Below are 56,534 nucleotides of genomic sequence, written 5' to 3'. Positions count from 1 at the left end.
GGATTTATAAGCACTAGAACCATAATCAGGGTTACTTTTTTCTCGCACAGCAATTAAAATAGATACACCTTGTTGAATATCAAAAACATTTTGATCAATATTACCATCTGGAGTAGTTTCTTTTAATAAAGAATTACCATGTAAATCCATAATATATAAAGTGTCAAAATACTTTAATAATTCTTCTCTCATTCCCCGATGAACTAACCCATTAAGATAGGAATGATTAGTAATAAAACCAATAATACCCGCATTGTGACTATTATTTTCTATTTGATATTGAGCAAATCTAATAAATTTAATATAATCATCATCCAAAGGTTGAATATTTTTCTCACATTCTAATCTTACCCTACCTTTATATAATTCTAAAAGTTCGCCAATGTGGGTTAATTCCGTAATAGTTTTACCTACTTTACCAGATTTATAAATTCTATTCCACACTGAACCAGTATATTCCACATCTGCTAAATATTTTTCATCTTGATTTAAGATTCTTTTCCGTTTACTAGCATTTTGAGAACTGACAGAATAGGGCGGATTTCCTAATACTACAGTAATGGGAATTTCTGTTTTTACCTTTGCTGCTTGACTTGATTCTTCCGCAATAATTTGGGTAATTCCTGGAAGTAAATCACCTTGTTTTATGCCTTCTTCCAACGCATTAGTTAAATATATTTTTAATCTTTCATTTGGTGCAAATTTATATTTTAAATATCCCAGTAATACACCTATTTTTAAATGTGCTATCGTATAAGGAGTCATTAATAACTCAAACCCAAAAAGACGATTTAAAAGTTCTGTATCTCTTAATAAATTATGCAAACCACGAACATCATATTTAGCAAAATTATGACAAATTTGTTGAATAACTGCATATAAAAATGTTCCTGTTCCTGTTGCGGGATCAAGAATTGTTACTCTTCTATTTCCTAAACCATATTCTAAATCAAAAATTGTTCTGTCTACTAAAATATCATTCACAGCACGCACGATAAATTTAACTACAGGTTCAGGAGTATAATAAACTCCGCGACTTTTTCTTAATGATGCTTGATAAGCAGCTAAAAATGTTTCATAAAAGTGAATTACTGGGTCTTCTGTGCGCGTTTCTCGACCAAAATTTTCTAAAATATTGGTCATATCTATTCTGTTAAATAATTCAATTAAATTTTCAATAGATTTATGAATTTTACTAACGCTACCAGTTCCTAAAACTAAATCAAATAAACCTTTTAAAAAAGGGATTCTATCACTAATATAAATACTTGCTGTAGTGCGATTAAATGCAAATTCTTCAGGATTTTCTGTATGACCAATTTTTGCAGTAAATAACCCATAAGCAATAGTTTGGGCGTACATATCGGCAAATTTATCATTATCTATATCTAACAATAGTAATTTTTTAAATGTTTCTTTTAGGCGATTTAATTCTTCGGTAGAATCTTCTATTACTAAAGATAATTCAATGGCATTTCTAATAGTTTTAGTATAAGCAGCCATTTCTCTAGCCAAATCATAATAATTATTAATATCTTTGGCTTTTTGGTTCAGAAATGATTGTAATAATTCTGTAATAGGTTTTAAATCATCAACTAGAGTAATTTCTCCTTGTTCTAAAGTAGCTAATTCAGCAGTTTTTTCACATTCCCCATCTACATACCAACGGAATTGTAAGTAATTAGTTAAGATGAAGTTATAACCTATATTTGATTCTAAATAACGTTTAATTTGCTGTTCATTTTGTTTGTCTAATTTAGTAATGTTGATATTAATATCTTTAGCTTCTATATATCCCACAACGCGCTCATTTTTTCTGATAGTTAAATCAGGTATTCCGGCTTGATTACCTTTTTCTTCTACTGTAGTATTAATGCCAATTTCTAAACCTTCTATTAAACTTTGTAAACTGGAGTAGTGACTGCGTTCTCCACCATGTTTAATATTTTTTTGTAGGTTTTGGATGTAGTTATTAAAGTTAAACATAGTTGTTATTTTTTAGATTATTGAGTGTTCAGAATAGCATATATTTGTTCATTTCGCATTGATAAAAATAAAATTTTATTAATCTTAGTAAAAAATTACAATTATAGATTTTAGGTAAGAATGTAGCCATAGCGATCATTCATGGACAGATCCCCGACTTCTTAAAGAAGTCGGGGATCTATAATTTGGGATTTACCACTTTTATATAAACCAGAACTTAGGGAACACCAAAAAATAAATTACCCAATTTTGTGGGATGGGCATCCTGCCTGTCCTTGATGATTAGCAGGCAAGATGCCTGCACCACAAGAAATTTTTGGGTATTTTTTTAATTGGAAGTCCCTTAGGCAAAATACCTCTAAAACTCTCTTTATCTTCGCGTCCTTCGTACCTATGCCTTCGGCACGCTTCGCGAACGTGGTTCATTCTTTCGTAACTTGTGGGTAAGTTCTATTGGTCAAACTTACCCAAAAATCCCTGTTAAATCTCCTTTCTCCGTGTTCTCTGTGTCCTCTGTAGTTCGTTTTTCCTTTCCTACTACGTAAGGAAAGACCTATTACCAACTAAAACACCTTCAAAATTACGGTTTACCAGATTCATCAGTTGCTAGACTCAGATAAGCTAGTAAAGAAGATCCTTAAAAACTGAGTAAATATTCCCAACAGACTAACTACGTTGTAACTGAATTATGTTTGATGCACTATCTGACCGTTTAGAATCCGCCTGGAAGAAACTGCGAGGACAGGATAAAATCTCCCAATCCAATATACAAGACGCTTTACGGGAAGTGCGTCGGGCTTTGTTGGAAGCAGATGTTAATCTCCAGGTAGTCAAAGATTTTATTAGCGAAGTTGAAACCAAGGCACAAGGGGCTGAAGTTATCGCTGGTGTACGTCCTGACCAACAATTCATCAAAATTGTTCATGATGAATTAGTGCAGGTGATGGGGGAAGAAAATGTTCCCCTCGCAGAAGTTCCAGGTAAGACCACCGTTGTTCTTATGGCTGGTTTACAAGGGACAGGGAAAACCACAGCTACCGCTAAATTAGCTTTGCATTTGCGCAAACAAGACCGTAGTTGTCTGCTAGTGGCTACAGATATATATCGTCCCGCAGCTATTGACCAGTTAATTACCCTGGGTAAGCAAATTGATGTCCCAGTATTTGAACTGGGAATTGAAGCAGACCCCGTAGAAATAGCCCGTCAAGGTGTGGAACGTGCCAGAGCCGAAGGCATAAATACAGTAATTATTGATACTGCCGGACGCTTACAAATTGACGAAGATATGATGGCGGAATTAGCCCGCATCAAAGAAATAGTCCAGCCCGATGAAACCCTATTAGTTGTGGATGCAATGACCGGGCAAGAGGCGGCAAATCTCACGCGCACCTTCCATGATCAAATTGGCATTACTGGGGCTATCTTGACTAAAATGGATGGGGATAGCCGAGGTGGTGCGGCGCTATCAGTGCGGCAAATTTCTGGTGCGCCAATTAAATTTGTGGGTGTGGGGGAAAAAGTCGAGGCGCTACAACCATTCTACCCAGAACGCATGGCTTCGCGGATTTTGGGCATGGGGGATGTTCTCACTTTAGTCGAAAAAGCCCAAGAAGAGATAGATTTGGCAGATGCGGAGCAAATGCAGGAGAAAATCCTGTCAGCGAAATTTGATTTTACTGACTTTCTCAAGCAAATGCGGTTGTTGAAAAACATGGGTTCTTTGGGCGGAATTATGAAGATGATTCCGGGCATGAACAAGCTTTCTGATGACCAGTTAAAGCATGGAGAAACCCAGCTAAAACGCTGTGAAGCTATGATTAATTCCATGACAGGGAAAGAACGCCGTGATCCAGATTTATTATCAAGTTCTCCCAGTCGCCGTCGCCGCATAGCTTCTGGTTCTGGTTACAGAGAAGCGGATGTAAGCAAACTGGTGGCAGACTTCCAAAAAATGCGATCGCTCATGCAGCAAATGGGACAGGGTGGTATACCAGGAATGCCAGGAATGTTTGGTGGTGGTAATCCCTTAGGAGCAGGTGGTAATCGCCCCTCAGCCGGCTGGCGTGGCTACCCCGGTGGCGCACCACCAGCGAAGAAAAAGAAGGAGAAAAAGAAAAAAGGTTTTGGCACTCTTTAGAATTTAAGCATAAAATCCCGGATTTCTTCAAGAAGTCTGGGGTCTGCCAAATGCGATAGCGAAGCGCGACCTAGTAATCACAAATCACTATAATTTATAATTACTAATATATTCATCGTAGAGATATTCATTGTAGAGACGTTCTATGGAACGTCTCTGCTTTCAAAACTTTATTTACCTTTAGTAAAATGGAGATTTAGATATGGTACAGCAACTTATACCACCAGAAATCAAACCAGAAATCATCTACCCTGATAGTGATGGCAACCCTATGTCCGATAATACTAAACAATATGAATGGATTGTTAAAATTAAGGAAAATTTAGAAATATTATTCGCCCCAAACAATGATGTATTTATAGCTGGTGATTTACTTTGGTATCCTGTAGAAGGAAGTGTAAAAACCCGACAAGCACCTGATGTCATGGTGGTGTTTGGAAGACCCAAAGGTGATAGAGGTTCTTATAAACAATGGCAAGAAAATAATATTCCTCCCCAAGTGGTATTTGAAATCCTATCTCCGGGAAATAGTACCAAAGAAATGGCCAAAAAAATCCTCTTTTATCAGCGTTATCGGGTAGAAGAGTATTATATAGATAATCCAGATACAATTGAATTAACAGGATTTCTTCTTGAAAAAGAATGTTTAGAGGCAATTGAGGATATTAATAATTGGGTCAGTCCGCGTTTAGACATACGTTTTAAACTCACAGCAGATAACTTAGAAATTTATTATCCTCATGGCACTAAGTTTCTCACATCTGTGGAATTAAATCAACGTGTCGAATAAGAAAAACAACGTGCCGACCAAGAACACAAAAATTATCAGGACCTATTAGCAAAATTAGCAGCTAAAGGTATTGATCTCAATAATCTCTAAAAATCAGATTAAATTATATCCCCAACTTCTTTGAGAAGTTGGGGATATGAAAAATGCACCAACTAACACCAAATCCGACCACGACGGAAAGGTTTATCAGGTTCAGTGTGTTGGGCTTTTTAGAATATATAATAGCAATTCCTCAAGGAGCAAGATATATGACTACAATTCAGGTTAAAAGCTTCACCCTAGAAGAATATCACGAACTCATTGAAATTGGCTTTTTAAAAGAAGATGATCACATTCAATTAATTAACGGAGAATTGGTAGAAATGGTATCAAAAGGTACGGCACATGAAACTTGTTTAAGAAAGCTATTAAAAGAACTTCCAAAACTTATAGAAGATAGAGCAATTCTGCAATCTCAAGCCCCTATTAGTATACCACCCAAAAGCGAACCAGAACCAGATTTTGCCATTGTCAAAAACCGTGATGATGATTATTTTTCATCTCACCCACAAGGGAGCGATATATTGTTAGTCATAGAAGTTGCAGATTCTTCCATAGACTATGACCAAAAGGTGAAAATACCTCTTTATGCGAAAGCGGGAATACCTGATTATTGGATATTTAATTTATTAGATAATTGCTTGGAATGTTACACTGAACCATATCAAAATAAACAGGGGATATTTGGGTATACAAATAAGCGAATTGTTTTACCTACTCAGGTTATATCTTTACCTTGGTTTACTGATTTACAGCTTGATTTAAGTAAAGTGTTTCCTGTGTATTAATTAATATCCTCGACTTCTCAAAGAAGTCGGGGATATGAAAACCGCACCAACTAACACCAAATACGTCCGCGACGGATATGACAACCATAGCTACAAGAAGATTTAATTTGCTGATAGCTACGATTTTGAAATGCAGCGGGATCATTATAATTAGCACCATGTAATAAATCCATGCGAATGCTAACTAAGTCTTCTATTCTACCATGAATGACATCTTCTCCCAAAAATGCCCCGTTATTCTTAACATTCGATTGAAACACATCGCTGTGTACCAATTCAGGAAGTGCATAATTTTAGGTAAATCTTCTGGTTGTTTAGGTGCAATCAAATAATGAACATGATTTGACATAATGCACAAAGCATAAAGCTGGAAATTGTATTTATCCAAAGCCTTTTTTATTGCATAAAGAAACACTTCCCGACATTCACGCCGTGATAGTTTAAATTCACGGTTATTGCAACGAGTTGTTATGTGATAAGAGTAGCCGGGTTTGATATTGCGAGGTTTTCTCGGCATAATTAAAGGAATAATAGACTAATTTATGGCTACTTGATAAATCCTAATGAGTTTATAGACAATTTGCATAATGATGTTGCTAATAGAGTTCATAGCTTTTATCGAGGTAAAAATGTGTTAAATACAATGATATGTTTCAAAGAAAAAGAATTAATTGCTGGTTCATTAGATAATTTTAATTTGTATTATCAAATGAGTTAACATAAAACCACTAGAATGTAGGTTGGATTAAGCGACAGCCCAACCCAACAAAATTAAATCACAAAATCACCAAAATGTTGGGTAACATCCGTCAAACTAACCTACAGGATTTAAATAACATCCTGTAAATCCTTAAATCCTGGATATCCTAATTGGTGACAATTTCATCATCTAAACTATAATTGTAATAAAGCATTTTATTTTCTATGACAATTCCCATAACTATTAACTTACCCGAAAGTTTAGCTGCTTCTGTCGAACGTCTTGGAGAAGCAACAGCGCGAGAGATATCAGACGTTTTGCTTGACACCCTAGAAATAGTATTACCTACCTTAGATAATCTCTCAGAAATGAGCATTAATTCAAACATTCCTGATATTTCCGATCAGGAAGTTCTAGAATTAGCTAATTTAAAAATGGATGTAGTCCAAAATCAACGCTTGGGAGAACTATATCTAAATGCAAAACACAACCATGCTGCCGTTTTCTATTTTTCCAACCCACATACATCAATTGATAATGATCACCAAAAGTATCAAAAATCAATTGTTGTTCAATTTCATCCTTAGCTGAACCTAATTGAGCATATTCTGTGATCACTTGTTTGACATAATTGCGATAGTCCATCACTATGACTCTGAAAAAATCAATCAAAGGATAAATTGGGATTTATTGGTTTATACATTAAATCGGTATTTTGTCAATAAAATTTAGATGCGTTTCCCCTGGCAACACGGCACACCTGCCCCTGGGATTGCTCTTTTATGTACACCATTAAATATTCCCATTTCCTTCGCTGGTGATGATTTTATTTCCCCCGTCAACCTTACCCAAGCTATTAACCTACCTTCCGCACCTTAAACTGTCACACAACGGAAATTGGTCGTTTGGAGATTTGGTTTTAGCGAACTGCTTGCAGCAGCGCTTCGCTATCGCCTACCAATATTTCTTGGTTTTGGTACAAAATACAACATTAAATGGGGATAAAAATCAGAAAAAACCGATTGTGACACCGGGGGGTGCGGAATGTGGGATTAATACCGCTTGGCAATGGGGGGCAAATCTCATCCATATCGCCGCTTGTCACCCCACCCAAACGGGAATAGCACCAGATTTGCCCGTGCAGTCAAACAATGCCAAGACAATAATATGTTATCCAAGCGGCTTCTAGTTTTTCTCAAGCTATTTCTACAGGGATGCAGCTTGATAGTATTGAAGTGGAAAAAAGTCCTTTTTGTCGTATTAATAGCGATTGTTGGGATGTGAAATTAAAGTTTTTTGACCCAGAAAATGGAAGCAGGGCTAAAAAGGTGTTTTTGTTTACCATTGATGTTAGTGACAGAATTCCTGTGACTTTGGGTCAAGTTCGCTCTTGGTCTGTGCGGAAATAAACACGTAGTCTATACTCTGGTCAATAATTTATCAAAATTGTTTATAATGAATTAGTGCAGCTAATGGAGGAAAGATTGAGGTACTACAACTGTTTTATCCCGAAACGACGGGAACAGGTAACAGGGAACGGAGAGAATATCTTTCCAACTGACAACTAAACTAATAGCCATTCAGGGCTAGAAAGTGCTAAAATTAGCATTTCAGTGTTGGAAGTTGTGAAGGCGGGTATAATATCCCCATCACTTCCCTATCAATCAGTTACAAACTCACTCACTAGGAACAGGAGAAACAGTTCTCAACATGATCAAATTGCGTTTAAAAAGATTTGGCAAAAAGCGCGAAGCAAGTTACCGGATTGTTGCTATTAACAATCTTGCCCGTCGTGACGGTCGCCCCCTAGAAGAACTAGGATTTTATAACCCCAGAACTGATGAAGTAAAATTAGATATTCCTGGTATTGTTAAGCGACTGCAACAAGGCGCTCAACCTACCGATACAGTTCGTCGTATCCTCGTAAAAGCTAACGTTTTTGAACAGGTCAGTGCAACAGCCGCATCATAGTCTTGAGATTAAATCCCTAACAACCAATCCCAATTATGTGGGGCTGGTGAAGTTTCTTGTGCAACCGTTTTTAGAATCTCCAGAATCTTTAAGCGTTGATTGTGAAATGTCTCAAACCCTCAAGCGAGCTTGGGTTCGCATTGCTTTTAATAGCATAGATAAAGAAAAAGTGTTTGGTCGGGGGGGACGAAATATCCAGGCAATTCGCACTGTAATTTCCGCAGCAGCAGAACTGGCTGGGCAATCAGTATACCTGGATATTTACGGCGGCAGTTCCCACAGTCGAGATAGTATGTCTTTTGATCAAGACCAGGAAGAGCGGATACTACCACCCAAATCGAAAGAAAGAGAGAGCAATATTCCCAAACCTGTTGTTAAACCACGTTTACGCTAGATCATAATTGATCAGTTTAAATGGTTGATTACAGATTATTTTCTGGGAAAGATGGAGAAAGGGGACAACAGCATTGTCAAGTCTTGGCGAATATTTCCGTGTTTATTGCGGATTTACCAGCCAAGAATTAACAAATGTTGTCAGCCTATTTTCCAATATTGGGAAAAGTCAGGAGAAAGAAAGGAAGAATAGTATAAAACCTGATAAAGTGTTTTAGTTTTATTTGATAAGCCTTAGAGGATGTTTGAAAAGTTTTTAATGTATAAACAAACCCATCTCTAAACCTCTCCCCGAAGCGGGGAGAGGCTTTGAAACCCCCATCCCCTGGTAGGGAAGCTACAGTGTACACACAAGTCCTAAAATTCCCCCTATGACTTGGTTTCGTTATCTAATTTTAGGCTGTGCGATGGCGTTCGCGGTAGCGTCTCGAAGAGATAGCGCGACCTAGGAATAGCTCTGGAAGTCTTTCATTGCCTTCCCGTAGCGTCTCCCATAGAGGAGGAATAACGAAGTGATCGCAAAAACTACGGGATTATGTAATTACTTGCGCTCGTAATGACAATTTCAGAGGTCTATAACGCCTGAAACCCTTGTAGATACCACTTGTGTGTACACCGTAGGGTAGGGAAGGGGGGCTGGCTCACAAGGGTAGGTTTTTAATATTGTCTGTGAAGGCAAGACTGGGAAGACTTGGAGGGAACGTAGACAAAGAAGATTTTATACGCACAATAGTCTTTTAACGGTGTGTTATTGTTGCCAAAAAACATAATCCTGTAGGGTTTTCCTCCCTTGTCACCTTGTCGCCCAAGTCTTGCCCTCACCAGAATGTAAACAACCTACACCTGTCAGAGGGGGCATGGGGGTTAGGTTTCTGGAGATTATCGGTTTCATCTAATACTTTTCAAACAACCTCTTAATTAACAGAAAATTACAGAATTTTCAATTTACATTGAATATGAAAATATTAATTTTGTTAAACATCACCTTTCACCCAATTCAGCAATAATATGGCAGATGATTCCATCATTCAACTGCCTAGTATGTCCAGTGCGATCGCTCTAGCTGGTTATGGTGAGGCAAATATCAAGTTTTTATCACAACAAACAGGAGCTAACTTAGTTCTCCGGGGACAAGAATTATTAATTTCGGGAACACCTAAACAGGTAGAATTAGCTAAGAAATTAGTGCGATCGCTCGAAAATTTGTGGAGTAAAGGTAATAATATCTCCAGCGCCGATATTCTCACAGCCCGTCAAGCCCTCGATACAAACACAGAAGACCAACTCCAAGACCTACAACGGGATATCCTCGCCAAAACTCGCCGGGGATTTGAAATTCGCGCCAAAACCTTTCACCAACGCCAATATATAGACGCACTTCGCAGACGTGATTTAACCTTTTGTATTGGTCCTGCGGGAACAGGGAAAACCTATCTCGCTGTAGTTATGGCCGTCCAAGCCCTACTCAGCAATCAATTTGAACGGCTAATTTTAACCCGTCCCGCAGTCGAAGCAGGGGAAAAACTCGGCTTTTTACCAGGAGACCTACAGCAAAAAGTCAACCCCTATCTGCGTCCCCTTTATGATGCCATTAATGAATTCATAGATCCCGAAAAAGTCCCCAACCTAATCGAACGAGAAATCATCGAAGTCGCACCACTAGCTTATATGCGGGGACGGACATTAAATAACGCCTTTATCATTGTTGATGAAGCCCAGAATACCACACCAGCGCAAATGAAAATGGTTTTAACCCGATTGGGTTTTAACTCCCGCATGGTAATCACAGGTGACATCACCCAAACCGATTTACCACTCCATCAAAAATCAGGTTTAGACGTAGCTTTACAGATTCTCAGAAACGTGGAAGGAATTGCAATTTGCGAATTTTCTCAAAAAGACGTTGTTCGTCATCCCTTAGTACAACGCATTGTTGCTGCCTATGAAAAATACGAAACGTAGAAACGTAGTAAATTAGTTAATGACTTCCAAATAATAAAATATTCAATTAATTCTTGTGTGGTAGGCATCTTGCCTGCCCTTGAATGGACGGGCTAGAAGCCCATCCCACAATATGGGATAATTTATATTTTGGTATTCCCTGATTAGTCATAAATCTGAAATTGAACACTCACTACTAAAAAATCAACAGCTATGAGTACAACATTGAAAGAATTTTTAGAAGCTTGTGAAACATTGGGAACTTTACGCTTAATTGTCACTAGCAGTGCTGCCGTTTTAGAAGCTAGAGGAAAAATAGAAAAACTATACTACGCCGAATTACCAAAAGGTAAATATGCAAATATGCACACCGAAGGCTTTGAATTTCATTTGAATATGGACATGATTCAAAAAGTGAAATTTGAAACAGGTGAAGCCAAAAGAGGAAATTTTACAACCTATGCAATTCGGTTTTTAGATCCAGAAGAAAAACCCGCATTAAGCCTCTTTTTACAATGGGGTAAACCCGGAGAATATGAACCAGGACAAGTAGAAGCTTGGCAACTTTTAAAAGAAAAATATGGCGAAGTTTGGCAACCTTTAGCCCTAGAAACCTTATAATTTTGACAAATATAGATCCCCGACTTCTCGAAGAAGTCGGGGATCTGAGTGAATAAATATTATTAATTGTTGAATATGTTAAATAAAATAATTGTTAGTTTTTGCTTAATACTGATAATCTTACTAGGAAATAACGAAGCCCAAGCCGGAGAATTAGCAGAACATTTAGCCAAATTCCCCCAATGGGAAAGATTAACATCAGTTAAACCAGCCAAAGGAGATTTAGTTTACCCTGACTGGATAGCTGGGACTTGGAAAGTTACCAGCACATTAGTAGATTTAGCCGCACCTTTAGGACCGGATATAGTGACACCAGGCTTTGAAGGTAATCGTAGTCAATTAAATCAACCAATTAGTTTTTTAGTTAAATTCATCAAAGTTAAACCAATTAATTCGGGTTTAAAATTTCTTACTAATTTCCAGAATCAAGCATCAATATTAGTAGCAGATAGAGAATTTAATAGTTTAAATTTATCTAGAGCGTATTTAGGCGATGAGGCTGTCTTATCATCCAGAGTAGATCCTCAATCTCCCAATCGGCAAATTACCTTTTTGCGCGGTGAACGGCAATTAATTTCCATTATCAGCGATCGCGCCACCGAAACAACAGCAGATAATCAATTCATCACCACAGAAGTTTTCCAACAATTATTTAAAGGCAGTTCTCGTCCATATTTGAATACTGTAGAGTCAACCACAGCCTATCAAAAACTCTCCACACCATCTCCAGCCATTACCGCAGATCAAGTAACCGCCGTCTACCTTTCACCCCAAGATCCCGATTATTTTACCGCAGGTTCTCGACCAGTGGCATTATATCGGTATCGCCTAGAATTTGTCCCCGCAAGCTGAACCTGGTAAATGGTACGAACTAATGGTGTAAATCTCGGAAACTAGCTGGGAGTAAAGGATTTAGACGTTATCAAAAAATATTTTCTCTAACCCCTTGCTAAATCCAGAGAGTGCTGCTATTATAGGTAAGCAGTGGGAAACAAACGGGTCGATGTCCGAGTGGTTAATGGAGACGGACTGTAAATCCGTTGGTTTACGCCTACGCTGGTTCAAATCCAGCTCGGCCCATATCCTACAAAGATTAAGATTTATAGTGCTGTACACTTACTAATTGTACAGCAATGTAAATCTTAATAATGTCTTAGTTTTTGCCCGTGTGGCTCAGTGGTAGAGCACACCCTTGGTAAGGGTGAGGTCACGAGTTCAATCCTCGTCACGGGCTTTTTGAAATGACGAAAATTCTCAATTTTGTTTGATGAACCAACTCCTTAAGCAACACGAAAACATGGAGTATGTTGGGTTTAATTTTTTTCTATCCAGCCTACGATTCTATGGCATTATGTCATCTAATTTAAGTTTCAAATCTGGAAATAGAGGAGAAACTATACTATCTCCTAAACGATATTTTTCTTGTTGATAGACACCATTAATTAATTGACAAATTGTTAATGTAGGTTGTTTAGGATTACCAATAAATTGGATTCCACCTAATGCCCGAAAGTCTACAATCCAATATTCCGGTATTTCGAGAAAAGCATATTCTTCTATTTTTCTGGCATAATCATCTTGCCAATTTGTACTCACAACTTCAGCAACTAATTTAATAGTATTTCCATGACAAATTATTGGTTCTTTTTGCCAAAGTGGTTCTTGATTAAGTTTTGCTTTATCTAAAACAATTACATTTGGACGGAGTGCTGTAGCTGACCCAGCGAAGGGTTTAATTAAGCAATTTTTAGGAATCAACCAGTTTAAATTATTATGAATAATCTCTGTATAAATTCTCCCGGCAATATTTCCAGCAACTTCTTCGTGGGGTCCTGTTGGTTCCATATCTCTTAGTTCTCCGTCAATTAGTTCATAGCGAGTATTGTCCGCATATTCAATTAAAAATTGCTCAAAGGTGAGTGGTTTTACTGGGGTATAGGTCATAATTTTAGATTGTTTCTCATGTTAGGTTTATTTTAACTAACTTTTGACTCATCTGCCTGTGATTCATCTCTAATATTAAAGTAGTGAAAAAGATCGTTCTTCGGTTAAATCTGATGCTTGTTGTAAATTAGATGTAACTAAGGTTCTATATCCAGAATTTGCGGCTTGTTGACTGACATAGTTTTCATATTCCCGGCGTAATTCTGGCGCAAACATAAATAATAGTTGGTCACGTAAAGAATAAAAATGAGATTTTTCGGCTATATTTTCATAGCTGATTTGTTCTGGTGGAATTTCTGAATTAGTGATAGTTTGGGTAGTTTCCGAATTATTAAAATCAGCACTATTTAAAAGTTTTAATTCTGCTGGAGGTAGAGATTTTACCCAATCTACATGATTTTGCCATGATTCGATGATCACTAAATCATGATTATGAATGCGGGTAAGTTCAGGAAAGAGAAAATCAAGTTCGTCGTGTGATTCACATTGATTAATCTCAAATGTGCCAGCAATTTTACTCAAATGCTATGTTACACTGTATAAATTCCCTTAAAGCGGGTAGGCTACAAAAAAGCATCTAACTGAAAAATTACTACAGTGAGGCAAACTAATGAGCAAGAGAAAGTTGAAAAGATTATTAGCTTGGCGAGCATAGGAAAGGAAGCGAAAGTTGCTATTCCTAGCTTGATAGAAGCTTTAAAGGACAACGATGCCTCGGTTCGCTACTCTGCTGCGGCTGCGTTAGGGAATATGGGAGAGGAAACTAAAGCAGGACTTACGCAACTGGCACATTGGTAGGGTGCGTCAAATATCAACAATCTGTTTATTTGCAGGATTTATGCAGTCTGACGCACCCTACAACAGATTTTTGGTGTGACACTTGCGTAAGTCCTATAAAGGTATGATTTCTCTATTGATAGAACCATTAAAGGATGATGGTAATTATATTAGATCCCTTAGTGTAAAAGCTGCGGATGCTCTCAAGGTAATAGGTGAAAACTATGAAAAAAAAGCTAATACGATGCCTCTTGCAGATTTAGATCAAGCTATATCAGATTTAGAAAAAGCACTTCCGGCATTAAAAGGTACTCAGGATAAAACATTAAAATTAGATTCTCAAATAGTCTCTGTAAATCGCTCTTTTGATAATCTGAAAAAAATCAGAGAATCACGCTTAATAGATAGAAAAGAAGCATGGCTGGCAAAATACCCCTTCGCAATAGGGGGATTAATTTGCATTATCTGCTTTCCATTTATCTGGTTTAAATTATCGCAAGTTCGGCGAAGACCAACTGCTTAATTATCAATTATTAGCTCAATCAATGGATAAATTATGATAAGAGAAGTAAAAATCCTACCAATTAGCATTTACCATGATTATCCCACCGCAAAACCTGTAAATTGCCGTTTATAAGGATCATGAAATCCTAAAACAATATCTTCTTTAGATACATCAGCAGCCATTAATTCATTCGCAATACCAATTTCTGTACCATCTCTTTGTATCCAGATCATTGGATTAGCGACTATAATGATGAGGAGTATAATAGCAGAAATGTTGAATAGCGTAATAAAACTTTACATATTGAAATAAACTTAGCCTATAAGTGCTATTTTTCATCTTATCCAAATAAGTTTTCTAAACCAATGAACATAACTTATTTCCTGACACATATAGGACTGAAGATAACGGAGTTTATCTAATAAAGTTTTGCCAAATTCTTGCGGTATTTCTATTAGTTGCAATATCAAATAAGCGATTAAACAGCACATTATCTGAATTCTAATTCCATTCTCATTCTTTGTCATAAGTCTGTCTAACTTGAGGTGCATTTTTAAGAATTTCCATAACAATTCAATTTGCCATCTTTGTATGTAAATTTCCATAATCTCTTGATTACTAACTTGCTCTTCTCCTTCATTTAATAAGTTTGTTGCTAAACGAAATTCACTCTTAGTTTCTATATCACAAAATGCTACTACTCTAATTTCCACTTCTCTTTCATCTTTGCCAACTTTACAATTACCATTTTCTAGCATTTCTAAAGTGACATTATTTTTAATTCTTAAGACAAAAGCTTTATTTTTTTGTTGTTTTAATTCAGATATTCTTTCGGAGGATGCAAATCCTCTATCCATTATCCCTACTCCTTTTGACGGAATTGCTTCTACTGTTTCTTGTCCATATTTATGGTCATGTCCTTGCCCAAAATGAATCACCATTCCACCAACTTCTGATGTCAAACTATCTAACCCACAAAATAGTTTTACTTGATGATATCCTTGACTCCATAATAATTTACTTGTTAATGTAATAATTGTTGAATCTATAGGAAATAATGCTTGGGTTTCTTCCTTTCCTTTTTTCTTTCTCAGTTGATTGTTTAATTCAGTTATTATCTCCAAAAATACTTGAGTATCTCTCTTTTTACTTGCCTTGGAAAAATTTGATATTTTTAAATCTATCCCTTGATTATTTAGTCTTTGAAATAAATCTCTCATACTCACTATACTTTTATCCATGACATACTGTAACCACACTGATACAAATGAAAATGTGTCCAGAACTGGATAATCTTTTTTGGGCAATGGTTTCAATATTGTTTTGACCACTTCTGGGAAATTCTTTAAGCGCATAATTTGATAATTCTTTATCTATATTTTTTTAGATTGTATCAAATTATGGTACTTTTTTTTAATCTTTTCCTAACATTCAACACTTCTGGTATAATAGAAATTATGAAAGATGATAAAATCCATAACATAAATTTCATATATCATGAAAACAAGGCGTTATACTGTACTAAATAGAGGTAAAAATGGAAACAATGAAATTGCTGGCACATATCGGTACAGATGGTATATTGCAAATCCAAACCCATACAGAATTTAAAGATAAATCTGTAGAAGTATTGGTAGTTGTCCAACCATTAGATAATACAGAAACTACCACAATTAAACATAATGCTTGGGGAAAAATTACTACTAAACAATCAATTCAAGACGCAATTAATAGAATGAAACAACTAAGAAAAGAAGTAAGTTTAGATAAAAACCTAATCCGTGAAATGATTGAAGAAGGACGAAGATTTTAATGCAGTTTGTTTTAGATTGTTCGGTAGCAATTAGCTGGTGTTTGGTAGACGAAAATAATGATTATGCTAATTCCATACTAGCAATGATGGTAGATTCTGAAGCATTTGTACCAGCAATTTGGTCGCTGGAGATTGCTAATACTCTTGTTGTAGCAGAACGACGTAACCGTATGACAAAAGAACAATCTCAGGAAGCTATTAATTTATTACAGTCCCTATTAATTAAAGTTGATATAGCTACAGATACAAATGCTTTAGATTCAACCTTGAAATTAGCAAGACGAGAAGGTTTAGCTGCTTATGATGCAGCTTATTTAGAATTAGCATTGCGCTTACAATTGCCATTAGCAACACTTGATAATCGGTTAGCAGAAGCAGCGGTTCGCCGTGGTGTTAGTCTGATTCTTGATAAAGAATAAACCTGTTATAAAGAATTACAAAAATATCTGCATTTAATTATTACTTCTTGTACCTCATCTATTTTAAGTTAAAAATTTACTTCTTTAACCAACATGAAAACATCTACCGACAGACAACGCACCCTAGAAATGGCTTGTATTTCTCAACTCGCTTACATCGCCTATAAAGAAGGAAATGATATAGCTAGAGATATCCTAAAAACAGGTACTCCATCATTTTTACAACCATATCAAACCATATAATTTATCTCAGCACCACGTCCTTTAAGTGATACCGATGAATTAGTTTGTTGTGGTTTACTCCTATCCACAGAAAATGATATTGTCATTGCTATTAGAGGTACAGAAAGATTAGATGATTACTTCTTTAACTTACTAGCATTCCCCAATTCAGAAGCAATTCACTCCGGTTTTAATCTTTATGTTGAAAGTTTCTGGCAACAATTACAAGACTTTATCCAAAGAGAAGAAAACGCCAACAAAAATATTTTCGTAACTGGACATAGTTTAGGCGGTGCTGCGGCTACATTAATTACTAAACGAATTAGTGAAAGCGAATTAAAACCTATTGCACCTTATACATTAGAAACTTATACATTTGGCGCACCACCAGTTAGCACAATAGAATTAATTATTGATACTCCTATCTATAGATTTAGAAATATCGGTGATTTGATTCCTAACTTACCAAAAATCATTGCTGTTTTATTAAATAGAATCCCAGGAATTAAACAAGTAATTATTAATTAGAAACCAGAACTATTAAAAACACTCGCTGATTATTCTCATATAGGTAATGAATATTGTCTTAATAAAAAGTATGAAATCATTGAACAAACGGAAGTTAACCTACCTAATATTAAATTAATACTGCAAATTTCCAGTTTATTAGCTTCACAATTAAAATCACCATCTCAAGCAGATGTTAATAAATTTCGGTTGTTAATCAATACCTTAGTTCAAACCTCATTAGAAGAACATCGTGCTATTAAATATGTAGAAAGAATTAATTTTGGGAAACTTCCACCTTATATTTCTAATTTGCATGATGATGAGGATTAAAATAGAGATTATGAAAAATATAGAATTATCTCAAAGGTAACTTATAAAATTGATGATACAATAAATTAAGTTATAGTACATACTGTTGCTTATCATTCCTATGAATAAACTCTCATCTATAAAATGGTGGTAAAAAATAGAAACAATGAAATTGATGGCACATATCGGCACAGATGGTATATTACAAATCCAAACCCATACAGAATTTAAAGATAAATCTGTAGAAGTATTGGTAGTTGTCCAACCATTAGATATTGTAGCTGAACGACTTAACCGGATGACAAAAGAACAATCTGAAGAAGCTATTAATTTATTACAGTCCCTATTAATTCAAGTTGATATGACTACAGATGCAAATGCTTTATATTCAACCTTAAAATTAGCAAGAAGAGAAGGTTTAGCCGCTTATGATGCAGCTTATTTAGAATTAGTATTGCGGTTAAAATTACCATTGGCAACACTTGATAATCGGTTAGCAGAAGCGGCGATTCGCTGTGGTGTTAGTCTGATTATTGATAAGGAAATATCAGAATGAATAATTTAGAATCCAAAGAGGTTATGAAATATGATTGCTTCTCCCGATTTTTACATCACACCAGAAGAATATTTAGCAATGGAAGAAAACAGCACAGTTAAACATGAATATATTGATGGATATATTTATGCAATGGCTGGCGCACTTGATGCTCATGTTACTATAGCTTTAAATATGGCTTCTTTACTCCGTAATCACGTTCGGGGTTCTGGTTGTCGGGTGTACATTGCTGATATGAAAGCGAGAATAGAATCTTTAAATAGATTTTACTATCCTGATGTAATGGTAACTTGTGATGCACGAGATCAAGAAACTCCAGGTTATAAAAGATTTCCCTGTTTAATAATCGAAGTTTTATCTAATTCTACCGAAGGATTTGATAGAGGGGATAAATTTGCTGATTATCAACTGTTGGAAACTTTGCAAGAATACGTTTTAATTAATCCGAAAAAACCAAGAGTTGAATGTTTTAGACGTAATGATGATGGGCTTTGGACTTTACAATCTTATGTAGGTGAACAAGCATCATTTCAATTAAAAAGCATCAATTTTGCAGGAACAATGACAGAACTTTATGAAGATGTGAATTTTCATCCTCTAGAATCAGAAAAACCTGAGAACAACATGAAATAAATAACAATCTAGCCAAAAAATGTGACAAGATTTAAAAAAAAGTCGGGAATCTTCAGATAGAATATTTCTCTGTCCTCTTGGTGCATAAATTCCATGACCACATTTGGTGAAAATCCCTTTTCTCCCCAAGAAATAGCCTCAGAAGGCATAAAACCAGAAGAATATACCGAAATCGTCCGCCGCTTAGGCCGTCATCCCAACAAAGCCGAATTAGGTATGTTTGGGGTGATGTGGTCAGAACATTGCTGTTATAAAAATTCCCGCCCTTTACTCAAACAGTTTCCCACCACAGGCCCCCGCATTCTTGTCGGACCCGGTGAAAATGCCGGAGTTGTGGATATCGGGGACGGACTACAATTAGCGTTTAAAATAGAATCTCATAACCACCCTTCCGCGGTTGAACCCTTCCAAGGTGCAGCCACCGGAGTTGGTGGGATATTAAGAGATATCTTTACAATGGGGGCGCGTCCCATAGCCTTATTAAACTCTTTGCGGTTTGGAGATTTGAATGATCCGAAAACCCAAAGATTGTTTACAGGTGTAGTGTCTGGTATTTCACATTATGGTAATTGCGTTGGGGTCCCCACAGTTGGTGGTGAAGTGTATTTTGACCCCGCCTACTCTGGAAATCCCCTTGTCAACGTCATGGCACTGGGATTGATGGAAACGTCGGAAATTGTCAAATCAGGGGCTTCAGGCTTAGGAAATCCCGTGCTGTATGTGGGTTCAACCACCGGACGGGATGGCATGGGAGGCGCAAGTTTTGCCAGTGCCGAATTAACAGATGAATCAATGGATAACCGTCCCGCTGTGCAAGTAGGAGATCCATTTGTCGAAAAGTCCTTAATTGAAGCTTGTTTAGAGGCATTTAAAACCGGGGCTGTAGTTGCGGCACAGGATATGGGGGCTGCGGGTATTACCTGTTCAACTTCCGAAATGGCTGCTAAAGGTGGTGTCGGTATTGATTTCGATTTAGATAAAATTCCGGTGCGGGAATCGGGAATGATTCCTTATGAATACCTGCTTTCGGAATCTCAAGAACGAATGTTGTTTGTTGCCGAAAAGGGACGAGAACAGGAATTAATTGATATTTTCCACCGTTGGGGACTGCAAGCGGTAGTTGCGGGGACTGTGATTGAAGAACCCATTGTCAGGATTTGGTTTGAGGGAAAAATTGCTGCCGAAATTCCGGCTGATGCTTTGGCGGAAAATACGCCTTTGTATGAAAGAGAATTATTAACAGAAGCCCCCGAATATGCCCAAAAAGCTTGGCAATGGACAAGTGATAGTTTACCTGTTTGCAATGTTGCGGGAATTGAAATTGCGGGAAGTCTGCAAAGCTGGAATGATATTTTATTGACTTTGCTAGATACTCCTAGCATTGCTTCTAAAAGCTGGGTTTATCGCCAATATGACCATCAAGTGCAGAATAACACGGTATTGTTACCCGGTGGTGCTGATGCTGCTGTCATTCGTATCCGTCCCTTAGAAGCACCCCAAAATCTAAAATCCAAAATCCAAAATCTAAAATCGGGCGTTGCGGCTACGGTAGATTGTAATTCTCGCTATGTTTATCTTGATCCTTATGAAGGGGCTAAGGCAGTAGTGGCGGAAGCTGCCCGGAATCTTAGCTGTGTGGGTGCTGAACCCATCGCTGTGACAGATAACCTCAATTTTGGTAGCCCAGAAAAACCCATTGGTTATTGGCAATTAGCGTCCGCTTGTCGGGGTTTGAGTGAAGGTTGTAAAGAGTTGGGAACGCCGGTAACTGGGGGGAATGTCTCTCTCTACAATGAAACTTTTGATGCGGAAGGTAATCCCCAACCCATTTATCCGACTCCGGTTGTGGGTATGGTGGGGTTGATTCCTGATTTAACGAAAATTTGTGGACAAGGTTGGCAAAATGCAGATGATATAATTTATCTTCTAGGTTTACCAATTCAATCCAAAATCCAAAATCCAAAATCTAAAATAGAACTGGGTGCTTCTGAATATTTGGCGACGATTCATAATACGATCGCAGGTAAACCCCCTAGAGTTGATTTTGATTTAGAACGGCTGGTACAAAAAGCTTGTCGTGATGGTATTCGTGCTGGTTGGGTAAATTCTGCCCATGATTCGGCTGAGGGTGGTGTGGTTGTAGCTATAGCGGAATCTTGTCTTTCGGGAAATTTGGGGGCTGTGATTAATTTCCCAATTAGTGCAAATCATGATTCACGATTTGATGAAGTTCTATTTGGTGAAGGTGGGGCGAGGATTTTAGTTTCTGTGAGTCAAGAAAACCAAGAAGTATGGGAATCTTATTTACAGGAAAATCTAAGAGATAATTGGCAAAAGCTAGGAACTGTGGCTAATTCCGGCAATTTAGAGATTTTAACCGCAGATAACTATAAGTTACTCCAGGTTAGTCTCGAAGATATGAGCGATCGCTATTCTTTGTCAATTTCCAAACGTCTCGCCATCTACACCAATACCTAAGCAACAGCAAAAATCAAGGTTTAAACATGAAAATTTACAATTCATCCTCTATCCTTGACCAATTTACGGTACTGTTTTAATGGATGGTTAAAGATTTGTTAAGAAGTTTTCAACTATCCCTAAAGCAAGGTGACAGGTAGGATTTCTTTGCTTTTGACTTTTGACTTTTGACTTTTGAACAACATCCCCACCAGGAGCAATACCAGCATGATTCCCACAAATTCCCTTACTTCGGATGAATACCCAGATAGCTCAATCAACAGTCATGACAACCGCCCTGACAAGCCAGAAGAAGCTTGTGGTGTGTTTGGCATTTACGCCCCAGAACAAGATGTGGCAAAATTGACCTATTTTGGATTGTATGCTCTCCAACATCGGGGTCAAGAATCTGCTGGGATTGCTACCTTTGAGGGTCCGCACGTCCACCAGCACAAAGATATGGGCTTGGTGTCTCAAGTTTTCAATGAAGCCATTTTAGATGAGTTACCCGGAAATCTAGCAGTTGGTCATACTCGCTATTCCACTACCGGTTCTAGTCGCAAAGTTAACGCCCAACCCGCTGTGGTAGAAACTCGGTTGGGTTTATTAGCTCTAGCACATAATGGTAATTTAGTCAATACTGTAAAACTGCGAGAAGAGTTACTCAAAGATAAGTTTAACTTAATCACAACAACCGACTCAGAAATGATTGCTTATGCGATCGCTCAGGAAGTCAACGCTGGTGCAGATTGGGTAACAGGGGCTATCAGTGCCTTTCACCGTTGCGAAGGCGCATTTAGCCTGACTATTGGCACACCAGAAGGCGTAATGGGAGTCCGTGATCCTCACGGCATTCGTCCCTTAGTCATTGGCACATTAGATAGTCAACCTCTACGGTACGTTCTCGCTTCCGAAACCTGCGGTTTAGATATCATTGGTGCAGAATATCTGCGTGATGTTGCCCCAGGGGAATTAGTTTGGATCACCGAAACCGGCTTAGAATCATTTCAATGGCATCAAAAATCAGAACGCAAACTTTGTATCTTTGAAATGATCTACTTTGCCCGTCCTGATAGTCTTATGCACGACGAAACCTTATACAGTTATCGAATGCGGTTAGGACGGAAAATGGCAGCGGAATCCCCCGTAGAAGCCGATTTAGTCTTCGGTGTCCCTGATTCTGGTATCCCTGCCGCCATAGGCTTTTCCCAAGCCTCTGGTATAGCTTACGGTGAGGGATTGATTAAAAATCGCTACGTCGGCCGCACCTTTATTCAGCCTACCCAAGCCATGCGCGAGTCAGGGATTAAAATGAAACTTAACCCCCTCAAAGATGTCTTATTCAGTAAGCGAGTTGTAATTATTGATGATTCCATTGTCCGGGGAACTACTAGCCGCAAACTCGTACAAGCCTTGCGTGATGCCGGTGTAGCCGAAGTCCACATGAGAATTTCTTCTCCCCCAGTCACCCATCCTTGCTTCTATGGTATTGATACCGATACCCAAGACCAATTAATTGCTGCTACAAAGTCAGTCGAAGAAATAGCCAAACAATTACAAGTTGATAGTCTCGCTTATTTAAGTTGGGAAGGAATGCTAGAAACAACCAGAGAAGATACTAATAGTTTTTGTTCAGCTTGTTTTACTGGTGATTATCCTGTGGCTATTCCTGAAAAAATGAAGCGTTCTAAATTGATTTTGGAGAAAGCTGTAGTTTAGATAATTCTATCATCTTGTGGGGTGGGCATCTTGCCTGCCTCAATATTTAACTGTCACAAATCAGGTGGTTATCGAGCGAAGTCGATTTAGAAGTCGTTTCTAAAACCTATAGTGGTGAATATGAGAAAAAGAAAATAAAAAGTTTCATATTTTTTCTGTTGATCACAAAGATCCCCGATTTTTTAGTAAAGTCTGGGATCTAATTATTTTTGGTTATTTTGCCTAATCTAAGTTTTCTTTGTCTGAATGATCATCTTTATCAGATTTTTTCATCCCTTCCTGGAAATTTCTCAGACTTTTTCCTAAGACTCCTCCCAATTCAGGAATTTTCTTCGGTCCAAAAATCAAAATTGCAACTATGGTAATTATCACTATTTCCGGCCATCCTAATCCAAACATGATGATTTTCCTTTTTGACTCAATCTAATTAACTAGAGAATTTATTCCGTCCTAATTGGCATATCTAACCACTGACTCAATTCTCTAGCTAACCATTCTAATTCTGCTTCGGATTTAATAGTAAATTTATTAACACCAAACTCAAATTTTTCTACCCCTGCCCAAATTACCAATTTTGCAGGTACTTGAGTTTTATCTCCGTCGGAGTCTTTAGTAAAATATTGGGGTGTATAAACAAGTTTATTAATACTTTCCCTAGAAGCTGAACGACGACGAGGAATTTTCCATTTCCCTAACTGGTGATTAAAAGAAATTTGTTGCTGATCTATATGGATGCTGACACCGCCAAATAAGCCGTATACTATACCGTAAATCATCGAAAAACCTACGCCCCAAAAAGGTAGAGAGAACAAAGCAAAGGGTATATTAGCGGGAAAAGGTGCAGAAAGAACGCCAATAGTCCAAACTAAGATAAATGAATTCCAAAATGTAGCAAAAAACCCTATAAACACTGTTGAGGATTGAAAGCCCACAGGAGGAATAATAATCTCTAAAGCATCTCCATTTTTTGTAAGCTTAACTTTACTACCCGCTGGTTTATCTTGCTGCTGTTGTTGGGAAATCCAATTATTTTGATCCCAATGCCAATCACCTCGTTTAGATTCTGATGGCATAATTACTTCTGAAAAATTATTTTGCAACCTAGATAAGGCTTCACTTGCAGAACTAAATCTTTTTTCTAAAATAGGTTCTGTCATCAACTCTAACCAGTTAGCAAAACTAGGACTAAGATTAGCAACTTGCTGAAAGTGAATGCGAAAATCCTTTTGGGGTAAATCTGCCGGGTGAGTTCCTGTCACTAAATATACTAAAGTCGCACCCAAACTATAAAGGTCAGAAGCGGGAACGGTACGCCCTCCAAACTGTTCCTGTGGCATATAACCATAAGTTCCGACAATAGTTTTTGTCCCTCCTTCTGCTGCTAGGACGGTCTGGACTGAACCAAAATCTACTAAATAAACTGGACCGACACTATTGCCCGATCGCTCTCCTAATAAAATATTGCTAGGCTTAAGATCACGATGGATAACTGGTGGATTTAAATCATGTAAATATATAAGAATCTCTAAAACGGATGAAGCAATTTCTTTAACTTCAATTTCTGTAAATTTTCTCCCAGTTTGTAAATATTGTTCTAAGGTTTGGGCTGGGATATAAGTCTGAACCAGGGCAAATCCTTTATATGTATGGGAATTAACCTCAAAATAGTCTAAGTAAAGAGGAATACGGGGATGTGATAAAGATTTTAATGTTTGGGCTTCTCTCTCAAATAATTTGAGATCATCCCATTCAAAATCACTACTAAAAGCAAGTAACTTGACAATTACCGATTTTCCAGTTACTAAGTCAGTAGCTAAGAAAGTTCTTCTGCCGGCTTTTTTGCCTAGCTGTTGTTGAACTTCGTAGCGATTAGCTAATATTTCCCTGTTCATCATTGCAGTTTCCTGATGTCACTTGTCAGTATCAATACCAAAATTATCGTCCTTATTTCCAGTTGTTAAATTTTAATTGTTAATTTTTAATTGCTTATGCCTTCCCCACTTTGGCCTTATATTACCCCAGGTATTCCCGACGAATTATTTGAGAATTTACCAGGTATTCCTCTGAGTCAGCGAGAATTAAGATTGTTGTTGATTTCCCAATTACGACTACAAGCTGATTCGGTATTGTGGGATATTGGTGCAGGAACAGGTACAATTCCTATAGAGGTGGGTTTATTGTGTCCCCAAGGACGAGTAATTGCTATCGAAAGAGATGAGGATGTTGCAAACCTAATTAGACGCAACTGCGATCGATTTGAAGTCAAAAACGTCGAAGTCATTGAAGGTAGTGCCCCAGAATGCTTAAACCAAATCAAGTTAGCACCTGATCGCATCTGCATTGAGGGAGGAAAAGCCATACAGGAAATTGTCCAAGCTGCATGGCAATATTTACCAACATCTGGCCGAGTGGTCGCCACTGCTGGTAATCTAGAAAATCTGTATACCATTTCTCAAAGCTTTTCTCAGTTAAGAGTTAGGAATATTGAAGTTGTCCAGTCAGCAGTTAATCGCTTAGAAACACGAGGCTATTCTCAAACCTTTGTAGCAGCCGATCCTATTTTCATTCTCAGTGGTGAAAAACTAGATTAAATTCCTTCGGTTTTCGGTTTTGGGTTGCATCCAAAATCCAAAATCTAAAATCCCAAATATTATCCTATGCCCTGGTCTCGAATTATTAGTGGAATTGTTGCGATTATCATGGCGCTATCTGCAACCCTATTGGGGGGTTGGTATTTTACGATAGCGATCGCTATTGTCGTATTTTTAGGTCAACAAGAATATTTTAATTTGGTTCGCTCTAGAGGCATAACACCCTCAGTAAAAACTACTATGATTGTGAGTCAAGTTCTACTGGCAATTTGTACCCTTGATGGTAGTTTAGCTGATGCAATTATGCCCATAGCAGGAACACTTATTTGTTTTTATCTACTTTTTCAACCCAAATTAGCCACCATTGCGGATATTTCCGCGTCTATTATGGGGTTGTTTTATGTAGGTTACTTACCAAGTTACTGGGTCAGGTTACGGGGAATTGATCATGCTATTAGCAGTAATTTACCTTTAGGTGGTTATTGGCCATCTAATTGGCAAGATATCGGACAAGGCAATTTGACCTCTTTCCCAACAGGTCTAACTGCTACTATCCTCACGTTCTTATGTATTTGGGCTGCGGATATTGGTGCTTATACTTTTGGTAAATTCTTCGGGAAAACTCGGTTATCAGATATTAGTCCCAAAAAAACCGTAGAAGGTGCAGTTTTTGGTATTAGTGCTAGTGTAGCTGTTGCGATCACAGGAGCTTACTTTCTCAATTTTCCCGACTGGTTAATCACTGGTTTCACATTGGGTCTAATTATTGGTATTGCTAGTTTGTTAGGTGACTTAACAGAATCTTTGCTGAAGCGTGATGCTGGTGTCAAGGATTCAGGACAATTGATCCCTGGTCATGGAGGGATTTTAGATCGCACTGATAGCTATATTTTTACTGCTCCTCTAGTGTATTATTTCATAACCTTACTTTTACCTTTACTAGAAAAAACGCTGTAATAGTAACCAAGAGAAGATATAGTCTCCAGTTGCCCGTGTCACCCACAACAGTCAGATAATTTAAACTAAATTTAGGGAATATTGAATTTTGATTTTTTAATGATTATGGGTTAATATTAATACGTCCATAACAACTAAGTTGTTCCGGTATCAGAGAAACTTTGGCGATATCAACATCTGTTCCCAGATTTATAATATAAGGAGCATTCCTTTTCCAAAGCACCTCCCGATCGGTCTTGATCTGAACTTGTGTTAATTGTAGTTCTTGACCATTGAGCAGTTCTAAGCCTAAATAAATATTGAAAAATTCCTCTTCTATCTCAGAGACTGGGATGCCATTCAGGATCAATACCTGGTTGTCAAGGGTGATTTTTCGCCAAGTAATGTCCTTGGAATTTAGGCTATATTCTGCTAGTAGTGGAACCAGTACATCATTTATAGCTGTTAATAATAATGGAGATGACAGAGAATTATTAAGATCCTGTTCAGCGATTATCAGCTTACCAACTACAGGTACTATTGCTGATAATTGTAAAGGTTGTCCTTTCAAAATTGAAGCCACATTCAGTTGGATCTTTTCTGCCTGAAGTTCAATTTGTGTAGCATGAAGACCTTGATACACGGCATTACTAGCAGAAATTGATACTCCAGGAATGCAACCAGACAGCAATTGGCGATCGCTTGCTGTGATCTGTACCTCTAAATGAGATACTTGATTCAATTGGCTTCTTAACCACAGCTTAATCGCTGATGTTAAAACTTTTGTAATAATCCTGACTTTACTGTTATTTGTATTTGGGGAACTTGGTTCTGTCATTTTTCGACGGTTAGATCAATGTAAATATGCTCAAAACTTGAGTATCTTAAACAAACCTTAAATTTAACATGGAAGTTTGTTAACAACAAAATGCAAGCATTAGCAGTATAAAAATATTCAGCGAAAAAATCACAATTTAAACATGGAGGCACGGCTACAAAAAATTCTCGCTCAATGGGGTATCGCCTCACGACGTGAAGCTGAAGAAATGATTAGGCAATCACGAGTATGTGTGAATGGGGTATTAGCACATTTAGGACAAAAAGTCGATCCTCACCAAGATAAGATCTCTATAGATGGTCAACCTGTACTGGGAGAACAGCGTCCATCCAAAATGTATTTATTACTGCATAAACCAGCAGGAATTGTCTCCACTTGCCATGATCCCCAAGGAAGACCGACGGTTTTGGATCTCCTCCCGTCAGCATTAAGAACCGGATGGGGTATTCACCCGGTTGGTCGTTTGGATGTAGACTCGACAGGAGCATTGATTTTAACCAATGATGGAGAATTGACCTATGGACTTACCCATCCTAGTCATAGTATTTCCAAGACCTACCGCGTTGTAGTGCAAGGACACCCTCCAGCAAAAGTTCTCGACAAGTGGAGTCAGGGTATAGTTCTGGAAGGAAGAATCACAAGACCTGCTCAGGTGCGTTTGATTGAAAATTATATTGATCAAAGCTGTTTAGAGATAGTTTTACAGGAAGGAAGAAACCGTCAAATTCGTCGTATAGCCGAACAGTTGGGATATCCAGTCATTAAGCTACATCGCACGGCTATTGGTTCAATTCAATTAAAAACATCAACAACAGCATCCTTGCCATCTGGTAAATATCGTCATCTTACTCAGGATGAAATTAGTTTTTTAAATAAGCAGATAATTCGCACACCTATTAAGACAAAGCCGAGTTAAGGAGTAAAAGAAAAACATGAAATGGTTCAGAAAGAAGGGTAAACAGTCAATCAAACCTTCTATCAAGGAACATCAAGCCGAAAAGTTAGGGCAACTTGGCTCTCAACTAGCTTCGCTACGGCAGGAACAGGGTTTAACTCTAGATGAGTTAGTCGTATTCACCAGAATTCCTCGAAGACTTTTACAAGCCATTGAAGAAGGTAATTTAAGCGACTTACCAGAACCCATCTATGTTCAAGGCTTAATTAGACAGTTTGCAGACGCTTTAGGAATTCGGGGTGGGGAATTTGCTAGTCATTTCCCCATTGGTTCTCAATCAGTAAGTTTTCAATCCAATTGGAAACTACAAGCTGTTCCTCAATTACGTCCTATTCATCTTTACCTGCTTTATATTGGGCTGGTTGTCTGCTCTGTTAACGGTTTATCCCAGTTGTTGAATAATTCCACTTTGCAAGCAAACAATCGCCAAATTCAACCAAAAACTGTAACCCAATTGGCAGGGGAAGAAGCTGCTAATAATACATTTATCAACAAGCAAGGGGATCAATCCGTACAAATTGGTGTCACCTTAAAAGCTTCATCTTGGATTAGCGTGGTTACAGATGGTAAAACAGCCTTTGAGGGAGTTTTACCACAAGGTTCTAGCCGCACTTGGAAGGCCACCGAGCAACTGACAGTAAAAACTGATAATGCTGGTGGTGTGTTAATGAGTGTGAATCAGCAAGAAGCAAAAGAAATGGGAGAACTTGGCAAAGCTCAAGAAATCAACATCGCTGCTAAACCGAACTTATAGAAAGAGTTAGGAGTTAGGAGTATTTTTCTCTTCTGTTACCTATTACCTATTTTTCTCTATGAGCGCGTCCGCAACGAAGAGTGAGAGTTTTTAAGCGATCGCTTAAATCTGGCGTTAATACCCCCGATTGGTAACGCCACTCCCAATTTCCCTCCGCTGTACTGGGAAAATTCATCCGAGCTTGAGTCCCCAAACCTAATACATCCTGCAAAGGTATAATCGTTTGATTGGCAATAGAACTCAAAGCTAACCTAATTAAATCCCAGTTTATACCATCTGGACTGATACAACCCAAATACAACAATAGATTTTGCTTTTCGTAATCATTCGCAGCATTAAACCAGCCTACAGTCGTATCATTGTCGTGAGTACCTGTATAAACTACAGCATTGCGAGTGTAGTTAAACGGTAAAAAAGGATTACCGGGATCAGAACCAAAAGCAAACTGTAATACCTTCATACCCGGAAACTCAAACTGATCTCGCAGCGCCTCCACTTCTGGCGTAATAATCCCCAAATCCTCCGCCAAAACAGGTAACTTACCCAAACGCTTTCTAATTGCCTCAAATAAAGCCACTCCAGGTGCTTCAATCCATTTGCCATTCATGGCAGTCGTTTCTCCCTGGGGAACAGCCCAATAAGCCTCAAAACCCCGGAAATGATCAATGCGAATTATATCCACATAATCCAGCATCGCCTCAAAGCGTAACATCCACCAATTAAAATCTTGTTTTTGCAATTCTTCCCAGTTATAAACCGGATTTCCCCATAATTGACCAGTGACACTAAAGTAATCAGGTGGAACTCCCGCCATTAAAGCCACTTCTCCCGTTTCTTCATCTAAAGCAAAAATCTCAGGATTAGCCCACACATCAGCACTATCATGGGCTACATAAATGGGAATATCCCCAATAATATCTATCCCATTTTCATTAGCATATTTTTTCAATTCTGACCACTGCCGGAAAAACTCATATTGAACAAACTTGTAATAAAAAATCTCCTCTGCTAAATCTTTTTCCATCTGAGCTAAAACTGCTGGTTCACGCTTTGCCAATTCCGGTTCCCAATTGTACCAGCTTGCACCATTTTGTATATCTTTAAGAGCCATAAATAGCGCATAATTATTTAACCAATAGCCTTTATCAGCACAAAACTTAGCAAAAGCTTGTTTTTGAGTTGAATTTGCTTTAATTTTAAAATCCTCACAAGCTTTAATGAGCAGATTGACCTTAACAGGGATCACCTCATTAAAATCTACCTTATCTACAGTAAAATCTGGTAAATCAGCCAAATCTTCGGCAATTAACAAACCCTCCTCTAACAACTTCTCTGGACTAATCAAAAAGTAATTTCCAGCCATTGCGGAGTAGCACATATAGGGAGAATTACCGTAACCAGTCGGTCCTAGAGGTAAAACTTGCCAATATTGCTGCTGACTATTTTTGAGAAAATCAATAAACCGATAAGCTTCCAAACCCAAATCCCCAATACCAAACCGACTGGGGAAAGAACTAGGATGTAGTAAAATACCACTTGATCTAGGAAAAGGCATATTTAACCTGAAATATAGGAAAACGTAATTTTTTATAAATCACGCATCGAATTTATCATGGCATAGCCAGCGTTGACTGTTCTGATTCATGAAGAAATAGAAACAACAGTAAATAATTAATACATAATCCAAAATCTAAAATTTTATGACTTACAGAAATCCCGCCCCCACCGTTGATATCATTATTGAACTAATTGATAGACCTCATCGCCCCATTATCCTGATTGAGAGACATAATGAACCATTAGGTTGGGCGTTACCCGGTGGTTTTGTTGATTATGGTGAACCTGTGGAAAAGGCGGCGATTAGGGAAGCAGAGGAAGAAATAGGTTTAAAAGTAGAATTAATCGAACAGTTATTAGTGTATTCTGATCCCAGTCGAGATCCACGTCAGCATACGATTAGTATTGTCTTTTTAGCAACTGCTACGGGTGAACCTTTAGCGGGTGATGATGCTAAGAGTTTGGGTGTTTTCTCGCCTTGGTGTGTTCCTGGTAATTTGTGTTTTGACCATGACCGGATTTTGCGGGATTATTGGTGGTATAGAAATTATGGGATACGTCCGAGGTTGGGGTAAGAGAAATAAACCACGAAGGAGCGAAGGACACGAAGAAAGAGAAGAAGAAAGAAGAAAAATGTAGGGGTTTAGCATTGCTCCCCCCAAGGCGTTTAACTCTGTATTCATATTGCTTCTTTGTTTTATACTGTTTGCATGGTATTCAATGGTGCATTATGGACGCTGAAGAACTTTTAGAGAAATATGCTCGTCGTGGTGAACGGAAGTTTCATTCTGAAGATATCAGAGGGGTAGACCTTGAAAGTGCGGATTTGAGCGGAATTGACTTCAAAAACGCAAATTTGATTGGAGCGAACTTGAATAATGCTAATCTGAGTAAAGCAAATCTTGAAAAGACAAATCTCACTAGAGCATCTTTAATAAACGCTAATTTAGGTGAATTAGTGAACAGTTATTATTTAAATTTGACTGGGGCTGAATTGAGTAGCTCTAATTTGAGGAATGCAAACCTAGAAAGTGCAAATTTGAGGAACGCAAACTTAGAAAGCGTCAATCTCCAAAAAGCTTGTTGACAAGGGACAAATTTAGAAGGAGTGGATTTGCAAAAAGCCGATTTAATGAATGCAAATCTAGATGGTGCAAATCTGAAAAAAGCAGATTTAACCGACGCGAATATTTATGGTGCAACCTTTAAAAATGCTGACCTCACAGGTGCGATAATGCCAGATGGAGAAGGTTACCAAACATCTACAGATTTAGAATTCGGTAAACCAGAAACACCATTAACAAAAGAGCCAAAAGACATATATATTATGAATCGTAAAGTAATCTGTACCGATAAAGCACCTGCACCTGTTGGACCATACAATCAAGGAATTCTCGCTTCTGGACAAATGTTGTTTGTAGCTGGACAAATTGCCATAGATCCCAGTTTAGGTGATGTTGTCTACACCGAAGATGTAGTTAAGCAAACTGAACAGGTGATGAGAAATATTGAAGCTATCTTAACAGAAGCTGGAGCTACATTTGCAAATGTGGTGAAAACTGGGGTATTTTTAGCTGATATGAATGATTTCGCTGCTGTAAATGCGGTTTATGCAAAATATTTTTCTGAAGATACCGCTCCAGCGCGTGCTTGTGTGGAGGTTTCCCGTTTACCTAAAAATGTGTTGGTAGAAATTGATTGTATTGCTGTTATTAGTAGTTAATTATACGGTGGGTGATGCCCACCCTACTTTTAATTTTCTGGTTCAATACCTAATGCTTTTAATTGGGCTGCTAATTTGTCAGCATGTTGTTTTTCTTGTTCTATCTCTTGTTGTTTTTGTTCTACCAATTCTGAACTCCACAACAATAAATTTCCCTGTTCGTCCCACCATCTTAACCATTTACCAGTTAAGTTTTCCCTTGTCCCTTCCCACACTCCCAGGAAAAGGTTCATTTCCTCTATCCAGTAAAGTTGGTTTTCGTGAGGATTGCTCCGCAACGCTAACGCGAACAACCCAACCTACAATAAATGTTGTTTTACATAAAGTCATTATTCCTCTGTGTCCTCTGCGCCTCTGTGGTTCGTTAATCGGCAGAAGTGTTGAATGTTAGGAAAAGATTAAAAAAAAGTACCATAATTTGATACAATCTAAAAAAATATAGATAAAGAATTATCAAATTATGCGCTTAAAGAATTTCCCAGAAGTGGTCAAAACAATATTGAAACCATTGCCCAAAAAAGATTATCCAGTTCTGGACACATTTTCATTTGTATCAGTGTGGTTACAGTATGTCATGGATAAAAGTATAGTGAGTATGAGAGATTTATTTCAAAGACTAAATAATCAAGGGATAGATTTAAAAATATCAAATTTTTCCAAGGCAAGTAAAAAGAGAGATACTCAAGTATTTTTGGAGATAATAACTGAATTAAACAATCAACTGAGAAAGAAAAAAGGAAAGGAAGAAACCCAAGCATTATTTCCTATAGATTCAACAATTATTACATTAACAAGTAAATTATTATGGAGTCAAGGATATCATCAAGTAAAACTATTTTGTGGGTTAGATAGTTTGACATCAGAAGTTGGTGGAATGGTGATTCATTTTGGGCAAGGACATGACCATAAATATGGACAAGAAACAGTAGAAGCAATTCCGTCAAAAGGAGTAGGGATAATGGATAGAGGATTTGCATCCTCCGAAAGAATATCTGAATTAAAACAACAAAAAAATAAAGCTTTTGTCTTAAGAATTAAAAATAATGTCACTTTAGAAATGCTAGAAAATGGTAATTGTAAAGTTGGCAAAGATGAAAGAGAAGTGGAAATTAGAGTAGTAGCATTTTGTGATATAGAAACTAAGAGTGAATTTCGTTTAGCAACAAACTTATTAAATGAAGGAGAAGAGCAAGTTAGTAATCAAGAGATTATGGAAATTTACATACAAAGATGGCAAATTGAATTGTTATGGAAATTCTTAAAAATGCACCTCAAGTTAGACAGACTTATGACAAAGAATGAGAATGGAATTAGAATTCAGATAATGTGCTGTTTAATCGCTTATTTGATATTGCAACTAATAGAAATACCGCAAGAATTTGGCAAAACTTTATTAGATAAACTCCGTTATCTTCAGTCCTATATGTGTCAGGAAATAAGTTATGTTCATTGGTTTAGAAAACTTATTTGGATAAGATGAAAAATAGCACTTATAGGCTAAGTTTATTTCAATATGTAAAGTTTTATTACGCTATTCAACATTTCTGGTTAATCGGGATAATTTATTTCTTGGAAGTACCTAAAATTCTTAACTTATAATCACATTACATTAATTGATGCTTGGATAATTATTTATAATTCACTATTACACAAATAAAGACTTATAACTTAAACCCCTCTCCACAACTGGAAAGGGGTTAATTATCACTACTGAAAATTCAATTTCAGCAATACTTAATAAGCATTTTGTAACTCGTAAAAATCAGGCGAGATGTAATCTTTGCGTAAAGGCCAACCTACCCAATCTTCCGGCATCAAAATCCGTTTTAAGTTAGGATGACCTTCATAGATGATGCCATACATATCGTAGCTTTCCCGTTCTTGCCAGTCTGCTGTTTTCCAAATCCAGTAAACTGAGGGGACAGAGGGATTTTCTCTGGGTAAAAACACTTTCACCCTGATTTCTTCGGGACGGTCAGCATTATCACTGACTTTGAGTAAATGATAAACACTTACCAATTCTTCTCCTGCACCTAAGTCAATCCCTCCCTGAAACTGGAGATAATTGAACCCATAAGCATACAAAGCTGTAGAAATAGGTAGTAGAAAATTTGCAGGGACTTTAATTATTTCTACACCGTTAGCGTCAAGATCTAAGAACTCATGGAAAAAGCCATTTTCCGCTAACCATTGGGAAACTTTACCGGGTTGAACTAAAGCTGCTTCTGCTGCGGGAACTGGTTTCAATTCTTCTTCAGCCACGTGCTTGTTCCTCCTTCTGTGTCTTTGCTGTCAATAATCCTGGGGGTACAGCCATACCAATTGCTTCTGTCAATTCTTTGGGCGGGTTAAAGCGAGTATCGGACTGCATATACTTACCAGTTAAGATTTCGGGAACTGGCTTCATATTATGAGTTGTACTGTAGTAACGGTGAACTTGCTTGATGTTATCCCGTTCCTGCATGGACTCGTTGGCAATTTTTTTCCGCAGTTTGATAATTGCGTCAATTATCGCTTCTGGACGAGGAGGACAACCAGGTAAATATACATCTACGGGAATTAGTTTATCAACTCCGCGCACTGCTGTCGGGGAGTCAACGCTAAACATTCCCCCAGTGATTGTACAAGCACCCATAGCAATCACATACTTGGGTTCGGGCATTTGTTCATAAAGACGCACCAATTGGGGAGCCATCTTCATGGTAATTGTCCCGGCAGTGATGATTAAATCGGCTTGGCGGGGGCTGCAACGAGGAATTAACCCAAACCTATCAAAGTCGAAGCGAGAGCCGATTAATGCCGCAAATTCAATAAAGCAGCAAGCTGTACCAAACAGTAAGGGCCACAAACTAGAAAGCCGCGCCCAGTTGTAAAGGTCATCAACGGTGGTTAAAATCACGTTTTCTGACAGTTCATGGGTGACTGTCGGCCGTTGTATGGGGTTGATGATTTGTTCTGTTTCTGGGGTGATGATATTAGAATTTAAGACCATTCCAAAGCTCCTTTCCGCCATGCGTAAACTAAGGCGATGATAAGAATCGAAATAAAGACAAGGGCTTCGATAAATGCCAATAAACCTAACCGGTTAAATGCAACTGCCCAAGGATACAAAAATACTGTTTCTACGTCAAAAACAACGAAGACTAGAGCAAACATATAGTAGCGAATATTGAACTGAATCCAAGCTCCGCCAGTAGGTTCTAGTCCGCATTCGTAGGTAGTACGTCTTTCTAGACTGTTACCACTGGGTCTAAGAATTTTTGAGGCTGACAGTGCTAGGACTGGTACTAGGCTACACAGGATGAAAAAGCCTAGAAGGTACTCGTAACCGCTAAGAACAAACACAATGTTTTTCTACCGCTAATGGTGTAAGGGAATAAGCTATCAGTTATCAGTTTTATGGATTGATAGGTGGCAACTGACAAGTGTTCAGTGAAATATATGGATAATGTTCTTTTACATTATATCTTTTAGGGTTTTCTGAAATCTGGGCAACAGAGAAGATCCTTGTATTTGAATCCTTTTGATTAGTGATAGAAAAGTCCAGCAATTATGTCATAATTTGTAACGTATATTTAATAATTCCCCTCTGCGAGACTAAAAGCCATGAGTGAACAAGCTGAACAAGCTATGGAAACTCCAGTGTTAGACCGCTATGAGTGTCGCTCTTGCGGTTATGTTTATGAACCTGAGAAGGGAGACGATAAAAGTGATGTTCCCCCCGGAACACTTTTTGCGGAACTGCCGACAAATTGGCGTTGTCCAGTTTGTATAGCGAAGAAAACTGCTTTTGCGAATGTTGGACCGGCGGGTACTGCCTCTGGTTTCAAGGAAAACTTGGGTTATGGTTTAGGTGGTAATACGCTGACACCAACTCAAAAGAACATTTTGATTTTTGGGGCTTTGGCTCTGGGATTCTTGTTTTTTATTAGTCTTTACGGACTACAGTAAAAACCGCCATTTTTATTTACGAGCAACAGGGAACAGGGAACAGGGAACAGGGAACAGAAAGAACTTCCCTTTGCGGGGAATTCGACAAAAATCTACCAAATTTAGGAAAACCTCAGTAATACTGATGCACTCAATTGTTAAAAAGTGGCAAAAATTTGTTGCCGCATTAATAGTAGTTATCGCTTGTATTGGGTGTAGTAGTGTGTCTTCTATTAGCTACAATCCCTGGCAAGTGATTAATGTTCCCACAGATGCGAAACTGCTAGATATTGGCTTTACTGGTAACTCTCAACATGGTTATTTGGTGGGTGGTAATGCCACTCTCTTAGAAACTAATGATGGTGGTGAGAATTGGCGATCGCTAAAATTAGAGTTGGATGATCCTCGATATCGCTTTAACTCTGTGAGTTTCTCTGGTCAGGAAGGTTGGATTGCTGGAGAACCTTCTCTATTGCTGCATACGACTGATGAGGGTAAGTCTTGGTCACGGATTGCTTTAAGCGAAAAGTTACCGGGTAGTCCCATTTCTGTGACGGCAACAGGGGAAAATGCGGCGGAAATGGCCACTGATGTGGGGGCTATTTATCAAACTACAGATGGTGGTCAAAACTGGAAAGCCAGTTTGGAAGCGGCTGTTGGTGTGGTGCGGAATTTGGAGCGATCGCCTGATGGCAAGTATATCGCTGTTTCTGCTAAAGGGAGTTTTTACTCTACTTGGGAACCTGGTCAAAATGCTTGGCAACCGCATAACCGCAATAGTTCCCGTCGTTTGGAAAATATGGGTTTTACTAACGATGGACAAATGTGGTTGTTAGCACGGGGTGGTCAGGTGCAGTTTAGTGATCCGACTAAACCTGAAGAGTGGTTAGAGGTAGAATATCCAGAGTTGTCCACGAGTTGGGGTTTACTGGATCTAGCTTATCGGACACCTGAGGAAATTTGGGTCGGTGGTGGTAGCGGTAATTTACTCCGCAGCACTGATGGCGGTAAAACTTGGGAAAAAGACCGTGATGTCGAAACAGTTGCAGCTAATCTTTACAAAATTGTATTTTTTAGCCCTGATCAAGGCTTTATCATTGGCGATCGCGGTGTTTTACTCAAATATAACCCCAAACCAGAGGCAACAACAGCCTCAGCGGCTTAATTACACTCAACTATGGATGTATTCGCCAGAAGAAAGTTGTAAGTTGTAACTCTGTCTAAACTTTGTAGGATAATAAACTCAATAATAGTTTTTGATAAGGGAGTGAAATAAATGGCAGGTACCACTGGAGAACGTCCGTTTGCTGACATTGTTACCAGTATTCGTTACTGGGTAATTCACAGCATCACCATTCCCGCATTATTTGTTGCTGGTTGGTTATTTGTCAGCACTGGTCTGGCTTATGATGTGTTTGGCACACCTCGTCCTAATGAGTATTTTACTCAAGTCCGTCAAGAAGTGCCAATTGTAAGTGATCGTTTTGACGCAAAAAAACAAGTAGAAACCTTTATTGGAAAATAATTTGAGATCATGACTAGCGGTAATAACATCAATCAACCAGTTACCTATCCCATTTTTACAGTCAGATGGATCGCTGTGCATACCTTAGCTGTCCCTACTGTATTCTTTTTGGGCGCGATCGCCTCAATGCAGTTTATTCAACGCTAGGAGTTAATCATGGAAAGAACGCCTAATCCCAATCAACAACCGGTTGAATTAAACCGTACCTCTCTCTATCTAGGACTACTATTAGTCTTCGTTCTGGGAATTCTATTTTCCAGTTACTTCTTTAACTAACTGGTCTTTTTAACGTCAGTTGCTAGTTAGGTAATAAGTAATAGGTAATAGGTAATAGGTAATAGGTAACAAGTTACAGAAAGAATATTCTCAACCGACAACTGACAACCGACAACCGACAACCGACAACTGACAACTGACAACTGACAACTGACAACTGACAACCGACAACTGACAACTGACAACTGACAACCGACAACTGACAATTTTTGTAACTGAGGAAAAAACTGTGTCTGGAAGTGGAAGAATTCCCCTGTGGGTCGTCGCTACGATCGCAGGATTAGGTGTAATAACTGTTGTAGGTATTTTCTTTTATGGATCTTACGCAGGAATTGGTTCTTCAATGTAATCTCATAGCAGGGAACAGGGAATAATGAACAGGGAATAGGCCGTTTGAAAGTCTGTTGTGTTATGACTTTTTTAACCAATCGCTGTTCTCACCTACCTGGTAACTACTATTCTGAGAGAAGATAGCAATTAGAAATACAAAAGACTGGATTTTTGCTTGATTATCATTTCTGAACTTCTTTTGCAAAAATCGCTATAAAAACCGCCTAAATCAATGAGTTAGGCGGTTTTGTTTGTAAATAAGTAATTGGTGAGAAAAATCAAGCAACCAATTACTCATCTCCTAATTAAGCAATATCTTCGCTTTCAATGTATGAAAACAAAAATGCGAAAATAACTGCTGGTAAAACCAAGCCAGTTAGGGGAACGAGGATAGAGGGTAAAAAAGAGGAATAAGCCAAAATAGTAGGCAAAAATGAACTTGACATAGAATTAAAGTCCTGTAAAGTCTTACTACAATTCAAATTGAGCTTACTGCAAAACCCTCCCTAATTTGCCAAATTATCAAGATTTTTAACACAGCTTTTTACATTCCCAACATTTCATCCATTTCTATGGTTGGTAAATTAGGGGGAATTACTGTCTTAATAATCGTGAATTTGTCACTTTCCTGCTGAGTAGTCTGATCAAGAGCGATCGCCGATAACCGAATTTCTAAGCAGCCAAAAGGAACTTTGAGGTAAATTGCCGTTTCTTCTTCTCCCCAAGGATTAGAACGTAAATCTGACAGAATATGTGGTCCATCCAGGAGACTCCGAGTTTGGTAATCTTCCACCCATAACTTAACAGCTACCGCAGATGAAACTTCGGGTATTTTTACACGCACCATTACAGATGTACCAGCAATAAGTTCACCTTCTGCTAAAGACAATTGGGGAGTTGGTAAAGACTCCATCATCACGCCAGATTTCTCTGGTGTAGCTTTATCCTCCGGGACAAGAGAATAATTATCATCCTCTATAGCTTCATCACCCAAGCTATCCCCATCCTCTGTCACCACCAGATCATCTATAACTATTTCTTGAGACAACCATCCAGGCTGGGTTGTGATTGAACTGGTGATAGTGACTATTTCCGGTTCATTAAGTTCTAAAAGAAGATTGTCAGCAATAGAATCTACCTGAGTTGCTATTTCCTCATCAGCATCCTTGTTTAAGGATTCTTCAGACACAGTTTCAATTAATAAGTATCCTTGGCTGTCTACCCATTGTTGCAAGAGAGGGGAATCCTCCTGGGAATCAACCACATTCGATTCCTCATCCTGGGAAATTAAGTAATTGTCCTGAGAATCAACTACATTCAATTCCTCCTCCTGGGGAATTAAGTAATTTTCCTGAGAATCAACCATATTCAATTCCCCATCTGCAATCGCCCCCGCCACAATTTCCGCGATTAATTCCGCATAGGATGTGTCCTCCAGCCTAGACTCATCAGTCTGTGGCAGATCATCAATTGGTGATTGCGGTATTTTTACTGATGAAGTTCCTACAGGCAGTAAAAGTGGCGATTTTTTCAGAGGCGCTAATTCTTTCTCTGCAACATCTAACTGATCAGTGACTGTTTCCCCTGGAGTCCGCTTAACCCGCAACCGTTTCAAGTAAGGTAAAGTAGTGTTGATCGGTTTAATTGCCAACTTTTTCAAATCAATTGGATGAATAGCCAGGGTTTTTGCCAGAGAGTCTGGTTGAGAATCAGTAGTAATATCAGGTGTGGAATTTTGAGGTAAATTTGGTAATTGTGGTGAAAAAACTTTCAAGGATACCAGAGGTTTAATCTGGGGTGGTAAAGGTCGGTTTGGAGAAGGTTTTAAAATGTGAAACTGGGCTAAATTTGGCGTTTTAGCTACATTAAAAAGTTCTAATCGAATTTTAACAGAGGGCTGAGGCTTAACCGGTGGATTTGTTTCTGGTAAATTTTGACGAGAAGGGGATAGGAAAGTTTGTCGTGCTAGTAATTCAGTGACGTCGGCTGTAATCGTGAAGGTATGATTGGCTAAGAGTATGACCTCACCAACATCAGTTAATGCACCATATAAATTAATATCGGCTAAAAGTAACTTAGATTCACAGTTGAGGGGAATATGAATCAGACTGCTAAAACCAAAAGGTAAGACTTGATTTGTTAATGGTTGCTGAATCCGGTTGAGAATTTTGGATTCTAAAGGCGATCGCAAGGCAATTTCTAGCCGGAGTTGGCAAAGTCCCCCCATAGAAAATCCTTCATCTGCCAGATTCTCTATTTCATTTACTTCCACATCACCATGAATCGTAAAATTGTCCCCCCAAGGAACAATATAAGTATCTTGATCTAAACTCAGATTCAGTAGTAGAGGTGGTGGTAAAGTCGGCGCATTTTCAATAGTCTCCTCATCTAGTAAGGGTTCATCTTCAGGTAAAGCTAAATCTAATAAGTTTTGTAAAATTTGCTCAGTTGTTTCCCCCTTAAACCAGACGGGAGTACCGTGATTCATCACAATACTGACTTCAGTATCAGCCTCAGTCGTCACAGCTAGATCAGATTCCTCAACCAGTTGAGGAGGCAGCGCAGCGCTAGTTTCTAGGGGTGATACGTGAATAATGAGGGTGCGTTGCCAGGACTGACCCAGCATATCTGACATAATATCTCCAGAGCATCGCAATTCCCAAATCCCTGGCTTAAAGTGGGTAAAAGGAATTACAGCCATCAGTCCTTCACTATTAGTCCGGCGCGATCGCTTGAGAAGTCTCCGTTTCGGTGGAACCTCATCAATAGATATATGGGTGACTCGCACATCAACATCCGTATTATTCAGACCAGAACGAGCCAAAATTCGGTAATTACCTGCCCAAACCTTCAAATTTGACGACTCCAACGTGCGCCAAGTATGATCTCCCTGTTTCTGTATCAGAAATTGCCAGTTTTCCATTATCAATAAAGCCTAAACCTAAGAGCAGCCAATAAATATTTTGCATTAACCTGCCTGTCAGTTTAACCGTTCTATCTTCTCTTAACCCAAGTTAATATCTAGTTGTCATTTGTCAGTTGCTTCGCCGTGAGCGTCAGCCGATAGCGTAGGGTGGCGTTAGCCATACTGTCAGTTGTCAGTTATTTGCTAACCAACAACTTAACATCATCAAATTTCATTCCAGTTTATAGCAACCTATAGCGATTTTGATAATAAGCCACTATCTGTTTAAACCTTTCCCGACTTTCTGCATCAGCAGTTGGTGTCCATGAAACCCATAAGCCAGAAACTTGACTTTGGTTGTAATCAAACTCCACAGATGTTTGCGGAATTAGTCCCACTTCCACACCTACCACCTGACGAAGATGCGCCGCCACTTCCCGATATACAGCCAATGGTAAACCAGCAAATGTTATTTGCTCCTGTAAATTCATAGCTATGAAGCCGCCCCCACAGGATTTCCCACCGAAATAGGATTACCCACAGAAGCTGTAGTAGCTGGTTTAGATACCTTAACTGGTTGTTCCCCGACTTGTTTAGCAACTTCAACACCGTACTGTTCCAAAATCACAGTCGGATTAGCACCTTTGCCCATTTCAATGCGGTTTACCAACACCCCATTCACCAGTCTTTGTCCTGGTTGTACATATCTACTAGTTAGCTCATCCGGTACTTGCACAATTGCTTGAGGTACTTTACCAATTAAAATTACACCAGTCACAATCACACCTTTAGCCGTCTCTGGTTGTGGCGCCGGTGGTAATATCGTCTTCAGCTTAGGAGACGATACAGATCCAGCCAAAACCGCCGGTAAAACTGGTCTTATCCAAGGTTTTTCTGCGATCTGTAGTGGTTTTTTGGGTAACAAAATTGCTGGTTTAGTTGCTACAGGCTGGGTTGGTGCTTTCGGGGAGACTTGTTGTTTAGTTGCTATTGTTTTTATTGGTTTTGGCTGACTTGCTGTAGGTAAAGGAGGTAATTTAGGAACAGCAATTTTCTGACCAGGAAGCTTAGTTTTTGTCACACCTATTGACTCCACAATTTGCCCAAAAGGATCAGTTCTTCCTTTCTGTACCACCAACAAACGCTCCGTACCATTTGTTGGTTGAATCAAACTGTCAACTGAACCAGAACTCACGGGTAGTTTACTAGATATAAGAGGATTATTAAAAGGTTGAGTCAAAGATGGTGGCTGTGCCGGTTTCGGAGTAGTTACTTGAAGACCAGGATTTGATTGAGGACTGGCAGGATTAGTAGCTGTTGGTGGTTCACCTATAGTACATCCAGTAAGTACCAAGGTTGTTAAAATAGCTGCGGCAGCAATATGGGAATTTTTACTCATTAGCTGTTCTTAAAAACTATAGGAAAGTTTGTTTATAGAGACATCCGGTAAGCGTAAAACTCAGTGTCTTTAGACCTGAGATATAAGCGACTCGTGCGGTTTTAACCGCATAGAGTTTTTTTGTAAAGATTGGTTAAAGTACGTAAAAGTTCATCGCCTTTGTACTTAATGGTGTTATACTGTTCACAACAGGAACGGTAATCAACCTGTCTAAAAACCTAGCGGCCTAACGGCTTTTCTGGTCCTTGACTCTTGTTGATATGGGGTTCTATTCCATAGTTATAGTGACTGCCCTCCGAATAGGTAAAATCTTCATGGGAGCTAGACAACACAGAATTTAAACTCAATCAAAATTTGCAGCAATGCAACTACCTCCGGGCGGGAGGAAAATTAACGCTTGGGGAGAGAACCACCTCTGACTTAGATACCGCAAGGGGTCTAAGCTAAGTGGACTCGTTGAACCAAGAATCTCAGCGGCTTTAGCCCTGAGAGTGTCAAAGGAATAAAATGTTGCTGATCAGCCCTTGTTTTAGACCACAGTCTTAATTCTGTCCTCTTTATAACCTAAATTTTGATATTTCGTAATCCTATTCCATAACTAATCTTCTGTCGCACCAACCATAATTTTTTTCAACAAATCTAAGCCTTTTTTAACTTGGCGAGAAACTCTGACTAGTCCCAAATTGAGTTGTACTAGTTGATTGCGATTAAAGATAGTTGATGATGATCAAGCTTGATGCTGAGATTATTTTTGTTTATCTGCTACCTTCTTTTGATTAAATAAGTAATATTATGTAATTAAATAGTTAAGTTTATCTCAAACCTGAAAACATAAAGATAAAATAAAATTTTAGGTCAGTGAATTTACATAAATAGTCAACAGCCATAGTTTTCCCAGAAAAAAACCAAGATGCACATTAATAGCTGAGTACATCTTGGCTGGGGTGATTATCACAAATCAATTCTTGTGACTTCTGAATTCATTTTCAACATCATGGAGGTATATTAAGTTACTAAATTGCTAAAATATTTATACAGTATACGCTCCTATGATGTTGTATCAATATTTAGGAAAGGGGTTCAATACGTGCGTAGAACAAACCACGAATCTTCACTTCTTTAGGTTCACCTGCACCTAAATCTGTATCAGAAGGTTGTTCACTTTCAAAAGTTCCAGCTATTTCACCAGAAGTATTGTCTACTTTGGCTACTCGTAAGGAAATTTTACCTGGGAGAATTTCTGCACGTTTAACATTAGTACGGGTCAATTCTTCATTATCAGATCCGGCTGGTAAAGCTACAGCGTTATCATAGCCACTGACAACACCACGACCTTTAGGATCTAAGAAAGCAGCGCCACGATAGGAAGGTACTTTAAAAGTTCCTTCAAAGTCAGTGGACGTATTGATGCTAGTTAAATTAGGTTGTGTTTGTGCAACTAAGTTTTTGATGGTAAATAAGAAGGGTACTAGTTCACCACCGGGAAGTTTAACTGTGATAGCTTGGAAGTCAAGACCATCTTCTTCCTTAAAGGTTAAGCTCTTGTCTGCATTACTGGTTAGCTGACCTTGTACTTGATCAATAGTAGAAGTATATCTAGTCATAACTTTACCAGGTACAAATTCTGCTTTTTGACGTTTGTTGGCAGGTTCTTCCTTAACAAAGAAACTGGTTGGTTCTAAACAAAGTTCTTTGATGCTATATTTCACGCTCGGATCAATAGCAATTGAACCACGACTAGTTTCTGCTAGTTGGGGGCATTTGTTAGCCAAGCCGGTGCCGCGAATTTGTTCGTAGGTGAGTACATCACGGACGCTGGTGGAAGGTTCATCACTGCAAGCGGTGATTAGCCCTAAGCATAGAGCCAAGAAAGCAACAATTAAAGCGCGATACCTCATGGTTAACCTCAATCTCAAAAATTAATATCTAAGTTGTCAAACTGCTTTAGTAAACGTACTTGGACGCAATGCGTTCCTGAGTCGGGAATTCAAACCATAGACTAAGCAGCGAACCACATCCATTTTGGATGATGTATGTGTTTTCAGGACATACAACAAGAGTGTTTGGATAGGGAAATTAGCCAGATCATACGATTTTTTTTAACTCAAAATCAAAGCGCTCTAGTGGTTAAATTTGGCTGCCGTACAGCACAAATCATGGAAAAGCCTTCTCTACCTTACCATCAAGGATTCTCGTTACCTGAGAATAGTGAGAAAGTTATATATTCAGGAGGTAGGGGTGCTGAGTAGGTGGAAGTAAGATCATCAAAATATGTAAAGAAAAGTAAAGTTGCCCAAAATTTGTTTTCTTGCGATCACGACAATTTTTAACGCCAACTTACTGACCACTATATACAGCAGATTGCAGATTAATGAGGTACAGGATCTAAATTCAAACCCATTAAGCCAGTTTTACTCCTGACTTGGGGACTCTGAATTCTGCTGTATGAATTTTTTGTTGATCAATTTAAGGACTTTTCCAGTATCGTATTAGTTTTATGGAGTAAAACGTTCCATGAACCATGATCAAAATTGTGCATCTGGGGATTTGTCCTGCCAGCTACAGGCGATTTCCGGTGCGGTTAAAGATGTAGCTCAGAACTGTGAAGGAGATGTGATTGCATTATTGGCTTTGCTACGTCATTTAGAAAAGTTGCACAAAGAAATTCGGGATGGGGTGTTTCAGGAAAATTTGCCGACTAATCGCCAAAGATTATACTCGCTGCTTCGAGATATTGAGTCTGAGGGTGGTTGGCCTTATATTGCGCGAATGCGAGTACAAGCTTTGTTAGTAAATTTGTCGGAGGAAGTTAGTGATGAGGATGTTCTTCCCAACTATACTCATAATGTTTTCAAAATTGATGGCTCGTTAGAATAGTTCAATTTATCTTGTAGATTGGATTGATATTCATAAGAGGAAAACAATGGCTGGGATATTATCAGTTTCTCGGACAAATTTAGCTCAACGCCGCCAAAAATTACGTCGGCAGCGACAACTCAAAATTCTTCAGGCTATTTGGCGGACGCTGGCTGTAACTGGATTTGCTGCGGTTTTATTCTGGGGGGCAATCCAACCGATGTGGGTGTTAAAGGATTCGGGGCAAATAGTGATTAAATCCGGTGGTCAAGTTTTGACGCAAAAGGATATTTATTCATTGTTGGGGTTGTCGTCTCCCCAGTCTTTATGGCGAATTGAACCTTCCCTGATTGCTGATTCTTTAAGAAAACAACCGAATATTGCCCAAGCTACGGTTAGTCGTCGTTTATTACCTCCTGGTTTAATTATTGAAATCCAGGAACGAATACCGGTAGCTATAGCTCAAGTAACTACAGATCAAACGGTCACTAGTTGTGTTCTGAATCCGGCTTTCACGGGTAAGTCTACTGAGGTTAAGTCTTGTTTACAAAATAGCGGTACGGCTAACAAACAAAATGAACTGGGTTTGTTAGACGCTGGTGGTGTATGGATGCCTTTATCAACCTATATCTCCATTAACCCCAAGGCGAAATTACCTCGACTCATAGTCATTGGGGTGATCGCTCAATACAAGCCATTCTGGACGCAACTTTATGAAGCTATCAGTAGCAGTTCTCTCAAGGTGACGGAAATTAATTTTCAAGATCCTACAAATTTAATTTTGAAAACTGAATTAGGAAATGTGCATTTAGGTAGCCCTAGCAGTAGATTAACTAAACAAATTCAAGCACTTGTCCAAATGCGCCGTTTACCAAATGAAGTTAATCCTAGTAATATAGATTACATTGATCTCAAAAATCCTGCTATTCCATTAGTACAAATGAATCAAAAAAAATCAGGCTTAGTTATCAAGAAATCAGACTTACTGAACAAAACACCAATCCGTTGACAATCAACATTTTTGCTTTCTACCTCCTTCTGCCTGTGCCTAGCTCAACAGACAAATCATTTAAACTACTAATTTCATATTTTTGTAAATTAGGTATATATTACACATATAGATATGGGATTCTTTAGCCATTAGTTACAAAATCATGCCAGAAGTTGTAAAATTAGTAACTAAAAAACATTCATCAAAAAACGTGGGGAGGTTATTAAAAATTATTACTAGTACAGCACGGCGTAAATAAATCAACCATTCTTAATCGCCAAAAAGCTTGCCCAATATTCCTTTTGACTTTTGACGAACGCCCGGCGGTACTAGTACACTGCCGGTTAAGTGAATGAACCATTCTCAATTGCCAAAAAGCTTGCTCAATATTACTTTTGACTTTTGACGAACGCCCGGCGGTACTAGCATTAAGCTCTATCAAACAGTTAATAGCCCGTTGAATGTCTGCTGTCAAGCAGTTCCAACAGCTTGAAATCCATAGATAGGGTTGTTTTGTTATAGTGGGAGCTACGGAGAAGTTTAGCTAACGCTATTGTTGAATTAATCTGTTGCTGATAAAAAGGATGAGATCAATCAATGTCTATACTTTTTGGAACTATACTTTTTAAGAATAGGGGGAAGGAGTTACATAAGTTAGGAATCACTGAGTAAAATCCTGTGATCAAAAGAGTTTCATAATCAATTGATGTCTTAACTATCTTGGCAGTTGCCAGATCATAAACTGTAAAGCTAATCAACAATCCATAAGTAACAGGGTTAGCCGGCAATAGTCTGAATATCTGACTCTACAACTGAGGTTTTATACCTCTTTCATGGACAAATTACCACATCTTACCTGCCATCATGTAGGCTGGGAAATAGTAAAAAAAATAAAATCCGCTGCCAAGATAAATTTTGGCACTTAGTTGACTCTTAGGTGAATTACACCGAAAAAATTCGTTTATATACCTTTCACAAATCCAATGACACTTGATAATAACCAAGGGCTGACTCATAACTCTCAAACTCCGGGACAACTAGGGTTCTCTCCGGCTGTTAACTCCAATAATCCCTTTAGTAACTCTGGGCTAAATTTCGCCCAAGGGAAGGATAGCAAGAGAATTTCTTCTGAAAATAGCGGTATTGGTGAAATTGTGCCAGGCCGTGTTGCCAATATTAAGGTGATAGGTGTCGGTGGTGGTGGTGGTAATGCTGTCAACCGCATGATTGAGTCTGATGTGTCCGGTGTTGAGTTTTGGTCAATTAACACTGATGCTCAAGCTTTGACTTTAGCGGGCGCTCCTAGCCGCTTGCAAATTGGACAAAAATTAACTAGAGGACTGGGTGCGGGTGGAAATCCGGCAATTGGTCAAAAGGCGGCGGAAGAATCTCGTGATGAAATTGCTACTGCTTTAGAAGGCGCAGATTTAGTATTCATTACTGCTGGTATGGGTGGTGGTACAGGTACAGGTGCAGCCCCAATTGTGGCAGAAATAGCCAAGGAAATGGGCGCTCTTACGGTTGGTGTGGTGACTCGGCCATTTATTTTTGAGGGACGTAGACGCACTAGCCAAGCAGAACAAGGGATTGAAGGCTTGAAAAGTCGGGTAGATACCTTAATTATTATTCCCAATAATAAGTTGTTGGAAGTGATTCCTGAACAAACTCCTGTGCAAGAAGCTTTTCGCTATGCTGATGATGTATTGCGTCAAGGTGTGCAAGGAATTTCTGATATTATTACCATTCCTGGATTGGTCAACGTTGATTTTGCTGATGTGCGGGCTGTGATGGCTGATGCGGGATCGGCTTTGATGGGAATTGGTGTGAGTTCGGGCAAGTCTAGAGCTAGAGAAGCGGCGATCGCGGCAATTTCTTCACCTTTGTTAGAATGTTCCATTGAAGGAGCTAGAGGAGTTGTCTTTAATATCACTGGTGGTAGTGATCTGACCCTTCATGAAGTTAATGCTGCGGCGGAAACAATCTATGAAGTCGTTGATCCTAATGCCAATATTATTTTTGGGGCGGTAATTGATGACAGACTGCAAGGAGAAGTCAGAATTACTGTGATTGCAACTGGATTTACGGGAGACATTCAACCTCCATCAGCACAAACTGTAGTTACCCCTAGAGTCGTCACACCTACTCCCACAACTACCAGAAGACCCTCACCACTACAACAACCTGTCAATAACCCCAGTCCAGTTGTAGAACAACCAAAAGAAAAACCTTCTTTGGATATTCCCGATTTTCTGCAAAGACGACGAACACCACCAAAAAATTAACTGATAGTAGATATGAGATTTTAGATTAAATTCACAGTCTCAGTTGAGGCTGGTGTATACAAGTTGTTAGTTATCAGTTGTCAGTTGTCAGTTGCGAGCAGGAGGAAGGAAGTAAATAAATTTATCCCCTGCTCCCTGCCCCCTGCCCCCTGCCCCCTGACTATTTATTAGCTTCTACCCATTGAATGACCTGATGGGCAAGGTGAGTACCATTAAGACGGTCAATTTCCCGGATGCCTGTGGGACTCGTGACATTAACTTCCGTTAGGTAGCCACCAATTACGTCAATCCCCACGAAAATTAAGCCATCTTCCCGGAGTTTTGCGGCTAAATGGCGACAAATTTCCTGTTCTCTTGGGGTAATGGTGGTTTGAGCAACTGTGCCACCCGTGGCCATGTTATTGCGAAAATCACTACCACTAGAAAGACGATTGAGCGCACCTATGGGTTCACCATTGAGTAAGATAATCCGTTTATCTCCCTCCTTGGCTTGGGGTAAATAGTTTTGTACCATAACGGGAACTTGACCTTGGAGCGTGCTAAGTTCGACAATGGAATTAAAATTGCGATCGCCTGATTGTAAAAATAGAATTCCCTCTCCCGCTTTATTCCCCAGTGGTTTAAGAATTGTTGCCTCTTTCGCTTCCACAAACTGCTTAATTACTTGTTTGTTAGCGCTGACAATGGTTTCGGGAATACATTCCCTAAATTGGAGAGCATACATTTTTTCATTAGCATCACGAATCCCTGCTGGATCATTGATCACCAAAGTTTTATTTTGGTCAATATAATCTAGAATATAAGTAGCATAAAGGTAAGCATCATTAACAGGTGGATCAGTCCGCATAAATACGGCATCCATTGTTTCTAAAGGAGTAAAAGCACTAGGGCTTAATTTAAACCAAGGATTAACAGCTAACCAACGCCCCTCTAGTAACTCCACGGGAACAAGTTCTACCTGCTGCAAGACAGCCCAAACTTTACCATCAATAACACTCAGCAAATTTGCCTGAGTTATCCAAATTTCGTGTCCTAGAATTTGCGCTGCTTCCATCAAAGCAACACTAGTATCATGGCATGGATCAAGCCGATGGATGGGATCAATAATAAAAGCTAGTTTCACCCTTTATACCTCTTTTATCTATGAGTTTTCATATTAAATATCCCCGACTTCTCCAATTAATTTATTCATCTCAGGGAAAAGGAGAGCAAGAAGTCGGGGATCTAATCCACAATATTTTAAGAAACTAGCATCTCATCTAACTTACCTTGACGGTCTAAAGCGTAGATATCATCACAACCACCAATGTGAACATCATTAATAAAAATTTGTGGTAAAGAGCGTTTTCCATTAGCTCTTTGGGACATTTTATCTCTTGCTATTTCGTCTCCATCAATGTTGTATTCGATAAAATCAACACTTTTGCTTTTCAGTAGACTTTTAGCACGCATACAAAACGGGCAAGTTGTCCAAATGTAAATTTCTACTTTTGCAGCCATAATATTCTCAACTAAACGTAATACTTCTTAATTTTAGACCTAAGTGAATGGGGACTGGGGACTGGGGACTGGGGACTGGGGACTGGGTAATGGGTAATGGGTAATGGGTAATGGGTAATGGGTCAAACATTCTTCCCCATGACCAATGACCAATCACCAATCACCTATTCCCACTCAATAGTTCCAGGTGGTTTGGAGGTAATGTCATAAACCACACGGTTCACCCCTTTGACTTCATTCACAATGCGGGTAGAAATTGCTTCTAGAACATCGTAAGGAATCCGCGCCCAATCTGCCGTCATACCATCTTCGCTGGTAACAATCCGTAAAACAATGGGATAGGCATAGGTGCGTTTATCACCCATAACACCAACGCTGCGAATGGGTAATAGAACCGCGAAAGCTTGCCAAACCTCATTATATAAACCGCGTTGATTAATTTCTTGCCGAACAATTAAATCAGCATCTCGCAAAATATTCAAGCGATCGGAGGTGACTTCACCTAAAATGCGAATGGCTAAACCAGGTCCGGGGAATGGTTGACGTTGGACAATTTCTTCTGGTAAACCAATGGAACGCCCGACTTTGCGAACTTCATCTTTAAATAGTTTCCGCAGTGGTTCTACCAGTTTAAATCTCAAGTCTTTTGGTAAACCACCCACATTGTGATGACTTTTAATTTTCACTGCTACCCGTTCACCATTTTTTGGATCAACATTGGTATCAGCAGATTCAATTACATCTGGATAAAGTGTGCCTTGAGCTAAGTAATCAAAATGACCAAGATTTTTTGATGTTTCCTCAAAAACACTGATAAACTCATGTCCGATGCGGCGACGCTTTTCTTCGGGATCGGTTACTCCAGCGATAGCAGAGATAAATCGTTCGCGGGCATTAACATATTCTACGGGAATATGAAACTGTTCTTTAAATAACTTTACTAACCTTTCGGGTTCTAGTTTTCGCATGAAACCCTGATCAATAAATACACAGGTTAGCTGCTCACCAATAGCTTTATACAGGAGAAAAGCCAGAGTAGAAGAGTCTACACCGCCAGATAATGCTAACAATACCCGTTTGTCTCCTACCTTGGCGCGAATTTCCTGAATTGATTCTTCGACAAAAGCGGCTGTTGTCCAAGTTGGTTCACAGTCACAGATATGGTAAACAAAGTTACGAATTAAGGCTATACCACCTTGAGAGTGAACAACTTCGGGGTGAAATTGGACTCCATAGAGTTTTTTATCATGGTGAGCGATCGCTGCACAGGGAGTATTATCAGTATGTGCCAGTAGTTCAAAGCCGGAAGGCATGGTTATGACTGAATCTCCATGACTCATCCACATGGTTGTACCCTCTTCGACATTAGTTAATAAATCTGTAGGATCGTCTATATATAGAGATGCTTTACCGTATTCACCCCGTTCGGCTTTGATTACTTCTCCACCCAGTTGATTAACCATGAGTTGCATTCCATAGCAAACACCAAGAATGGGTACTCCCAATTTCCAGATTTCTGGGTCACAATGGGGGGCGTAGTCGCTATATACGGAGTTTGGACCACCGGAAATGATAATCCCTTTGGGGTTGATTTTTTGTAACTGTTCTGCTGTGGTGCGATAGGAAATAACTTCTGAATATACTTGTGTTTCGCGGATACGACGGGCAATTAATTCAGAATATTGAGAGCCAAAGTCTAAAATGACAATTATTTGACCTTTAAGGTTCCCAAAATTTTCCTGTGTTTGGGGTGTTTCGACTGTTGGTAGAGTCACCGCTGTATTCATGGTAGAGAAAGTGTTTCGTGGAGGACAAGAAGTCACAAACTGTGATTTTGATGATTTTTGTGATTAATAATTATCAGTGATCACAGATAAATTAATCATGCAAATCATAGTTTAGGTTTGAAAAATATTTATTTGAGATACTTATACCAAATTAAGATCAAGCTGCATTGAATAAGATTTCAAGAATAATTGACCGCAGATAAACGCAAATAAACGCAGATAAAGACGGATGAATTAACTAATGGATTTCATATTTCTGTGCTGGCTTTACATAAAATTGGTATTAGGATAATTTTTATTAAGTTAGCACAATTTTTCCAGTAACATACAACCAGTTTTACTTTTAACCAGGATTTGGCGATCGCGGTCAAAAAGCACAGAACCACAGGCTATGATGGTTTTACCTTGTTCATTGTGGCTATCCATATATGCTTGGGTGCGCGTATCAATTGTTTCCGCAATGGAGTTATAAATCTGATTTACCCAATTACTCCCAGTATTAATATCTAGACTTCTCAGATATTTTAATGCTGCTTCTGCTGTAGGACTGTGAAAAACGGTTTGAATATCTGGAGAATTTAATCCTAGCATGGCGCAATGGGCTGTGAGAATTTCCCGCCGACCATCAGCTAAATGATGATGAGTGTGAAAGATTCCCCCCGCTAGTTTCATCAATTTACCGTGATAACCAAATAATAAAATTTCTTTTACACCTAAAACATCAGCCGCTATCAACATGGGTCCCAACCAGTTAGCCGTTTTTACCATTTGTGCGGGGTTGATACCGAGTTTTTGGGCTAAATCTAAGCCATTTTCGCCAATACAAAAGACTAAAGTGGAAAATTGACTGGCTTTTGCTGCTAAATCAGCGCGGAAAGCTGATAATTGATCTGGTGTACTTAAAGGTTGAGAAATCCCTGTTGTTCCTAGTAAGGATAGTCCTTCCACTACCCCAAAAGCAGAGTTAGAAGTCCGAATTGCGAGCGATCGCCCTTCTGGTAAAATAATTGTTACCTTGATTTTTTCCGTCGGTGCTAATAATCGCTGTAAATTTTCTGTTAATAACCTTTGAGCATAACCATAAATCGCCGCTTTTCCCTCACCATTAAGTTGTTTACCAATTCCCTCTCCACCCTGAATAATTACTGTTTCTCCATCTCCCTCATACCATGCCACTACAGCCCAAATCGGCGTATTCTTCGTTAAATCTAGATTATCACCCGGATTACTGCGAGTCATTCCTAAAGCCTGATTTTCCGATATTCCCGCTACTTGTTCAATGGGTATTTCGGCAATTTCCGCAGGTTCAATTAAGTCTACAGTAGTAATCTGCAAAGATTGATGATGGCGTAACCAATGCAAAGCCGCAACCGCAGCAGCACAAGCAAAAACAGGTAAAGTGTATCCAGAACTGGACATATTAACAATTTAAAATTAACAATTCAAAATTCCCGAAAAATCTTACCAATTACCAATTACCAATTACCAATTACCAATTACCAATTACCAATTCTAAACCCCAACTTCTGATAATAAAACCTGCATATCTTCCCAAGAAATATCTTGTTGAAGATAACGCGGTGAGTCAGGATTATAGGGACTTGCTATGCGGTCAATTGTGATAATTATAGCGGTATCTGGTAACACCGGGACATCGGGATCATAAGCAGTTGGACGCATCAAAGAACTAGAAAAGCCTTTAAACACGGCAATTTGATCTGGTTCACCATCAATTTCTACATTAATAATGAGAACTTCTTGCGATTTTTTAATGGTATATTGTTCCAGTCTTTTGCTAATAGAGTTATTCATGCAGTCGGAACTATGATTTTTGTAATTAGTTTGATGTGGATGATTTATTCATCGGAATAATCACAGGTAAGAGTTTTTTCTAACTTCTTACTAAATTTGCAATTGCTTAATGTGTAGCTGAACGTCCATATTTGCCAAGTTTAACAGCGACAAAATAACTTAAATAAACTACGTAAATTGCTAAAGTAACTATCCCCAAAAATCCGAGAAAAGCAGGTTTGCTATTGTGGTGAAAATAGTCTTTAAATAATAATGGTGCTTCTAACCAAACGCTACAGTAAGGGGTTTTGAGAGCAGTTCCTGAAAAAGCACACCCCAAAAAAGGTAGAAGAGCTATTGCCCCTAAACTACAATAAACTGTTGTTGCCCAACGCCAAGAAGTAAAAATCAGTTTTAATGGACTATTGGGATAATAGTCAATTTCGTCATTGATGTCTACCCAAAACCATAGCGCTATAGGAATGAGAATTTGCGCCATTAAAGCAGAGATAAAACTGACTCCGAAACCACCAATCATCAAGTACATACTAATAGCTAACAAACTAGCTACTCGCCAGTAAATCATTAATAAGCGCTGCATTCCTTCGGCTTTTTGTACAAATGTCCAAACCAGAAGAATTAAAGGAATAATCAGCGTAAATAATAACGCCAGTCGGTAGTCCATCCAAACATAGGCTCTAAACCATACTTGTGTCATAAAGTCAATAAAAAAAATAGAAAAATTTGTGAATAGATATTTGATAGTTTAGCGTGGCGTTAGCCGTTCAACAAAGAAGTTTGTTTAGTGACTGGACTTTGTTCCCACGTGAAAAACGGGGAGTTTATTCCCCGTCTGGTTCAAATCCATTGATTAATGGTGCTTAAAGCCATTGATATCCCAAAAAATTATCACTCAATAAAACAGGTACAACTCCTGGTTTTAATCTTCGTACAGACGACACTCATCTGCTTCTGGATTAGCATCGCAGTATTGCTCTAAAGAGTTTTTGGGTTTAACTTGACGTTTGTGAGAAGCTTCAGCTTGCAATTCTTCTACAGCATCCCACGCCGCAGCACATTCAGCGGAGTTGCTACCTGAGATATCACATACAGCGCGAGCCTCTTCAACTTCTTTTTGGATTTTTTCTTGGATCTCGGTAGTGGCTTTTTCTTGGATATTAGTCATGATTTTGTCTCTTTATGTTTTGTTTATACTAGTATAGAAAAAGTTTGAAAATTGTAGTTTTCTGTCTCTGAGATTACTAGTTTTACACTTTTGGTGATAATTCTGCTGGGTAGTATCTCCTCAATAGGCTTTTTGCTAATTGAGCGAGATATATCTAGAGTATTATCCCATGAATATGATAAGCTGTTATACCTATAACTTGCATGATCTTCATTTTGAATACAGACTTGGAAGATCGTTTGTAAGCATTTTCTGAGAAATTGTGATTGAATATACTGGCTTGTAGGTTGATTATTTACCTGCACTCACTATTCCTGACCATTGCACCTTTTTCTCTTTTTCTCGCCGATAGGAGAAGAAATGTTTTGGAGTTTGGAAAGTACAATAGGGAGCGATTGCCACTTGTTCTACACTAAATCCTAATTGTTCCAATTGTAAAGCATTTACCCGACGCACATCTAAACGCACCTTTCCTGGTTCTGGATCTCGAAGCAAAGGTGAATTAGGTAAATCGTGTAAAGCAGAAACCACTTTTTCTGGTTGACCATCTGGTATAATGCTACCGCCAATTTCCGCCGCCACTTCCACGGAGACTTGGTAAACTTCCCCAGCAATAGCTGGACCCATTGCTACTCGCAAATCTATTAAATTACTACCATGCGATCGCATTCTTGCAATAGCTTCAGGCACAATTTTCGCCGCTGTACCTCGCCAACCAGCGTGTAAAGCCGCCACCTGTCCAGTCTTGACATCGCCAATTAACACAGGTGTACAATCAGCAGAAGCCACCCACACAGATTGTAAAGGTTGATGACTAATTAAACCATCTGCCAACGCCAAATCATCATCACTGATATTGACATGATCATCAACTTCTTGGGGAGTTAAAACAGTATTGCCATGTACCTGTTTCAAGCGATAAGCTAAAGCATCTGGTTGTAGAACCGAAGTTAGCTCATGAGGTAAGCGTGGCCAAAACTGTTGGGTAAAGAAACCATGAGACCAGGGTTCTAGAAGATTGCAAGTTAGGTAAGGTAGACCTTCCCAATTGTGCCATTGCCAAGTGTGCATCTTTAACCAAACCTCAATAGACAATTCATAACCTTCAATCAATTCTATAGCAGGAAGAAGGAGTCAGGAGGTCGGAGTTCGGAGTTCGGAGTTCGGAGGAAGAAAGAAGAATTTTCTCAAT

General features: G+C 38.7%; 66 protein-coding genes, 2 tRNA genes and 6 pseudogenes (1 of these 74 cut by a window edge). 43 read left to right on the top strand and 31 right to left on the bottom strand.

Annotation, left to right across the window (positions count from 1 at the left end; all coding sequences use genetic code 11):
* Positions 1–1,986 carry the 5' portion of a type ISP restriction/modification enzyme gene (locus CA730_RS02420; RefSeq protein WP_096663464.1) on the bottom strand. 1,266 nt of this gene lie to the left of the window's left edge, so the window shows 1,986 of its 3,252 coding nt (coding positions 1–1,986); its start codon is at positions 1,984–1,986; its stop codon lies beyond the left edge, outside the window.
* A gap of 688 nt (positions 1,987–2,674) precedes the next feature.
* Between CA730_RS02420 and ffh the strand changes: the two genes are divergently transcribed.
* The 3 genes and pseudogenes from ffh to CA730_RS02400 all read left to right on the top strand — a co-directional run bounded on the left by ffh (position 2,675) and on the right by CA730_RS02400 (position 5,740).
* Complete coding sequence (ffh, locus tag CA730_RS02415; protein ID WP_096663461.1) at positions 2,675–4,123, top strand: signal recognition particle protein; 1,449 nt, start codon at positions 2,675–2,677, stop codon at positions 4,121–4,123.
* Positions 4,124–4,325: 202 nt separating this feature from the next.
* Positions 4,326–5,003, top strand: a pseudogene (locus CA730_RS02410) (Uma2 family endonuclease).
* A 158-nt stretch (positions 5,004–5,161) separates the two neighbouring features.
* Positions 5,162–5,740 (top strand): Uma2 family endonuclease, encoded by a 579-nt coding sequence (locus CA730_RS02400; protein ID WP_096671229.1) that lies wholly within the window; start codon positions 5,162–5,164, stop codon positions 5,738–5,740.
* Between the two features lie 50 nt (positions 5,741–5,790).
* Here the strand turns inward: CA730_RS02400 and CA730_RS02395 are convergent, their stop codons facing one another.
* Both CA730_RS02395 and CA730_RS02390 read right to left on the bottom strand, forming a co-directional pair.
* On the bottom strand, positions 5,791–6,000 hold the full coding sequence (locus CA730_RS02395; protein ID WP_231939957.1) for a cyanobactin biosynthesis system PatB/AcyB/McaB family protein: 210 nt from the start codon (positions 5,998–6,000) through the stop codon (positions 5,791–5,793).
* Positions 5,934–6,257, bottom strand: coding sequence for a transposase (locus tag CA730_RS02390; RefSeq protein WP_096663459.1), 324 nt, complete (start codon positions 6,255–6,257; stop codon positions 5,934–5,936). The genes CA730_RS02395 and CA730_RS02390 overlap by 67 nt, the downstream gene beginning before the upstream one ends.
* A 21-nt stretch (positions 6,258–6,278) precedes the next feature.
* On the opposite strand from CA730_RS02390, the gene CA730_RS26365 reads away from it, so the two are divergent.
* Positions 6,279–6,458: a DUF5838 family protein gene (locus tag CA730_RS26365; protein WP_407919795.1), complete on the top strand. Its 180-nt coding sequence runs from the start codon at positions 6,279–6,281 to the stop codon at positions 6,456–6,458.
* Between the two features lie 148 nt (positions 6,459–6,606).
* Here CA730_RS26365 and CA730_RS24065 read toward each other — a convergent pair whose 3' ends face one another.
* Both CA730_RS24065 and CA730_RS02380 read right to left on the bottom strand, forming a co-directional pair.
* A complete protein-coding gene (locus CA730_RS24065) occupies positions 6,607–6,828 on the bottom strand; it encodes a hypothetical protein (protein WP_157749902.1) in 222 nt (73 codons plus the stop codon).
* 80 nt (positions 6,829–6,908) lie between these two features.
* A pseudogene (locus CA730_RS02380) lies at positions 6,909–7,085 on the bottom strand (element excision factor XisI family protein); the annotation flags it as partial.
* 87 nt (positions 7,086–7,172) lie between these two features.
* Between CA730_RS02380 and CA730_RS24060 the strand changes: the two are divergent.
* From CA730_RS24060 to CA730_RS02340, 10 genes and pseudogenes are all read left to right on the top strand, one after another.
* Complete coding sequence (locus CA730_RS24060) at positions 7,173–7,319, top strand: hypothetical protein (RefSeq protein ID WP_157749901.1); 147 nt, start codon at positions 7,173–7,175, stop codon at positions 7,317–7,319.
* Between the two features lie 52 nt (positions 7,320–7,371).
* On the top strand, positions 7,372–7,629 hold the full coding sequence (locus CA730_RS24805; RefSeq protein ID WP_172891139.1) for a hypothetical protein: 258 nt from the start codon (positions 7,372–7,374) through the stop codon (positions 7,627–7,629).
* Positions 7,616–7,849, top strand: a pseudogene (locus tag CA730_RS02375) (cyanobactin maturation protease PatG family protein); the annotation flags it as partial. The gene CA730_RS24805 and the pseudogene CA730_RS02375, both read left to right, overlap by 14 nt.
* 301 nt (positions 7,850–8,150) lie before the next feature.
* Positions 8,151–8,411: a 30S ribosomal protein S16 gene (gene rpsP, locus CA730_RS02370; protein WP_027403099.1), complete on the top strand. Its 261-nt coding sequence runs from the start codon at positions 8,151–8,153 to the stop codon at positions 8,409–8,411.
* A 7-nt stretch (positions 8,412–8,418) separates the two neighbouring features.
* Positions 8,419–8,805, top strand: coding sequence for a KH domain-containing protein (locus CA730_RS02365; protein ID WP_096671227.1), 387 nt, complete (start codon positions 8,419–8,421; stop codon positions 8,803–8,805).
* Between the two features lie 1,007 nt (positions 8,806–9,812).
* On the top strand, positions 9,813–10,766 hold the full coding sequence (locus CA730_RS02360; protein ID WP_096663453.1) for a PhoH family protein: 954 nt from the start codon (positions 9,813–9,815) through the stop codon (positions 10,764–10,766).
* A gap of 186 nt (positions 10,767–10,952) precedes the next feature.
* A pseudogene (locus tag CA730_RS02355) lies at positions 10,953–11,366 on the top strand (ChuX/HutX family heme-like substrate-binding protein); the annotation flags it as partial.
* Between the two features lie 75 nt (positions 11,367–11,441).
* Positions 11,442–12,218: a DUF6816 family protein gene (locus tag CA730_RS02350; protein WP_096663447.1), complete on the top strand. Its 777-nt coding sequence runs from the start codon at positions 11,442–11,444 to the stop codon at positions 12,216–12,218.
* Between the two features lie 145 nt (positions 12,219–12,363).
* Positions 12,364–12,446 (top strand) — tRNA-Tyr (locus CA730_RS02345).
* A gap of 82 nt (positions 12,447–12,528) precedes the next feature.
* A tRNA-Thr gene (locus CA730_RS02340) sits at positions 12,529–12,600 on the top strand.
* 107 nt (positions 12,601–12,707) lie between these two features.
* On the opposite strand, the gene CA730_RS02335 is transcribed toward CA730_RS02340, so the two are convergent.
* Together CA730_RS02335 and CA730_RS02330 are read right to left on the bottom strand one after the other, a co-directional pair.
* Positions 12,708–13,310: a Uma2 family endonuclease gene (locus CA730_RS02335; protein WP_096663444.1), complete on the bottom strand. Its 603-nt coding sequence runs from the start codon at positions 13,308–13,310 to the stop codon at positions 12,708–12,710.
* A 75-nt stretch (positions 13,311–13,385) separates the two neighbouring features.
* Positions 13,386–13,832: a hypothetical protein gene (locus CA730_RS02330; RefSeq protein WP_231939956.1), complete on the bottom strand. Its 447-nt coding sequence runs from the start codon at positions 13,830–13,832 to the stop codon at positions 13,386–13,388.
* 120 nt (positions 13,833–13,952) lie between these two features.
* Between CA730_RS02330 and CA730_RS02325 the strand changes: the two genes are divergently transcribed.
* Together CA730_RS02325 and CA730_RS02320 are read left to right on the top strand one after the other, a co-directional pair.
* Complete coding sequence (locus CA730_RS02325) at positions 13,953–14,108, top strand: HEAT repeat domain-containing protein (protein WP_231939955.1); 156 nt, start codon at positions 13,953–13,955, stop codon at positions 14,106–14,108.
* 103 nt (positions 14,109–14,211) lie between these two features.
* Positions 14,212–14,610: a hypothetical protein gene (locus CA730_RS02320; RefSeq protein ID WP_096663439.1), complete on the top strand. Its 399-nt coding sequence runs from the start codon at positions 14,212–14,214 to the stop codon at positions 14,608–14,610.
* Between the two features lie 77 nt (positions 14,611–14,687).
* Here CA730_RS02320 and CA730_RS02315 read toward each other — a convergent pair whose 3' ends face one another.
* Positions 14,688–14,882: an element excision factor XisI family protein gene (locus CA730_RS02315; protein ID WP_407919794.1), complete on the bottom strand. Its 195-nt coding sequence runs from the start codon at positions 14,880–14,882 to the stop codon at positions 14,688–14,690.
* Between the two features lie 45 nt (positions 14,883–14,927).
* Complete coding sequence (locus CA730_RS02310) at positions 14,928–15,947, bottom strand: transposase (protein WP_053537527.1); 1,020 nt, start codon at positions 15,945–15,947, stop codon at positions 14,928–14,930.
* A gap of 182 nt (positions 15,948–16,129) precedes the next feature.
* Between CA730_RS02310 and CA730_RS02305 the strand changes: the two genes are divergently transcribed.
* The 9 genes from CA730_RS02305 (at position 16,130) to purF (ending at position 23,230) form a co-directional block, all read left to right on the top strand.
* Positions 16,130–16,405 carry a hypothetical protein gene (locus tag CA730_RS02305; RefSeq protein ID WP_096663433.1) on the top strand — a complete coding sequence of 92 codons (276 nt, stop codon included), beginning with the start codon at positions 16,130–16,132 and terminating at the stop codon, positions 16,403–16,405.
* Positions 16,405–16,824, top strand: coding sequence for a type II toxin-antitoxin system VapC family toxin (locus CA730_RS02300; protein WP_096663429.1), 420 nt, complete (start codon positions 16,405–16,407; stop codon positions 16,822–16,824). Before CA730_RS02305 ends, CA730_RS02300 begins: the two co-directional genes overlap by 1 nt.
* Positions 16,825–16,917: 93 nt before the next feature.
* On the top strand, positions 16,918–17,067 hold the full coding sequence (locus CA730_RS24055; RefSeq protein WP_157749900.1) for a hypothetical protein: 150 nt from the start codon (positions 16,918–16,920) through the stop codon (positions 17,065–17,067).
* Between the two features lie 3 nt (positions 17,068–17,070).
* Positions 17,071–17,574, top strand: coding sequence for a lipase family protein (locus tag CA730_RS26360; RefSeq protein ID WP_096671225.1), 504 nt, complete (start codon positions 17,071–17,073; stop codon positions 17,572–17,574).
* A 189-nt stretch (positions 17,575–17,763) separates the two neighbouring features.
* Positions 17,764–17,886, top strand: a complete 123-nt coding sequence (locus CA730_RS25930; RefSeq protein WP_269076492.1) for a hypothetical protein — start codon at positions 17,764–17,766, stop codon at positions 17,884–17,886.
* A 145-nt stretch (positions 17,887–18,031) separates the two neighbouring features.
* Complete coding sequence (locus tag CA730_RS02290; protein WP_231939954.1) at positions 18,032–18,421, top strand: type II toxin-antitoxin system VapC family toxin; 390 nt, start codon at positions 18,032–18,034, stop codon at positions 18,419–18,421.
* Positions 18,422–18,451: 30 nt separating this feature from the next.
* Positions 18,452–19,054, top strand: coding sequence for a Uma2 family endonuclease (locus CA730_RS02285; protein WP_096663423.1), 603 nt, complete (start codon positions 18,452–18,454; stop codon positions 19,052–19,054).
* Positions 19,055–19,147: 93 nt separating this feature from the next.
* Positions 19,148–21,532 (top strand): phosphoribosylformylglycinamidine synthase subunit PurL, encoded by a 2,385-nt coding sequence (gene purL / locus CA730_RS02280; RefSeq protein WP_096663421.1) that lies wholly within the window; start codon positions 19,148–19,150, stop codon positions 21,530–21,532.
* Positions 21,533–21,739: 207 nt separating this feature from the next.
* Complete coding sequence (gene purF, locus CA730_RS02275; protein WP_096663419.1) at positions 21,740–23,230, top strand: amidophosphoribosyltransferase; 1,491 nt, start codon at positions 21,740–21,742, stop codon at positions 23,228–23,230.
* A gap of 222 nt (positions 23,231–23,452) precedes the next feature.
* On the opposite strand, the gene tatA is transcribed toward purF, so the two are convergent.
* Positions 23,453–23,629, bottom strand: a complete 177-nt coding sequence (gene tatA / locus CA730_RS02270; protein WP_096663418.1) for a twin-arginine translocase TatA/TatE family subunit — start codon at positions 23,627–23,629, stop codon at positions 23,453–23,455.
* A 41-nt stretch (positions 23,630–23,670) separates the two neighbouring features.
* Positions 23,671–25,122, bottom strand: a complete 1,452-nt coding sequence (locus tag CA730_RS02265; protein ID WP_096663416.1) for a serine/threonine protein kinase — start codon at positions 25,120–25,122, stop codon at positions 23,671–23,673.
* Positions 25,123–25,218: 96 nt separating this feature from the next.
* On the opposite strand from CA730_RS02265, the gene cbiT reads away from it, so the two are divergent.
* Together cbiT and CA730_RS02255 are read left to right on the top strand one after the other, a co-directional pair.
* Complete coding sequence (gene cbiT / locus CA730_RS02260) at positions 25,219–25,821, top strand: precorrin-6Y C5,15-methyltransferase subunit CbiT (protein WP_096663414.1); 603 nt, start codon at positions 25,219–25,221, stop codon at positions 25,819–25,821.
* Between the two features lie 66 nt (positions 25,822–25,887).
* Complete coding sequence (locus tag CA730_RS02255; protein WP_096663412.1) at positions 25,888–26,778, top strand: phosphatidate cytidylyltransferase; 891 nt, start codon at positions 25,888–25,890, stop codon at positions 26,776–26,778.
* A 103-nt stretch (positions 26,779–26,881) separates the two neighbouring features.
* On the opposite strand, the gene CA730_RS02250 is transcribed toward CA730_RS02255, so the two are convergent.
* A complete protein-coding gene (locus tag CA730_RS02250) occupies positions 26,882–27,595 on the bottom strand; it encodes an LmeA family phospholipid-binding protein (RefSeq protein WP_096663410.1) in 714 nt (237 codons plus the stop codon).
* Between the two features lie 142 nt (positions 27,596–27,737).
* Here CA730_RS02250 and CA730_RS02245 point away from each other — a divergent pair, with 142 nt between their 5' ends.
* Positions 27,738–28,511, top strand: coding sequence for a pseudouridine synthase (locus CA730_RS02245; protein ID WP_096663408.1), 774 nt, complete (start codon positions 27,738–27,740; stop codon positions 28,509–28,511).
* 16 nt (positions 28,512–28,527) lie between these two features.
* Positions 28,528–29,304 (top strand): helix-turn-helix domain-containing protein, encoded by a 777-nt coding sequence (locus tag CA730_RS02240; RefSeq protein WP_096663406.1) that lies wholly within the window; start codon positions 28,528–28,530, stop codon positions 29,302–29,304.
* A 46-nt stretch (positions 29,305–29,350) separates the two neighbouring features.
* Here the strand turns inward: CA730_RS02240 and malQ are convergent, their stop codons facing one another.
* Positions 29,351–30,859 carry a 4-alpha-glucanotransferase gene (gene malQ / locus CA730_RS02235; protein WP_096663404.1) on the bottom strand — a complete coding sequence of 503 codons (1,509 nt, stop codon included), beginning with the start codon at positions 30,857–30,859 and terminating at the stop codon, positions 29,351–29,353.
* Positions 30,860–31,004: 145 nt separating this feature from the next.
* Here malQ and CA730_RS02230 point away from each other — a divergent pair, with 145 nt between their 5' ends.
* The 4 genes and pseudogenes from CA730_RS02230 (at position 31,005) to CA730_RS26345 (ending at position 32,584) form a co-directional block, all read left to right on the top strand.
* The gene (locus CA730_RS02230; protein WP_096663401.1) at positions 31,005–31,436 is read left to right on the top strand and encodes an NUDIX domain-containing protein; all 432 of its coding nucleotides are present in this window, start codon (positions 31,005–31,007) and stop codon (positions 31,434–31,436) included.
* Positions 31,437–31,591: 155 nt separating this feature from the next.
* The gene (locus CA730_RS26355) at positions 31,592–31,948 is read left to right on the top strand and encodes a pentapeptide repeat-containing protein (protein WP_231939953.1); all 357 of its coding nucleotides are present in this window, start codon (positions 31,592–31,594) and stop codon (positions 31,946–31,948) included.
* A 15-nt stretch (positions 31,949–31,963) separates the two neighbouring features.
* Positions 31,964–32,086 (top strand): annotated as a pseudogene (locus CA730_RS26350) (pentapeptide repeat-containing protein); the annotation flags it as partial.
* Between the two features lie 9 nt (positions 32,087–32,095).
* Positions 32,096–32,584, top strand: a complete 489-nt coding sequence (locus tag CA730_RS26345; RefSeq protein WP_407919793.1) for a RidA family protein — start codon at positions 32,096–32,098, stop codon at positions 32,582–32,584.
* 29 nt (positions 32,585–32,613) lie between these two features.
* Here CA730_RS26345 and CA730_RS02220 read toward each other — a convergent pair.
* Positions 32,614–32,850: pseudogene (locus CA730_RS02220) on the bottom strand (Uma2 family endonuclease); the annotation flags it as partial.
* Between the two features lie 194 nt (positions 32,851–33,044).
* Between CA730_RS02220 and CA730_RS02215 the strand changes: the two are divergent.
* Positions 33,045–34,064: a transposase gene (locus tag CA730_RS02215; RefSeq protein ID WP_053537527.1), complete on the top strand. Its 1,020-nt coding sequence runs from the start codon at positions 33,045–33,047 to the stop codon at positions 34,062–34,064.
* A 254-nt stretch (positions 34,065–34,318) separates the two neighbouring features.
* Here CA730_RS02215 and CA730_RS02210 read toward each other — a convergent pair whose 3' ends face one another.
* From CA730_RS02210 to CA730_RS02200, 3 genes are read right to left on the bottom strand one after another with little or no spacing between them, the layout of a single operon-like run.
* Positions 34,319–34,846, bottom strand: coding sequence for an NAD(P)H-quinone oxidoreductase subunit J (locus CA730_RS02210; protein WP_096663399.1), 528 nt, complete (start codon positions 34,844–34,846; stop codon positions 34,319–34,321).
* Complete coding sequence (locus CA730_RS02205; RefSeq protein WP_096663396.1) at positions 34,839–35,576, bottom strand: NADH dehydrogenase subunit K; 738 nt, start codon at positions 35,574–35,576, stop codon at positions 34,839–34,841. The genes CA730_RS02210 and CA730_RS02205 overlap by 8 nt, the downstream gene beginning before the upstream one ends.
* Complete coding sequence (locus CA730_RS02200; RefSeq protein WP_027404721.1) at positions 35,567–35,929, bottom strand: NAD(P)H-quinone oxidoreductase subunit 3; 363 nt, start codon at positions 35,927–35,929, stop codon at positions 35,567–35,569. The genes CA730_RS02205 and CA730_RS02200 overlap by 10 nt, the downstream gene beginning before the upstream one ends.
* A gap of 261 nt (positions 35,930–36,190) precedes the next feature.
* On the opposite strand from CA730_RS02200, the gene CA730_RS02195 reads away from it, so the two are divergent.
* The 6 genes from CA730_RS02195 to CA730_RS02165 all read left to right on the top strand — a co-directional run bounded on the left by CA730_RS02195 (position 36,191) and on the right by CA730_RS02165 (position 38,664).
* Positions 36,191–36,535 carry a rubredoxin gene (locus CA730_RS02195; protein ID WP_096663393.1) on the top strand — a complete coding sequence of 115 codons (345 nt, stop codon included), beginning with the start codon at positions 36,191–36,193 and terminating at the stop codon, positions 36,533–36,535.
* A gap of 124 nt (positions 36,536–36,659) precedes the next feature.
* The gene (locus tag CA730_RS02190; protein ID WP_096663390.1) at positions 36,660–37,679 is read left to right on the top strand and encodes a photosynthesis system II assembly factor Ycf48; all 1,020 of its coding nucleotides are present in this window, start codon (positions 36,660–36,662) and stop codon (positions 37,677–37,679) included.
* 111 nt (positions 37,680–37,790) lie between these two features.
* The gene (gene psbE / locus CA730_RS02185) at positions 37,791–38,039 is read left to right on the top strand and encodes a cytochrome b559 subunit alpha (RefSeq protein WP_027404718.1); all 249 of its coding nucleotides are present in this window, start codon (positions 37,791–37,793) and stop codon (positions 38,037–38,039) included.
* Between the two features lie 9 nt (positions 38,040–38,048).
* A complete protein-coding gene (gene psbF, locus CA730_RS02180; protein WP_010997987.1) occupies positions 38,049–38,186 on the top strand; it encodes a cytochrome b559 subunit beta in 138 nt (45 codons plus the stop codon).
* Positions 38,187–38,195: 9 nt separating this feature from the next.
* Positions 38,196–38,315 (top strand): photosystem II reaction center protein L, encoded by a 120-nt coding sequence (locus tag CA730_RS02175; protein ID WP_015081482.1) that lies wholly within the window; start codon positions 38,196–38,198, stop codon positions 38,313–38,315.
* A gap of 229 nt (positions 38,316–38,544) precedes the next feature.
* Positions 38,545–38,664 (top strand): photosystem II reaction center protein J, encoded by a 120-nt coding sequence (locus CA730_RS02165; RefSeq protein WP_071604787.1) that lies wholly within the window; start codon positions 38,545–38,547, stop codon positions 38,662–38,664.
* A gap of 286 nt (positions 38,665–38,950) precedes the next feature.
* Here the strand turns inward: CA730_RS02165 and psaI are convergent, their stop codons facing one another.
* The 5 genes from psaI to psbO form a co-directional block, all read right to left on the bottom strand.
* Entirely contained in the window at positions 38,951–39,091 is a 141-nt protein-coding gene (psaI, locus tag CA730_RS02160; RefSeq protein ID WP_071992853.1) for a photosystem I reaction center subunit VIII, read from the bottom strand.
* A 98-nt stretch (positions 39,092–39,189) separates the two neighbouring features.
* Entirely contained in the window at positions 39,190–41,568 is a 2,379-nt protein-coding gene (locus tag CA730_RS02155) for a hypothetical protein (RefSeq protein WP_096663387.1), read from the bottom strand.
* 224 nt (positions 41,569–41,792) lie between these two features.
* The gene (locus CA730_RS02150) at positions 41,793–42,041 is read right to left on the bottom strand and encodes a hypothetical protein (protein WP_096663384.1); all 249 of its coding nucleotides are present in this window, start codon (positions 42,039–42,041) and stop codon (positions 41,793–41,795) included.
* Positions 42,042–42,043: 2 nt separating this feature from the next.
* Positions 42,044–42,949: a hypothetical protein gene (locus CA730_RS02145; protein WP_096663381.1), complete on the bottom strand. Its 906-nt coding sequence runs from the start codon at positions 42,947–42,949 to the stop codon at positions 42,044–42,046.
* A gap of 1,067 nt (positions 42,950–44,016) precedes the next feature.
* Positions 44,017–44,847, bottom strand: a complete 831-nt coding sequence (gene psbO, locus CA730_RS02140; RefSeq protein ID WP_096663378.1) for a photosystem II manganese-stabilizing polypeptide — start codon at positions 44,845–44,847, stop codon at positions 44,017–44,019.
* 616 nt (positions 44,848–45,463) lie between these two features.
* Here psbO and CA730_RS02130 point away from each other — a divergent pair.
* Positions 45,464–45,826 (top strand): hypothetical protein, encoded by a 363-nt coding sequence (locus CA730_RS02130; protein ID WP_096663372.1) that lies wholly within the window; start codon positions 45,464–45,466, stop codon positions 45,824–45,826.
* A 46-nt stretch (positions 45,827–45,872) separates the two neighbouring features.
* The gene (locus CA730_RS02125; protein ID WP_096663369.1) at positions 45,873–46,814 is read left to right on the top strand and encodes a cell division protein FtsQ/DivIB; all 942 of its coding nucleotides are present in this window, start codon (positions 45,873–45,875) and stop codon (positions 46,812–46,814) included.
* Between the two features lie 205 nt (positions 46,815–47,019).
* Here the strand turns inward: CA730_RS02125 and CA730_RS24050 are convergent, their stop codons facing one another.
* Positions 47,020–47,271 carry a hypothetical protein gene (locus tag CA730_RS24050; protein WP_157749899.1) on the bottom strand — a complete coding sequence of 84 codons (252 nt, stop codon included), beginning with the start codon at positions 47,269–47,271 and terminating at the stop codon, positions 47,020–47,022.
* Between the two features lie 508 nt (positions 47,272–47,779).
* Here CA730_RS24050 and ftsZ point away from each other — a divergent pair.
* Positions 47,780–49,078, top strand: coding sequence for a cell division protein FtsZ (ftsZ, locus tag CA730_RS02120; protein WP_096663366.1), 1,299 nt, complete (start codon positions 47,780–47,782; stop codon positions 49,076–49,078).
* 160 nt (positions 49,079–49,238) lie between these two features.
* On the opposite strand, the gene gshB is transcribed toward ftsZ, so the two are convergent.
* From gshB to pgeF, 8 genes are all read right to left on the bottom strand, one after another.
* Positions 49,239–50,201 carry a glutathione synthase gene (gene gshB, locus CA730_RS02115; RefSeq protein WP_096663363.1) on the bottom strand — a complete coding sequence of 321 codons (963 nt, stop codon included), beginning with the start codon at positions 50,199–50,201 and terminating at the stop codon, positions 49,239–49,241.
* A 116-nt stretch (positions 50,202–50,317) separates the two neighbouring features.
* On the bottom strand, positions 50,318–50,578 hold the full coding sequence (gene grxC / locus CA730_RS02110) for a glutaredoxin 3 (RefSeq protein ID WP_096663360.1): 261 nt from the start codon (positions 50,576–50,578) through the stop codon (positions 50,318–50,320).
* Between the two features lie 164 nt (positions 50,579–50,742).
* Positions 50,743–52,365 carry a glutamine-hydrolyzing GMP synthase gene (guaA, locus tag CA730_RS02105; protein WP_096663357.1) on the bottom strand — a complete coding sequence of 541 codons (1,623 nt, stop codon included), beginning with the start codon at positions 52,363–52,365 and terminating at the stop codon, positions 50,743–50,745.
* 303 nt (positions 52,366–52,668) lie between these two features.
* Positions 52,669–53,784, bottom strand: coding sequence for a cobalt-precorrin-5B (C(1))-methyltransferase CbiD (gene cbiD / locus CA730_RS02100; protein WP_096663354.1), 1,116 nt, complete (start codon positions 53,782–53,784; stop codon positions 52,669–52,671).
* Positions 53,785–53,877: 93 nt separating this feature from the next.
* Complete coding sequence (locus tag CA730_RS02095; protein ID WP_096663350.1) at positions 53,878–54,177, bottom strand: DUF7734 family protein; 300 nt, start codon at positions 54,175–54,177, stop codon at positions 53,878–53,880.
* A 106-nt stretch (positions 54,178–54,283) separates the two neighbouring features.
* Entirely contained in the window at positions 54,284–54,874 is a 591-nt protein-coding gene (locus CA730_RS02090) for a DUF3177 family protein (protein WP_096663347.1), read from the bottom strand.
* A 222-nt stretch (positions 54,875–55,096) separates the two neighbouring features.
* Complete coding sequence (locus tag CA730_RS02085) at positions 55,097–55,342, bottom strand: Calvin cycle protein CP12 (protein WP_096663344.1); 246 nt, start codon at positions 55,340–55,342, stop codon at positions 55,097–55,099.
* Positions 55,343–55,633: 291 nt separating this feature from the next.
* Complete coding sequence (pgeF, locus tag CA730_RS02080) at positions 55,634–56,413, bottom strand: peptidoglycan editing factor PgeF (RefSeq protein WP_096671223.1); 780 nt, start codon at positions 56,411–56,413, stop codon at positions 55,634–55,636.
* Between the last annotated feature and the right edge of the window lie 121 nt (positions 56,414–56,534).

Origin of the sequence: Dolichospermum compactum NIES-806 (assembly GCF_002368115.1) — a bacterium.
GTDB classification, from domain to species: domain Bacteria; phylum Cyanobacteriota; class Cyanobacteriia; order Cyanobacteriales; family Nostocaceae; genus Dolichospermum; species Dolichospermum compactum.
This window is presented reverse-complemented; position numbering and strand designations above follow the sequence as displayed.

Coding starts and splice junctions, on each gene's coding strand:
- psbE (WP_027404718.1), top strand. CDS start 37,791: ATGGCAGGTACCACTGGAGAACGTCCGTTTGCTGACATTGTTACCAGT.
- CA730_RS02320 (WP_096663439.1), top strand. CDS start 14,212: ATGATTTCTCTATTGATAGAACCATTAAAGGATGATGGTAATTATATT.
- CA730_RS02155 (WP_096663387.1), bottom strand. CDS start 41,568: ATGGAAAACTGGCAATTTCTGATACAGAAACAGGGAGATCATACTTGG.
- CA730_RS02240 (WP_096663406.1), top strand. CDS start 28,528: ATGAAATGGTTCAGAAAGAAGGGTAAACAGTCAATCAAACCTTCTATC.
- CA730_RS02230 (WP_096663401.1), top strand. CDS start 31,005: ATGACTTACAGAAATCCCGCCCCCACCGTTGATATCATTATTGAACTA.
- CA730_RS02305 (WP_096663433.1), top strand. CDS start 16,130: ATGGAAACAATGAAATTGCTGGCACATATCGGTACAGATGGTATATTG.
- CA730_RS02400 (WP_096671229.1), top strand. CDS start 5,162: ATGACTACAATTCAGGTTAAAAGCTTCACCCTAGAAGAATATCACGAA.
- CA730_RS02205 (WP_096663396.1), bottom strand. CDS start 35,576: ATGGTCTTAAATTCTAATATCATCACCCCAGAAACAGAACAAATCATC.
- CA730_RS02290 (WP_231939954.1), top strand. CDS start 18,032: ATGAAATTGATGGCACATATCGGCACAGATGGTATATTACAAATCCAA.
- CA730_RS24055 (WP_157749900.1), top strand. CDS start 16,918: ATGAAAACATCTACCGACAGACAACGCACCCTAGAAATGGCTTGTATT.
- CA730_RS02175 (WP_015081482.1), top strand. CDS start 38,196: ATGGAAAGAACGCCTAATCCCAATCAACAACCGGTTGAATTAAACCGT.
- CA730_RS02250 (WP_096663410.1), bottom strand. CDS start 27,595: ATGACAGAACCAAGTTCCCCAAATACAAATAACAGTAAAGTCAGGATT.
- CA730_RS02255 (WP_096663412.1), top strand. CDS start 25,888: ATGCCCTGGTCTCGAATTATTAGTGGAATTGTTGCGATTATCATGGCG.
- ffh (WP_096663461.1), top strand. CDS start 2,675: ATGTTTGATGCACTATCTGACCGTTTAGAATCCGCCTGGAAGAAACTG.
- tatA (WP_096663418.1), bottom strand. CDS start 23,629: ATGTTTGGATTAGGATGGCCGGAAATAGTGATAATTACCATAGTTGCA.
- cbiD (WP_096663354.1), bottom strand. CDS start 53,784: ATGTCCAGTTCTGGATACACTTTACCTGTTTTTGCTTGTGCTGCTGCG.
- grxC (WP_096663360.1), bottom strand. CDS start 50,578: ATGGCTGCAAAAGTAGAAATTTACATTTGGACAACTTGCCCGTTTTGT.
- CA730_RS02130 (WP_096663372.1), top strand. CDS start 45,464: ATGAACCATGATCAAAATTGTGCATCTGGGGATTTGTCCTGCCAGCTA.
- CA730_RS02095 (WP_096663350.1), bottom strand. CDS start 54,177: ATGAATAACTCTATTAGCAAAAGACTGGAACAATATACCATTAAAAAA.
- CA730_RS02085 (WP_096663344.1), bottom strand. CDS start 55,342: ATGACTAATATCCAAGAAAAAGCCACTACCGAGATCCAAGAAAAAATC.
- CA730_RS02090 (WP_096663347.1), bottom strand. CDS start 54,874: ATGACACAAGTATGGTTTAGAGCCTATGTTTGGATGGACTACCGACTG.
- psaI (WP_071992853.1), bottom strand. CDS start 39,091: ATGTCAAGTTCATTTTTGCCTACTATTTTGGCTTATTCCTCTTTTTTA.
- psbO (WP_096663378.1), bottom strand. CDS start 44,847: ATGAGGTATCGCGCTTTAATTGTTGCTTTCTTGGCTCTATGCTTAGGG.
- CA730_RS24060 (WP_157749901.1), top strand. CDS start 7,173: ATGCGTTTCCCCTGGCAACACGGCACACCTGCCCCTGGGATTGCTCTT.
- CA730_RS02350 (WP_096663447.1), top strand. CDS start 11,442: ATGTTAAATAAAATAATTGTTAGTTTTTGCTTAATACTGATAATCTTA.
- purF (WP_096663419.1), top strand. CDS start 21,740: ATGATTCCCACAAATTCCCTTACTTCGGATGAATACCCAGATAGCTCA.
- CA730_RS02190 (WP_096663390.1), top strand. CDS start 36,660: ATGCACTCAATTGTTAAAAAGTGGCAAAAATTTGTTGCCGCATTAATA.
- CA730_RS02245 (WP_096663408.1), top strand. CDS start 27,738: ATGGAGGCACGGCTACAAAAAATTCTCGCTCAATGGGGTATCGCCTCA.
- guaA (WP_096663357.1), bottom strand. CDS start 52,365: ATGAATACAGCGGTGACTCTACCAACAGTCGAAACACCCCAAACACAG.
- purL (WP_096663421.1), top strand. CDS start 19,148: ATGACCACATTTGGTGAAAATCCCTTTTCTCCCCAAGAAATAGCCTCA.
- CA730_RS02265 (WP_096663416.1), bottom strand. CDS start 25,122: ATGAACAGGGAAATATTAGCTAATCGCTACGAAGTTCAACAACAGCTA.
- CA730_RS02300 (WP_096663429.1), top strand. CDS start 16,405: ATGCAGTTTGTTTTAGATTGTTCGGTAGCAATTAGCTGGTGTTTGGTA.
- CA730_RS02215 (WP_053537527.1), top strand. CDS start 33,045: ATGCGCTTAAAGAATTTCCCAGAAGTGGTCAAAACAATATTGAAACCA.
- rpsP (WP_027403099.1), top strand. CDS start 8,151: ATGATCAAATTGCGTTTAAAAAGATTTGGCAAAAAGCGCGAAGCAAGT.
- CA730_RS02335 (WP_096663444.1), bottom strand. CDS start 13,310: ATGACCTATACCCCAGTAAAACCACTCACCTTTGAGCAATTTTTAATT.
- psbF (WP_010997987.1), top strand. CDS start 38,049: ATGACTAGCGGTAATAACATCAATCAACCAGTTACCTATCCCATTTTT.
- CA730_RS02390 (WP_096663459.1), bottom strand. CDS start 6,257: ATGCCGAGAAAACCTCGCAATATCAAACCCGGCTACTCTTATCACATA.
- cbiT (WP_096663414.1), top strand. CDS start 25,219: ATGCCTTCCCCACTTTGGCCTTATATTACCCCAGGTATTCCCGACGAA.
- pgeF (WP_096671223.1), bottom strand. CDS start 56,413: ATGCACACTTGGCAATGGCACAATTGGGAAGGTCTACCTTACCTAACT.
- CA730_RS02310 (WP_053537527.1), bottom strand. CDS start 15,947: ATGCGCTTAAAGAATTTCCCAGAAGTGGTCAAAACAATATTGAAACCA.
- CA730_RS24065 (WP_157749902.1), bottom strand. CDS start 6,828: ATGTTTGAATTAATGCTCATTTCTGAGAGATTATCTAAGGTAGGTAAT.
- CA730_RS02145 (WP_096663381.1), bottom strand. CDS start 42,949: ATGAGTAAAAATTCCCATATTGCTGCCGCAGCTATTTTAACAACCTTG.
- CA730_RS02360 (WP_096663453.1), top strand. CDS start 9,813: ATGGCAGATGATTCCATCATTCAACTGCCTAGTATGTCCAGTGCGATC.
- CA730_RS26355 (WP_231939953.1), top strand. CDS start 31,592: ATGGACGCTGAAGAACTTTTAGAGAAATATGCTCGTCGTGGTGAACGG.
- CA730_RS02195 (WP_096663393.1), top strand. CDS start 36,191: ATGAGTGAACAAGCTGAACAAGCTATGGAAACTCCAGTGTTAGACCGC.
- CA730_RS02285 (WP_096663423.1), top strand. CDS start 18,452: ATGATTGCTTCTCCCGATTTTTACATCACACCAGAAGAATATTTAGCA.
- CA730_RS02150 (WP_096663384.1), bottom strand. CDS start 42,041: ATGAATTTACAGGAGCAAATAACATTTGCTGGTTTACCATTGGCTGTA.
- CA730_RS26345 (WP_407919793.1), top strand. CDS start 32,096: ATGCCAGATGGAGAAGGTTACCAAACATCTACAGATTTAGAATTCGGT.
- malQ (WP_096663404.1), bottom strand. CDS start 30,859: ATGCCTTTTCCTAGATCAAGTGGTATTTTACTACATCCTAGTTCTTTC.
- CA730_RS02125 (WP_096663369.1), top strand. CDS start 45,873: ATGGCTGGGATATTATCAGTTTCTCGGACAAATTTAGCTCAACGCCGC.
- ftsZ (WP_096663366.1), top strand. CDS start 47,780: ATGACACTTGATAATAACCAAGGGCTGACTCATAACTCTCAAACTCCG.